This window comes from Bacillus sp. cl96, from assembly GCF_900100505.1.
In the GTDB taxonomy this organism is placed as follows: Bacteria; Bacillota; Bacilli; order Bacillales; family Bacillaceae_G; genus Bacillus_A; species Bacillus_A cereus.
This window is the reverse complement of record NZ_FNDM01000002.1, coordinates 164,884-222,554: the sequence shown is the minus strand read 5'-3', so window position 1 is coordinate 222,554 and position 57,671 is coordinate 164,884. Positions and strand designations below refer to the sequence as shown.

Below are 57,671 nucleotides of genomic sequence, written 5' to 3'. Positions count from 1 at the left end.
AAATGCATCAAAATTTCATTTTCAATACAGCGTGCTGCATACGTCGCAAGCTTCGTTCCCTTTCCAGCAGAATAGCTCTCGATCGCTTTAATGAGCCCGATCGTACCAATTGAAATTAAATCTTCTGCATCTTCTCCTGTGTTCTCAAATTTTTTAACGATATGAGCTACAAGCCGTAAATTATGTTCAATTAAAAGATTTCTCGCTTGAGCATCACCTTGCTCCATTAACTCTAAGTACTTTCTCTCATCATCTGATGATAACGGCTGCGGGAACGCATTATTCTTCACATAAGAAACAAAGACAAACACTTCTCGAACCATATATCCAATTGCGGCGAATAGACTCAAACCTTTCACCTCCGCCAAAATAGTGGTCTTTATTATGTGTATGTGGGCGTGAGGTTGTTTGTGTCTGTACAGTTTATTTATAAAACTCAACACTTCCAACATTTAAAATAATTTATTGTTATATTATAATTATATAAAATTGTTATTTATATATGAATATGCTATTAAAGGGGACATTATTCATGATTACATTAGAACGATTATTAAATGTAACAATTTATTTAGGGGTATTTTTACTTTTCATTTCGTTCATTACTTTTGTTATTAAAAGAGGGCCTGATTTATTATTTTTTCAATTTGGAATTTCTTTATTTTTTGGAGCTCAAATTATAACTGGAATAAAATTTTTTCATAACTATGGTTTCTCGTTTCACTCAAAACTAGAACTACTTATCTTTATTTTCTATGTAATTGGAATTATTACATGTATACTATTGTTCTTTCATTTTCAAAATCTGTATCGAATTTTTTTATTAATTTGTAGTTTTTTATTTTTAACTGGATCCAATTATTACTTTAAAGAAACATTAAATTTTAGTAAAAAAACTCCAAAGCAACATAAAACTTTTTTAAGTACACAAGAAGACTCTTTTCCAAAAGAAGTCCGTAAATTTTCAGAGGATTACAATAACATAATAAGGAATGACTTTTATGAAATACCGATGATTCCTACTGAATTACAGATTACAAGCAAAAAAGATTCTTCCCATAGTACATCTTTCTTAGTTGAACTTCATAATAGCGAGAATGAAATTACTGATGACTCTGTACAATTAACTCCATCAGACCGTTTTTATGTGCTGTTAAATACACAAAAAACAAAAATATCAAAAATAGTATATGAAGGGCAGAATTTTTTCACATTTACAGTCACACTAAAGGCTCTTAATTTACAGCAAGAACCAGAAATTCATAATATGTTTTTAGAAATAGATAAACGTAGAGCGATAAATCTTCTTAATTTTGAAATTAAATCCCATACTAAAGAATGGAAAGTAATATTTAAAAGTGATAGTTCTCATTCCAATCTTCCTATCACATTTACTTTTGAAAAGCGAACAGGCAAATTATAAAAATAAAAAGAGTTATTTTCTTTGAAAAATAACTCTTTTTATTTTACTTACTCCAAATCTTTCTCCCAGTTTGGGCATCAATATAACGAATTTCCCGACTACAATCAAAAGGTTCTTTATGTTTTTCATCTGTCGTTTGTTTGTACAGTAGTTTGTATTTCGTTTCCTCTGCATCATGATCTACAAACCATTCTAATTTAACTCGGATAGCCGCTCTGTATATTTCTAACGCTTTTTCTTTTGTTACTTTTGGTGTTGTTTCATATGTAAGTAATTTTTTTATAAAGTTGCTAGACTCCCCCGAGTAGTGCATAACAGCACCATTTTCTGCATTGATGTTGATCATAAATTGGTTATACTCTGCCGGAATATCATTTATATATACAGAAAAGATAAATCTTTCAATCCCATCTTCTTCTGCTTCACGTTCCTCCCAAAGACGCAGATATTGTTTGATATCTGGAATAACTCGTTCTAAAAATTGAAGTGCTTTTTGTAAACATTCCTCTCTAGACAGTATTTGCTTTACTTCTTTATCATCTGTCAGTTTTATAAAACCAGTTAATTCATTGGTTAATTTATCAATTGTAACGCTAACTAAATTATTATATTTCAACATCGGTAAATGCTTGTTAAAGAATTCATTCATTAAATATGGATTCTTTTCTTCTTTCTGTTTTTGTAATTCCTCTTTCGGAACAAATTTCATCCTTATTTCATCATCATTTTCCGTCTCAACTACTTTTGTAAAACTTTCTTTATCCCAGTCAAATAAATCGAATACATCATCTTGTTGGCTACCCTTTTTTTGTTTTCTAACAGCCACTGTTGGCGGTAATTTATAATGATCTGGTCCAAATAAATCTTTACCTGTACTTGCATCAATAAATACATGACTAGGTTCTGGTACATACACAAGGTGGTACCCTTTTACTTCTTCTCCATTTTCATATTTACATAAAGAATGTGTTAAATCTACAAATACAAGCCTCATATCTTGTTTGGCCTTTAAGTTGTCTAAAACGATATTCTCCTCAACAATCTCACTTGGCCATAACGGCTTTTCTTTTATGCTTTCTCGTCCGTTATAATGAAAATTCACAACATTCCCTGAAGGATGCACTTGCACCACACATCCTGTATCCGGTAATGGATATCCATTTACTTCTTGCATATAATTTATTTCTTTCCAGCCACGCCAATCATCCTGGATAGTTACATATGTATAAAACTCTAATCCTTCTTCCACATGTTTTTTTATAAATACATTTGCAATCTCTCTTACCCTATTCTCCTCTATAACTTCCTTATCACTCGAAAAATAATTTCCATCATCTATCCTAAATTCAATTAAATTACCAGTATGTCTATTCAATGTAATTTGTATCGTTCTCTCCTGATCCTCTTTATGCTCCCACCATAATAGATGATACGGGTCATCAACCCCTTCTTGATCATCTACAACAAGACTATATTCATCTGGAATGTTAATAATATGAGCCACTCGCTCTTTTCTTTCCTTATCTTTTTGATTCATCATACCGCTCCCTTTATTACATTTTAAGGTAATTATAACAAACAAAACCAAGGAACTATAAAAAAAGACTAGAGATATCTCTAGTCTTTTACTTCGTCTCACGATGTAACGTTACTCGCTTTAATCGTGGACAATATTTTTTTAGTTCGATGCGTTCTGGATTGTTTCGTTTATTTTTCTTAGAAATGTAATTACGATCGCCGCACTCCGTACAAGCTAATGTAATATTTACACGCATATTTAATTCTCCTTTCTTTCAAAGATCGCAACTAAAACGTAATGATTACGATTTATATATTATAAAACTTCATTCTATTTGTCAATTGCAAAAACAAGAAGATTCCATTTAGAATCCCCTTGTTTTTATAGTTAAATAAATTTTGTCCCGCATTAACGGGCAGTAAGACCCCCACTAATTAAAAGTTTCACTTTATTAAAACGATTCGTATGTAACAAATTCACTAATCGGCTTTCGATATCCTCGTGGGCGAGTTTTAGTCATATCACTTTTTCCTATCGTAATCATTAAAACAGGTACTATATGCTCCGGCATATTTAATTCACTTTGTACTGCTTTTTCATCGAAACCAATCATTGGACATGTATCATAGCCATAATATTTAGCTGCGTACATAAAAGTCATCGCGCTTAACGAAGCATTTCTAATCGCTTCATCCTCCATGAAACGCTCTCCTTTTCCTTCATATAAACCTTTCGTTTGCCTAATTGTATCTTCATATTCACATTCATCAATCATTTTTAAAACTTTCATACCGAAGTAAATATTTTCAACATTTTGGTATGCTTTTTTATCACCACAAACGAGCACTACCGCTGATGCACTCGATACTTTATATTGACCGAAAGCTAATTCTTTTAATCTTTCTTTTCGCTCTTGATCACGAATTACAACATAATGTGTGTGCTGCAAATTATAGCAAGATGGAGAAAGCTTAGTTAACTCAAATATTTTTTTAAAATCCTCATTAGGGATTTCTATACCTTGTATAAATTTCATTGCAGAACGTCTAGCGATTGCTAATTCTTCAAAGTTCACCATATATCCTCCTCAATAACTATAAATTCAAATATACATTAATTTATACAAATAGATAAATCAAATAAAAACACTTTAAATCCGAATAATAATTATGATTAACAGCAAAAAAGACAAAAAGCTGAAACAATTAGTTCATACGAAATTCACACGAATCTATTACTATAGAAACTGTACATAGTGAACTTATTAACAATCACGTTTATTTATATAAAATCTTACTCGAAAGGAGTTGAAAGTATGAAAACTAAATATCGCTTTATGATCTCATCATTTGCTGCTTGCGCTTATATGATTTGGTATTTAGTATAATAACGACCTCACTTGCAAATAGGAAAAGGTGTGTATATAAATGGAATATAATCAATCAACAGTTAACTACTGGAAAGCTTTTGTATTACCATATACATTTGCTTTAGAAGAGTTAAAAACTAAATTTGAAATTATGAACCGGGAAGCTCAATTTCTAGAGGATTACAACCCGTTTGAACATATAAAAACAAGACTAAAACAACCTGAAAGTATTATTAAAAAACTAGAGCGCAAAAGCTTATTACCAACAGTTGAAAACGCTCAAACACATTTACAAGATATTATTGGTATTCGTATTACATGTTGCTTCGTAGAAGATATCTATCATTTGAAAGAAGTCATTCAAAAACGCGAAGATATGGAAGTCATAGAAGTAAAAGATTATATCGCTAACCCAAAACGAAACGGATATAAAAGTTTACACATGATTATTAAATACCCTTTATCACTAAATTCTGGTACAAAAGATGTATTTGCAGAAATTCAGTTACGTACACTAGCAATGGACTTTTGGGCAAGTTTAGAACACAAACTTTATTATAAATATGAAGGGAAAATACCGGAGTATTTAAAAGATGAACTACATGATGCAGCAATGAAAGCTGAAGATCTTGATAATAAAATGGCCACAATCCGTCAAGATATTGATGATATTGAGGCATGCTCAAATCAAATTATGCTACCACTATAAAAAAAGGTTCTCGCCAATGAGAACCTTTTTTCTACCATTTTGGGAAGTACGACTCCTACACTTATTAAAGTTTCACGTTATTTTTTCTCTATTGTTCGAACCTCTTCAATCTTCCATTTATCCTCTTCTTTTCCAAGGGCATACTGTACTTTCTTTTGAAGAGTGATACTGTCGTCTACTTCCTTTTCTTTCGTTTCAACAATAACATACCCTACTTTACTAACTTTCATATCTATATGTTCCAATTCAATTTTCTTACTTCCCTTTTGAAATGCGGCTTCTTTTTGTGTTTTTAAGTCTTCAGCACTAGGCATCTTCTTTGAAAATAACTCCATATGTTCTGCAAGATTTTTTTCATTCGTCGTTCGCACAAATGTATGAATAACATCTTGAATAGATCTCTCTTCTTCTTTTGTTATTTGTACCTTTTCCTCAGTTTTTTTAGTAGTAGATTTTTGTTCTACATTATTCTCTTCTTGTTGACATCCAACTAGTAATACTACAAATACTAAAAGGAATCTTAATTTCCTAAATAACTTTTTCATATTCCCAACTCCTAAAAAGAAAAGTGAGGCATTTCGCCTCACTTTCGCTCTTAATTAGCGTCTTCCTTTATTCGGATCGCCACCGCCAACAATATCAAAGACACGTTTCGCTATATTTGTATTCTCTTGAACGCCAGAGAACAAGTATTTACCTGGACCAAATGCATATACGTTTACATCTTCCCCTGTATGTCCACCCGTTGTCCAGCCTGTAACCGAGCGCTTATTGAAAATATCTTCAATTGCATTATCAATCTTTGTTACATCTTTTGAAGGAGCTATATCATTTACAGCTTGAATTTCTTCTGGAGTTAATTGTAAATCAATATACTTTTTCAATGTTTCTTCTACATTTGCACCTTTTGCAATCTCATTTGCCATAAAGTCTGGTGTACGCTTTGCAGCTTTAATTGGATCTACTTTAAAGTTATACTCGCCATTGGCACCTAAAGATAATCCACCAGTAGCGTGATCTGCCGTTGCAACAACTAACGTATTTTTATCTTTTTTCGCAAACTCAATCGCTGCTTTGAAAGCTTTTTCGAAGTCTTCCATTTCACTCATTGCACCAACAATATCATTATCATGTCCAGCCCAGTCGATTTGACTTCCTTCCACCATTAAGAAGAAACCATTTTTATTTTTGTTCAAACGCTCAATTGCTGCATTAGTCATTTCTTCTAATGAAGGTGTTTTCTCATTACGGTCAATCATTTTATCTAATCCACCTGGTGCAAATAAACCAAGAATTTGATCATTTTTATCATTTAACAATTGATCTCGATCCGTTACATAGCTATAACCAGATTTCTTGAACTCTTCTGTAAGATTACGATCTTTTCTAACAAAGTTCTTTACGCCACCGCCAAGCATAACATCTACTTTATGCTTCCCTTTAATTTTCTCATCAAAATAATCATTTGCAATTGCGTCCATATTTTTACGGCTAATGTCATGCGCACCGAAAGCAGCTGGTGTTGCATGTGTAATTTCAGAAGTTGCAACGAGTCCCGTTGATTTCCCTTTTTCTTTCGCTTGCTCAAGAACTGTTTTCACTTCCGCTTTATCATTATCAACTGCAATTGCAGCATTATATGTTTTAATCCCTGCTGACATAGCTGTTGCTGCCGATGCAGAGTCTGTAATATTTTCATGTTCATCTTCTGGGTATGTTTTTTGTGTTCCTACAAGATGCTTATCAAATTCTGTAGATTCCATTTCAAAGGTTTTTGGATTATCTTTCATATAACGGTGAGCCGTCATATATGAAGGGCCCATACCATCCCCAATTAATACGATAACATTTTTAATCTTTGCATTGCTTCCGTTCTCATCTGCATTAACCTCACTAGAACGAGTAAAATTCCATGTTGCTACCGAAGTAACTGCTAATGATGCCACAACTGCAAATGGCCATGCTTTTTTCACAAACTTTTTCACTGTCTTGTCCCCCTAATTAGGTTATTCATTTCCCACTATCAAATTTAATGGAAGACTATTAAGAGAAAATTAGCTGTATGTAAATTTTCTGTTAACTTATGTAAATATCAGTTATAATTTGTATAACTTTGTCTTTTTGTATCAATCATCCCGCCCTTTACAATTTAAATATAAACAAGTTGAATTTCATTTAACGTAAATCTCTTTTTTTACATTTTGACTCTATTTTTATGAAAATAAATAGAAATGCGGTGAGCCTTTATGAAAATAGTAAAGCTAAATGAGTCTTTTATTTTTGAATTACTTAATCTTTGCAAATCTGTTGGATGGTTACACGATGAAATTTTTATGAAAAAACAATTCGAAATGTATCTTTCTATCGGCACACTTGTAGGTTACATTCATGAAAACAAACTCATTGCGACTGGAGGAGTATTTCCCTTTCCAAGTAACTTCGCTTCCATTGGTATGTTAATCGTTCACCCTAATTTTCAAGGACGCGGATTAGGGCGCATGTTGCTAAATCATTGCTTGGAACAAATTCATCCAAAACAACCCATTGCACTTATTGCGACAAAAGCTGGCGAACCTCTATACACATCATGTGGATTTCAAACAGCAACAACGATTCATCGTTTTGAAAAGCAGACTATTAAGACGTATCCTTCTCACTTACAACAAGTACAAGAAGAAGACCTTATATCTCTTACTTCTCTGGATCAAATTGCAACTGGTATGAATCGTTCTCTACTTTACTCTTTGCTATTACCAAGGGTCGTATACTCTTTTAAAATTGAAAGAAATAACTGTATAGAAGCTTTTTCATTATGCATACAAAAGGGCAATATATTATGTATCAATCCACTTATCGCCAAGCAAGAAGAAGATGCTATCCAATTATTAAAAAAGATATGTGAATGTTGGAATGGTATAGTACGAATTGATGTTCCACACTCACAATTTACATTTCGTCAATTTCTTCAAACAGAAAATTTCCAAGAAACGCTCCTTTCACCTCTTATGATAAAAAATGGTAGCCAACTTCCTGGAAATCGTAATATGCTATTTGCTATGATAGATACAGCGTTATGTTAGAAAGGAGACACCTAATTGAAGCGATTTAGCTATTTTATGGTAGGTTGTCTTACTCTTACACTATTAGTAGGATGTAGTGCAGCAGAAAAGCCAGTAGAACAAGTAAAACAAGTTAAAAATACAATTACAGCGAAACTAGCTACCGAGGAAAAAATGGTAGAAATAGATGGTCAAACCATTTACTTTAAAAAGATTGGTAATGAAAAACCACCTTTACTTATGATTCATGGCTTTGGAGGGTCATCAGATGGTTTTCAAAAGATTTACTCCGATTTAGCAAAAGATCATACAATTATTTCTGTAGATGCTTTAGGATTCGGGCGCTCATCTAAGCCAATGGATTTTTATTATTCTTTTCCAACTCATGCAAATTTGTATTATAAATTAATGAAAAAACTAGGGTATGATTCATTCGCAATACTGGGGCATTCCATGGGGGGAGAAATTTCTCTAAATTTAACATATTTATATCCTGAAGCAGTTACTCACCTTATTTTAACTGATGCTACAGGTGGCCCTCATACATTCGTTAATAAACAAGGCTCACCAAAACCACAATTGTCGACTGATTTAAATGCCGTTTCTTCTATTACAGATTATGATGAAAGCAAAGTGAAATTCAAACGTAATGATGAAGAGCATTATAATAAAATGAAATTATGGCCTAGACGTCTTAAAATTAATGCAAATGAAATAAAACAGCCAACTTTAATTATATGGGGCAGAAATGATAGTAGCGTTTCCTGGAAAGAAGGAGAAACGTATCATCAATTCTTAAAAAATAGCACTTTACATATTATTGAAAAAGGTTATCATGCACCATTTCGCCAAGAACCACAAGAATTTGTCGGGTATGTAAAAGATTTCTTTAAGAACAATCCGATTAAAGTTGAAAAATAACATAAACGGGTATCTCAAAATGAGATACCCGTTTTCATATATTAAGCAGCTTGCTTTTGGCGTTTTGGCGTTTTTGATCCTAATACTTTCGGGATAACGAAGCCATCCATTCCAAATTTCCCAGCGTTCATACCGGAAACAAGAACAAACATAGATAAGATAACCATCTCAGGGTTCACACCAATTGACCCACTAAACATATAGGAAAAGTTCATTACAAGACCAAAAAAGACCGCTGTTTTTGTTAAACAGCCTACAATTAAACCAATTCCGACTAAAATTTCTCCCCATGTTACAAGTGTATTAAACAAATCTACATTTGGAATTGCAAATTCTTGTAAGAATGATGCCCACCAAGATTGAACAGCCGGTTGTGCACCTTTAGATTTTTCAATTGCCCCTTGCAAATAACCTGTTGCATCGAATCCTTTTCCTTGTAGTTTACCGATTCCAGCCATTAACCATGTGTAACCAAGATATACTCGAATTACTGCTAATGCAAAAGAAACTGCTTTGTTTTCTCTTAAAAATTGAATAACCATATCTTCCTCCTAAAGTTGTAATTAAGTTAGTTACAGATAATATAATAACATTAGTTACTTATTTTTCAAACGTTAATTATGAATAATCTGTGACATGCGTATGAAACATTAAAAACTAACGTTTATATAGTAACTTTTATTACCTGTAAAAACTTGAACATATCATACCACAAGTGATAACCATTTTCATTGAAAAAATGTAAAAAAAATGTGAGTTAAATGTGAAACACGTTTATTCGAATATAGAATAAACGTGTTTCACACTAATTATAGAATCGAAATGTATGTGTCTCCTCATCAATTAAACTCGCTTCTTGAAAGGCTTCTTCTAACGTTTTCCCATGGTTAATAACCCCATAAAATAAACGTATAGTAAACATAAGTGCTGCATTTCCATCTACATAATCAATCGATCCAATATATGATTTCGCACCACTATGTAAAAAAGATTTTGCTAGATTTTGCTCCCCTAACGTGCACCCGCTATTTACAATATGTGTATTATGCAATTTTGCATATTTATAAATTTCTTCTGTACCAAAATACCCTCTCGGTTCATCTTGTTCATATACTTCTTCGCCTAACTCTTCCATGACAAACTTCCCTTCTTCACCATGAAAGCAAAAAATAATATAATTAATATCGTTAAATAAGTTCTTTCCAGAAAGAACTTCCACAAAATCTTTCGGTCTACCAATCCAATATGTCACAACCCTTGCACCAAAATATTCAAGAGATGCTCGGATTGATTGCGCCTCTAAATCCGAATTAAAACCAACTACTAATGCAATATTCAACATACAACCCCCATCCTATAATCAGCCCTTATCAATCAGAATTTTATGGGATAAATCCATTTCATATATGCCCGTTTCTTTCAAAAAATCTGATCTAGTTAAAACGACTTTCTGTAAATATTGCCTATATGCTGTAATTGTTCCATCGTGAGATACAATGCAAATTCTTTCAGCACCCAGTTCATAACACCAAAGAAGAAATTTATCTACTATTTGCTGAAAACTATTCTCTGAAATAGTGTTTATACCTTCCTTCCATAACTGATTATTTGAGCTTTTCTCTATCGAAAAATGCGGAAATAACTTTGTTATCATTCCCTGATCTACTATATAATCGCACGGTAATGTTCTCGCTTCTTCTCGATAAGGAAAAATACGCGGAGATACATATGGATGAACGATTTTTTGACAAGCAACTTTCGCACTCCATATTGTCGCCGTTTGCAAAGTTCTAAGTGTAGGACTAGCAATTAATATATCCGCCTCTTGTAATGGCACATTGCATTGAAGTAATTTAGCCTGATTCCTTCCTTCATCCGTCAATGGCGGATGAAGCACTTTTAAACTTGATGGCAAATCCCTTGTATGTTCTCCTTCCCCGTGCCGAACAAAGACGATTTTCATCCCCTTCCTCCTCTCATTATGAAATCCTCTTACATATTTCTTCCCTATCTCATACTTTATTCCTGCTATATGAAAAACTGATATGTAAAACACTTTTTACAAGGGAGAAGTGAATCAAAAAATATAAAATGGATAACCATCTTAATTGGAATGATTATATGGGGATACATAAATGGATTTTTTAGTAGTGATAAAGTGAAACTTTAATCCGTGGGGGTTTTGTTCATCCCCCCACGGATTATTAGTTGAACCAATCGGGCTTTTACGGACAGTTGATCCCCACCTAACTTCTTTGCCTCCGCTGAATTTTGAGGTGGGGGTCTTACTGCCCGTTAATGCGGGATAAAACTGCTAATCCTTGGATTACAGATGATGAACGTGAAACAAAAATTAAACAAAAAGCAATTACGGCAAGCTGGTCCGGTGTTTTTATGTTTTGTACCATTAGCCTCTTAAATAAATGGTTAGGTTTAAGCACAAATGATAACTCACCGTACTTACCAGACCCTATCGCAGCTATTTTAAAGGCAAATGTAGAGTTACAAGTTTTACTCATGCTATTTGTTATGTATGGAATATTTTACTTACATTATCGAAGAAAATTAAGTGCCTAACTTCTAACTCATGATTATCCTCCTAAATGGTTATAGTAATCATGACAAAATGAAAGGAGAGATATAAACATGAGTAACTCGAATGAATTTTTAGATACACTACATGAAAAACAAGCAAAAGATGAACAAAATAGAAAGCGCCAAGGGAACGGAAACCCAGCGAAAAAAAAGCCAAATAAAACACATAAATAACAGTAAAAAACTGCCTAAAACAATCTTTTAGGCAGTTTTTTATTCTTCTTTTACCGAGATAACATTTCCCCAATTCCATCTCTCATAATACCATTCTGGTACATCTATATTTTCAATCCACTTCATTTCATGCTTTCCATCCTTATGAGCAAGCCATACATCCGCTTTCTTACGGTCTGAACGTATCCAAATTAATTGATTACTCTTCTTCATGAAGATCGGGTGGTAATCCCCTTGCTTGTTCGTTTTCTTTGTGATTTGATGCTGTGCATTACTTGTACTATCGACCTCATATAAAGATGGTAGTGGCCTTTTTTCTGGTGGAGTTTCTATCCCTGCCTCTTTTGCTCGTGAAACGATAATTACTCTATCGTTCTTCCATACAAAATCCCAATCAACATATCCTTTCGGCGTAAATATGTTCTGCTGAAGTGCTGGCAATTCCTTTACTTTTAAATGTTTATTTTCTAATGCAACTCTTCCGCTCCCTTCAATATAAGCTAATATATTTTTTGATGGTGCCCATTGAAACCATTGTGCGTTTAATAACATTTGATCTACTTTTTCAAACCGACTGCCGTCTGCACGAACTAAGCAAAGCGTATTACTATCAGCTGACCATGAAGCTGTCGGTACTGCTAAAAATGAAATCCACTTTTGATCTGGTGACCACTTAAAGCCACTTGCTACTAGCGCTAGGAAATCATCGTGTTCATTTGGCAATGCATACAAATGCTTCATTTTGTGAGGATTCATATGTGCATCTTTTTGCACTTCATATAGCTGAGCCCCTGTCCATCCTGTTGGAAGTAAGTGCGCTTCAGAGGATACAAGAAAGTTCTTTCCATCGGGGTACCATGCATAATCCCCTACACCAGCCGATACATTTTCAAAATCTGCATTCTTTTTTTCTACATCAAATGTATTTAATGTACCTGTAAATATAAATGCAATTATATTTTCTGTTGGTGACCATTGATAATTCGATGCTTCTGAGTGAAACGGCGTAACTTTCTTTCCATCTTTCAGCCGATATAACTCAAGAATATTTTGTTTCTCCCCTTTTACATATGCCAGCCATTCTCCATCATGTGACCACTTTGGCCCTGTTATGTTCTCTCCTTTTGTAAGTTGTTTTTCTTTCCCATCAACTTTAATCCAAAGGTTATGATGACGAATAAAAGCAACTTTCACACTATTATTTTCTGCGCTAGTAATAGCGATAGAACATAAAAACATAAACAACACTACACTACCACTTACTATTAGCCTTTTCATACCATCACTCCATTTCCCTCATAGCATTCCTCACTTTCTTCCTACAATATGTGAAAAATATCGATTCGACATAATCAGAAAAAATCCCCCAAGAAATTTCCAATTCATAGAGGATTGGTATGAATTATGTCGAAAGTATAGTTTAGCCAACATTTATATGTATAAGTTCTAACTAAAATGTAAGATTACTTTTCTGAATATTGGCACTTTTTATTAGGGGGAGTATCAATGAAAAAAACTACATCTACACTATTAAGCATGGCGCTTGTCTTTTCTAGTTTTGGAGCTTTAAGCGCTCATGCTGAATCACTACAAAAGGAGAAGCAATTTAGTCCACAATTAAAAACAACGATTGAACAGTGGGGAGAACATAAAATTGCTCAAAATGTTGAAACGAAAACAACAAAAGAAATATCAGTAATTGTAGAATTGCAACATGCACCTCTCGCTGCTCAAAGTAATATTCAGCATGCTCCAGATTTACAAAATAGTAATGCGCAGTCTTATCATGCTGAGCTCAAAAAAGCACAAGAAGATACGACTAAGAAAATAAAAGAAAAAGCACCTGGTGCAAAAATTAAAGAAGTGTATAATACGTTATTTTCCGGATTCTCTATTTCAGTTCCTGGAGATCAAATTACCTCTCTTGCCTCTTTACCTGAAGTAAAAGCAGTCTATCCGAACTTAACATATAAATTGCATGAAACATCAAAAAGTACTACTAACGAAGAAGCACCAAATATCGGTGGACCGACAATTGGTGCACCTGAAGCGTGGAATTTAAAAGATCCATCTGGCAAACCGCTTGATGGAAAAGGCATGAAAGTAGCCATTATCGACTCTGGCGTAGACTATACACACCCTGACTTAAAGGCAAATTATATCGGTGGATATGACACGGTTGATGAAGATAGCGATCCAATGGATGGTAACGTACATGGTACTCATGTAGCTGGAATTATTGCTGGTAACGGAAAAATTAAAGGCGTTGCTCCAAACGCTTCTATTCTAGCCTATCGTGTAATGAATGACGGTGGAACTGGTACAACAGATGATATTATCCAAGGGATTGAGCGAGCGATTCAAGATGGTGCGGATGTGTTAAACCTCTCCCTTGGGCAGGATTTAAATGTACCTGATCAGCCTGTAACATTAACGTTAGAACGAGCAGCGAAACTTGGTGTTACTACTGTCGTTTCAAATGGAAATGACGGACCAAAACCTTGGTCTGTTGATGCTCCCGGTAACGCAAGTAGTGTCATTTCTGTTGGAGCATCTACGGTTTCTATCCCGTTTCCAACATTCCAAGTAGCTGGTTCCAGCAAAACATATCAAGGGTTACCGTTATCAAAATCCGATTTTCCAATAGGAAATGCTTCCCCTCTTGTATACGTTGGTTATGGCAATCCAAGTGATTATGCAAAACAAGATGTGAAAGGGAAATTCGCACTTATTTTACAAGGTACTTCTAGTACATTAGTAAAAGCAGAACAAGCGAAGCAAGCTGGGGCACTTGGTGTGTTATTAATCTCTAGCGAAAAAGAAATTAATATGATGCCGGAATATTTTTCACGTGAACATCTAGCTGTCCCAGTAATGCAATTATCAAATACAAATGGGGAAGAATTAAAAACTTTAATTACAAAACGAAAGAAAAATATAAAAATTGGACAACCAAAGCAAACAGAACTTATCGGTAACTTTAGTTCAAGAGGACCATCACAAGGAAGTTGGCTAATAAAGCCTGATGTTGTTGCACCTGGAGTACAAATTACTAGTACAGTACCGCGAGGCGGCTATGAATCGCATAACGGAACAAGTATGGCTGCTCCGCAAGTAGCTGGAGCGGTTGCCCTCTTGCGTCAAATGCATCCTGATTGGACGACAGAACAATTGAAAGCGGCTCTTGCTAACAATGCAAAAACATTACATGATGTCAATGAAAATACATACCCTGTTATGGCACAAGGATCAGGTTTAATTAACATTCCGAAAGCAGCTCAAACAAATGTATTAGTAAAACCTAACAATGTCAGCTTTGGTCTTATTAAGCCAAATAGCGGAAAAGTAAAACTGACGCAAAATGTTACATTACAAAACCTTTCTAGTAAAAAGAAAAGTTTTTCAACTCGTGTGGAGTTACTAGATGCAAACACAAAAGTAAAAGCTTCTGTCCCTTCATCTATTAGCATTCAACCGAATAGTAGTACCGAAAAACCATTTACTATCACTGTAGATAGCTCACTACCACAAGGTGTGTATACTGGAAATGTATATGTAAAAGAACAAGGGGCAAAAGAAGAAATTCGAATTCCATTCACATTTAGTATCGATCCTAAAGATTATAAACGTATCGATGGACTTGAAATTATTAATTCTACTTTTAGCCCAAATGGCGACCACGTACTAGATGATAATCTCATCAACTACTATTTAGTTGCGCCTGTGGATGATGTCACATTGCATGCAAATTTAGTTATGAAAGAACGTGTAACGTATCAAGGGATTATCCATCAAGCTAAAAATGCAACTCCTGGATACAAACCTTTCAAATGGAATGGTACAAAAGCCGATGGCACTCCTTTAGCTGACGGGCTATATCAAATCGAAGCAGTTGCTTCTAATTCTGGCGGAGAAACAAAACAAACAGCTGCTGTATTTCTTGATCGAACTGCACCTAAGTTAACATACGAAGTTGACCAAGAAAATCTCGTAATTAAAGGAAAAGTTGATGATATTCTACTAGATTGGATGTCAGAATCTGGTTGGATAGCACCTGGTATTCCAGTGAGAATGCAATATGAAATTAATGGAAATGGTGTATGGGACCAGGCATTCCTGAACCCTTGGGAGAAAAGCTATGACATTTATTTCGATCGTACTCAATTACAAGAAGGAAAAAATACTATTCACATTGTAGCAACTGATGCAGCTGGCAATACCTCTAATTTAACTGTTAATTTAGAAGTGAAATAAAGTGAAACTTTAATCAGTGGAGATTTCGTTCATCCCCACTGATTATTAGCCTTCACCAATCGGGAGTTACGGGCAGTTGACCTCCCCTCTCACTTCTTTACTCCAACCGAATTTTGAGGTAGGAATTTTACTGCTCATTAACACGGGATAAAAAATTTTTGTTGACAATTTTTTTAATATAGTTTTATAATACAAAACATAGTTTAGTTGAACGAATTATATATCGGCTTTGAAGGAATACTAGTAGCGACTTATATCACTGTCTCAGAGAACTGATGGTTGGTGCGAATCAGTACATATACAAGCGTGAATTACAATTCTGGAGCTTCTTTCCCGTAATGCTTTTTATGCATGAAGAGAAAGACGGATCTTTCCGTTATCGTAAAGTGAGTGGTAAACAATTAGTTGTTTACAAATAGGGTGGTACCGCGATTTTTATCGTCCCTATCGGATTTTCCGATAGGGACTTTTTTGCGTCCATCCTCTTACACAATTTCATATATACGCGTTGAAAGAATCGCAGTAGTATCTTATATCCCTGTTACAGAGAGCTAATGATCGGTGGAAATTAGCACATATATAAGTATGAATTACAATTCTGGAGCTTCTTTTTCGTAGTGCTTTTATGCATGAAGGAAAAGACGGAATTTTTCCGTTATCATTAATTGAGATGTAAGTATATTTTCACTTACAAATAGGGTGGTACCGCGATTCTTTCGCCCCTATCGGACTTTCCGATAGGGGCTTTTTCTATTTCTCACAGAAACAGATGTTAAATAATTCCGAATCTTATGATAAAATTTTATAAGCGCTTACAAAAATGAAAGGAGGTGATACAAGCTATACGAAATCGATATTCAATTTTATTGAAAAAAAGGAGGATGTCTAAATGACAAAGAAAACAGAAATTCCATCACATTTAAAACCATTCGTATCCACACAACATTATGATCAATACACACCGGTGAATCACGCTGTGTGGCGTTATATTATGAGACAAAATCATAGCTTCTTAAAAGACGTTGCTCATCCAGCCTATGTGAACGGACTACAATCATCTGGTATTAATATAGATTCAATTCCAAAAGTAGAAGAAATGAATGAGTGTTTGGCACCAAGTGGCTGGGGTGCTGTAACGATTGACGGACTTATTCCCGGCGTAGCATTCTTCGATTTCCAAGGACACGGATTACTACCGATCGCAACAGATATTCGGAAAGTAGAAAATATCGAGTACACACCAGCGCCAGATATCGTACACGAAGCCGCAGGACACGCACCGATTTTACTTGATCCTACATATGCAAAATATGTGAAACGTTTTGGGCAAATTGGTGCAAAAGCTTTCTCTACAAAAGAAGAACATGATGCATTTGAAGCTGTTCGTACATTAACGATAGTAAAAGAAAGCCCTACTTCTACTCCTGATGAAGTTAAGGCTGCTGAAAATGCTGTAATTGAAAAACAAAACTTAGTTTCTGGTTTATCAGAAGCTGAACAAATTTCACGTCTTTTCTGGTGGACAGTAGAATATGGATTGATTGGAAATATAGATGATCCAAAAATATATGGTGCTGGTCTCCTTTCTTCTGTTGGCGAAAGCAAACATTGCTTAACAGACGCTGTAGAAAAAGTTCCATTTTCTATCGAAGCATGTACAGGGACAACTTATGACGTAACAAAAATGCAACCACAACTATTCGTTTGCAAGTCCTTTGAAGAATTAACAGATGCGCTTGAAACATTTTCTAAAACAATGGCCTTTAAAACAGGTGGAAAAGAAGGTTTAGAAAAAGCAATTCGCTCTGAGAACTATGCAACAGCTGAGCTAAATAGCGGATTACAAATTACAGGTACATTTAGCGAGACAATTGAAAACGATGCAGGTGAATTAATTTACATGCGAACAAATTCGCCAACGGCATTAGCACTTCATAATAAACAGTTAGCGAATCATTCTACTTCTGTACACAGTGACGGATTTGGAACACCAATTGGATTACTCACTGAAAATATTGCATTAGAAAATTGTACAGACGAACAACTACAATCATTAGGAATTACAATTGGAACTATCGCTGAGTTTACTTTTGCAAGTGGTATTCATGTAAAAGGAACAGTAACAGATATTGTAAAAAACGATAAGAAAATTGCTCTTATTTCCTTTATCGATTGCACAGTTACTTATAACGCCCGCGTTTTATTTGATGCTTCATGGGGCGCATTTGATATGGCTGTTGGCTCACAAATCACTTCAGTATTCCCAGGTGCCGCAGATGCAGCAGCATTTTTCCCAATGGATGAAGAAGTTCAAGAAATTCCTGCTCCACTTGTACTGAATGAACTTGAACGTATGTATCAAACAGTTCGAGATATTCGAAGTGAGGGGATTTTACACGAAGCGCATATCGATCAATTAGTAGCAATTCAAGAAGTATTAAATAAATTTTATGCGAAAGAATGGTTGCTGCGCCTTGAAGTATTAGAGTTACTTTTAGAGCATAACAAAGGGCATGAAACATCTGCAGCATTACTACATCAACTTTCTACTTTCACAACTGACGAAGCTGTAACACGCCTTATTAACAATGGTCTTGCGTTACTTCCAGTAAAGGATGTGAAAAATGATGCTAAGATTAACTGAAGAAGAAGTTCACGAGGAATTATTGAAGGTAGATAAATGGATGGTAAAAGATGAGAAATGGATTGAACGAAAATATATGTTTTCCGACTACTTAAAAGGAGTCGAATTTGTCTCTGAAGCCGCCAAACTATCAGAAGAACATAATCACCATCCATTTATCCTTATCCAGTATAAAGCAGTTATTATTACTTTGTCATCTTGGAATGCAAAAGGTTTAACGAAACTAGATTTTGAGCTTGCAAAACAATTTGATGAACTATTTTTACAAAACGAAAACGCAATTATAAGAAAATAAAAAAGAGAAGCCTTTTTAGGCTTCTCCTTTTATTTTGAAATGGATACAATGTCCAAATGGATCCTCGACTTGTAATATTCCATCTTTGTACGTAGCAATCTTGCCAATATTTTTTAAGCTTTCACATACTTGCTCTTTTTGTTTTTCATCCGCTAGTACAATTGTGAAATATTTTAAACCAACAGAACCTGGCATTTGCGGTGGTACCCCTTCACCTTGCCACGTATTTAAACCGATATGGTGATGATAACCACCTGCTGATACGAACAACGCTCCATTACGAGCTGGGATCGTTACTTCAAAACCAAGACCATCAACATAGAAACGTTTCGCTTCCTCTAAATCAGCTACATGGAAATGAATATGCCCCATCACAGTACCAGCTGGAAATCCATTCCATGTACTTCCTTGCTGTAATAATTCTTCACCAGCTAACGGGTTACTAACAAATGGGAGTTCTCCATTCTCATCACGCCAAACTTCTTTTTGTCGATCATGATAAATTTCAATCCCGTTTCCATCTGGATCAGCTAAATAAAGAGCTTCACTAAAGTAATGATCGGCTCCGCCATGTAGTGGATATACCATCTCTACAAGATGACGAAGAACATTCGCTAAATCCTGCCTACTTGGTAATAAAATTGCGTAATGATATAACCCTGTTCTTCCTCTTTGTTTCGGAAAAGCTTCTTTCTTTTCTTCAATGATAAGAAGTGGTTCATCATTTTCATTCCCAAATGTAACGACTGCTTCTTCTTCTTTTAGCACCTTCATACTTAGTACTTCCGTATAAAACTCTAGTGATTTCTTTACATTAGATACGTATAAATGAACAACATCAAGTGTTGTATCGGGATGAAGTTGAAAACTCATCTTGTTAGCCCCCCCATTTAAATTAGTTCTTCTTTGACATTTTTTCTTTTAAGAAATTATCTACAAAACCATCAGCTTTTGCAACAAATAAATATGCACCCATTGCTAATAATGCAAGTTCTAATTCGAAACCAGGATTTTTTCCATCTCCCAATAAACCAGCTGACCATTTCACTTTTACGATTGCTCCAACCATAACAAGCGCAAATAATAATCCAATATATCTTACACCTAAACCTAGAATTAATAATAGGCCTCCAACTAATTCAAATGTTGCTACACCGTATGCAAGTCCTCCTGGTAAACCAATGCTTGTAAACCACCCTGCAATATTGTCAATTCCTGATTGGAATTTTGTTAAACCGTGCATGAAGAATGTTACCCCTAACACGATACGAATAATTAAGTTACCAATATGTTGATTCATTTCTTTCTCTCCTTTATAGTTTTCTTATACAAAACTTTTATTTACATTACAAAACATACACTAATTTTTTTTATTCGTCAATTCATTTTCACTGGGAAAAAATATATTTTTTTTGCTATGATACAAATAGTTGTTTACAAAAAGGAGCTTGATTTTATGAATATTGGTTCTGCAATACGTGAAATTCGTCAACGTAGGGGCATAACAATCGCACAAATTTGTGAGGGAACAGGTCTTTCTAAAGGATTTATGAGTCAGGTTGAAAATAATAAAACATCACCATCTATCTCAACTTTAGAAACGATCTCCAATTTTTTAAACGTTCCCCTTCCCTATTTATTGTTAGAGCAAAAAGATCGATTAAAAATTGTCAAAAAAGAAGAACGGAAATACAGTGTATACGGCAAAGATGAGCAAAGAATTGAACATGTTGCGGAGCAAGGGGGCCTTCGCCTATCTTTAGTAGAAATCCCTACTGGATTCCCGAAAGAAAACTCACCAAATGCCCATGAAGGGGAAGAATGTCACCTTGTATTACGCGGAAAACTAGAAGTTCAGCACGGTGAAGATATTGCAATTGTAGAAGAAGGTGATTCTTTCTCATGGAATGCATGCGTTCCTCATATTGTTCGTAATATAGGAGAAGAAACTGCATTATTACTCATCTCTAGTTATGCGGAAAATCGAAAACGTGTTTATTAAATAATAAAAAAAAGAAGCCTGTTAAACAGGCTTCTTTTTTATCCCCTTATAATTCCATAACTTGTCCCAACTAGTACAGTCTTTTCATGCTGATTGCGATAAACTGACTCGATTGAAACTTTTTTATAGCCTTCCATTTGCTCAACATTTGTTAAAGTTAGTTCACAAGTGATCGTATCTCCTGTGAAAACTGGTCTAATAAACTCACTTACTAATTCTCTTGCTATGTAATGTAACTCTTCTCCCACTTTCGTTCCAATGCTAGCAGTCAATAAACCATGAACCATTAATCTTCCATTTTCATCGTATTCCACATGGTGTCTACCTTTATCACCGGTAATATTTGCAAATTCAAAAACTTCTTCCTCAGTAAATCTTCTTTCATATTTAAATACATCCCCAGCTTTTACACTCATTTTTATCCCCCTAATAATAAACAGAATTTTCTTTTATTTTATCATAAAACGAGCCTCAATCCATTCTCTATTATCAAAAGTCTCAAAATTACCTCGCTATACTTTTTTACTTTCCATTCATTTATCGGTGACCATCTCTTTTCGCGACTTGGTATCCATAATACGCACATGTTCCATTTCTCGATAGCTCTCTAACTTCAAATCCACAACTTCTATAAAAATCAAAATTATTCGCTGATGTATGCGCAAACCAATCACCGTGGGGAAGTTTTTGCAGGCAAAGAGCTACAAGCTTCTTACCTAATCCCTTCCCTCTATATTCACACTTCACAACTAAATTTACTATGTTCGCAATCATAATTCCATCAGAAATGACTCTAACCATCGCAATCATCTCTTCCTCATCCCAAATTGTGAAAGCCCATGTTGAATTTTCGAATGCTATCGTAAATTTTTCAATTTGCCAAGAAGGGATATTATCATTACTCCAACCGGCATCTTCAAATAAAGCTTTAATTGCATATGCTGGTACACTACTCGTTCCCTCACGAATAATAAGTCCATTATGATAAATGTACATGTAACCCCTCCCTTTATTTTCATATACCATTCTTCAAAAAATGCAATTTACCTTTAAAAAAGTAATTTTTTCATCCAACACGCTTAATAGAATAAACTAGAGCATCGATTCCATGAAATGACGTTGTTTTCTCGTAGCTGAGCCCAGTTTTTCTAGCAACAAATATTGAGGCAGGATGATTCGGATTAATAAGAGAAATTAATTTATTCATTCGTAATGCTTGGAAACCATAGTCACGAAATGCTGCCGCCGCTTCTTTTGCATACCCTTTTCCCCAATACTGAGGAAGTAACCAATAACCAATTTCAATTTCCTCTTTTCCATCTATTTTCTGCTTTACCAGCCCTGCATGACCAATTCTTGTTCCCGTTTCCTTTTCAATCAATACAAATAAACCGAGACCGTTTTTATAGCTAGGAATCACCCATTCCTCCAGACTTTTTTTACACTGCATATATGTTTTTAATGTCCCATTTCCAATATAACGCATTACCTTCTCGTTCCCCCATAGTGAAGCGTAGAACTGTAAATCATCCATTGTATATTTGCGAATTTGTAAACGTTCTGTATGAAACATGCTGGCACTCCTTTCCACTAATTTATTCTTCATTTCACGATCATGTTTTGTATGTATACGGTATGTTACTATTTATTATAAAGTGAAACTTTAATCAGTGGGGAATTTTGTTCACCCCACTGATTATTAGCCTTTACCAATCGGACGTTTACGGGCAGTGGATCTCCCGTCTAACTTCTTTGCTTTAACTGAATTTTTAGGCAAGAGTCTTACTGCCTGGAAAATAGCGGGATAAATGAACCAACGATAAAATACACAATATTCATTCCAAATAACTAAAAAAAGCAGTAGACAAATATTGTCCACTGCATCCATATCATAACTAGCATAAAGAAAACTACAATTGAGGGGGGTGTAGGATTTTCAAATATACTAGATACTTATCCCGTTCTAACGGGCGGTAAACTTTCCAATTGTTTCAAGTGAAAAGTTTACCGCTCATAAGAACTTCCTTCGTTCATTAAGATAGTATTGCTAGATAATCATATACACGCTTAGATTTCTCTCCACCCATTCGTGCATGTTGAAGAAGAGAAATACCATGAGGGCCAGATGCACGCAATGCTTCTGGTTGAGCTACTAAAATAGCTTGTACAACTTCTAATTCACCAAGCATAGCTGCTGCAAAAATATCCATCCGAGCACCCTTTTCTAGTAAATAAAGAGCAATATCTTTACGACCTACATGTGCCGATGCGCCTAACGCACTTTCCCAATCTGATCCACCCCAATTATAAGAAGCGTGAAGTAAGCTTGGTGATTCAACCAATAGCTCTTGTACTTTCTCTAAATCCCCGTGAGCTGCCATAACAAATTCTCTTACTAATTCAGTGGTAATACGCTCTTCTGTTTGCATCGCTCTTCTCCCCTTTTAGAAATTCGTTTCGGTGTAAAAAAAGGCTTGTCACTTCCCTGAAAAATATCTACATCTATGCCAAATACATGTTGAAACATTTCATGGCATAGTACTTCTTCTGGTATACCATCATACTGAATCTTTCCTCGCTTTAATACAAGTAAACGATCACTATATTGAGCAGCTTGGTTAATGTCATGTAAAACCATTATAATTGTCATTCCAAACTCCTCATTTAATCGTTTCACAAGTTCCATTACTTCCAACTGGTGAACGATATCTAAAAAGGTTGTTGGTTCATCCAATAATAAGACATTTGTACGTTGCGCTAGCGTCATCGCAATCCAAGCACGTTGCCGTTCCCCTCCTGATAAAGAATGTAAAAGACGATATTCATACCCTTCAAGATTTGTAACAGACAATGCCCAATCAACAATTTCTTCATCTTCTTTATTTAAGCGGCTACTCCATGATTTATGTGGACCTCTTCCGAACTCAATTAGTTCTTTCACTGTTAAATCTAATTGATGATCATGCATTTGTGGTAACATTGCTAATTGCTTCGCTACATCAGCACTCTTCATCATATGAATATTTTTCCCATCTAAAATGATGTCCCCTTCGCTTTGTTTCAGTAGCCTTGCTATTAAACGAAGCAAAGTAGATTTTCCCGATCCATTCGGACCAATTAAACTAACGATTTCTCCAACCTTAATATGTACATTCATATTTTGCATTTGAAATCTTTCAGAGTGTGCGTAAAACACTTTGTTAACGGAAATCACTTTGTTTTCCTCCTCTATGAATTAAATATAAGAAGAACGGACCACCTAAGAAGGACAGTAAAATACCAACAGGCAATTCGATTGGGTCAAACCAACTTCGAGCTATTGCATCCGCAAAAACAAGTAATACCCCGCCGCCAAGGCATGATAAAGGTAGCAAATATCTATAATCATTTCCAACTAATAAACGTAGCATATGTGGTACGACAAGACCGACAAATCCAATAAGACCAGACACACTTACTGCAATTCCAGCTAATAATGTACTTACTACGATTAAATAAAACCGACTTTTTTCCACATTATGTCCTAATAACTTTGCCATTTCATCTCCAAGCATTAACACTCGAATATGCTTAATACCAAAGAAAGCTAATATAATGGCGAATATTGCATAATAAATAATCATGTTTAAATGTGCCCAACTTACACCACCAATACCGCCCGCTAACCACGGTAACACCGATTGTACTTTGTCACTATGTAATAACATTAATGCTGACGTTGCTGCACCAATTAATGCATTGATCGACACCCCTACTAAGACGATCCTTGAAGGTGGTGCCCCTTTTTGCCATGATAAAGCATAAATAACCATCGCTGTTATGAAAGCTCCTAAAAACGCCCCTAGTGGTAAAAAAGCTAGATGCTGTGGGAATAAAATCATGATGACAATTGCTACAAAGCCTGCTCCAGATGAAACTCCGATAATACCAGGATCTGCAAGAGGGTTTCTCATAACCCCTTGTAGCAGTGTACCAGATGCAGCTAAACATGTTCCTACTATAAACCCAATAAGCACTCTCGGTATGCGAAGATCCCATACAATTCGATGAACTGTCGAACCTTCCTCTTGTATACCTGTTAAAATATCTCGTATAGAAAAGGATAAACTTCCTGCGAAAAGACCGTACAAGAGACCTAGGATTGTTAATATAACTAAAGTAACTGCTATTATCCATCTTTTTTTCGCAAAAGGATGTTCCTTTTCTCTTACTACTTCACTACTTTCCATACGTATCATTTCCTTACATCTTGTATACTTTTATACATAAAGTCCATTGCTTCTGTAACTTTTGTACCAGGATTAGATCCAAATAAATTAGGTGGCAAAATAACTACGCGGTTTTGTTTTACTGCCTCTAAATTTTTCCACGCTTCATTTTTCATCATTTCGCCTTCGAATGCTTTTTTCACACTTTTTGGATCTCCGTGTGTAATTAAATAAATCACATCTGGATTCGCCTCAATAATACGTTCTACACTTAGCTGTGCATATTGCGGATATTCTTTCGTTTCTGGAAAATCAGAAGCAATATTTTTTCCGCCTGTTTTTTCTAAAATATCACCTGATAAAGATGTTGGTAATGCCGCTAAATAAGTACCTGGTGCGCCATACACTAGCAATGCTTTCACATCGCTCTTTTTCTCATATTTCTTCATTTGATCATTCATTTTTTGATTAATTTCTTTTGCTTTATCTTCTTTCTTCATTACCGTTCCATATAATTCAATATTCTTTTGAATATCTTGTACAGAATTCGCAGAAGAAATGATAACTTGCGTTCCTTGTCCTTCAACCGTTGGCACATTCTTTTGGAATCCATTGTTAGCAACAAGTACATCGGGCTTTAAACTAGCAATTTGCTCAAAATTCGGTTGATGTGCATTCCCAATTACTTGTGCTTTCTTTAACTCCTCTGGAAGAGTTAATTTCGTATCCGGGCGACCTACTATTTTTCCACCTAAAGCATGAATAATATCCATGTCCCCCATACTTAATGTTGCAAAACTTTCTGGCACTTTATCGAATGTTACCTTTCTTCCTGATAGGTCGGTAATTTCGATTTTCTCTTTTCCTTTTTCTGTTTTGGTTGCAGACGCTTTTTCGTCCCCTTTGGCACTGCAACCTATTAACAAGAAAAAAATAGATAAAATCGCTGTAAATAGCGTAATAGATTTTTTCATTCCTTCACCTCTAATTGATAATGATAATCATTAACTATTATTCTACTTTAATTGATAAGGATTATCATTGTCAACACGAAACGCATACATTTTTCTACAAAAAACAAAAAGCGTGACAAAAAGATTTTTTCTTTTCGCCGCGCTCTAGTTAACAATATTATTCACATTCATTTTCCTCTAGCTGGTCACGCATCACTTTCACACGCTGAAAGAAAAAGAACGATAAACTTAAAAATATAACGATGCTCCCCATCATAACAAAAAATTGGATTGTCTCTTTTGCTCCATTCGGAATCAACAAGCCAACCATTAACAATGTACTTACAGCGAGAAGAATTTGTCCGAACCGAGTATAGTCTTCTATTTTTCCTTTTAATTCTTTCATTATATTCTCACTCCTCCATTTCACTGTATCATATTCTATGAAACTGAAAGACCAGTAAATACAGGCATTCTGGGAGATGTTTTCCAATAAAAAAAGAGCCGCTTTACTGCGGCTCTTTTTTAATCATTATTCACCTTTATATGCTTCCATATAAATTTCTTTCAGTTCTGAAATAAGCGGCAACTTTGGATTAGCAGTTGTACATTGATCTTCAAAAGCTCTTTCTGCTAATACTCCAACAACCTCTTCAAATTGCTCTTTATCTACTCCTTGTCCTGCAATACTCATATTAATATTTAAGCTTTTTCCAAGCTCAATAATTGCTTTGACGAGTGATTCCACCCCTTCTGCTGCCGAGCTTGCTGGAAGCCCGAGCATTCTCGCTATATGTGCATATCTTTCATCTGCCACAAAGTGCTCATATTTTGGGAACAATGCGTGTTTTCTTGGCTTAATAGCATTATAGCGGACTACATGCGGCATTAGAATGGCATTTGCGCGTCCGTGCGGAATATGGAATTCTGGTCCAATTTTATGTGCTAAGCTGTGATTAATACCGAGGAAAGCATTTGCAAATGCCATACCTGCAATTGCAGAAGCGTTATGCATTTTTTCTCTTGCTTCTTCATCATTTCCATCTTTATATGCTCTCGGTAAATATTTGAATACGAGATCAATAGCTTTTAATGCTAATCCATCTGTATAGTCATTTGCCATAACAGACACATACGCCTCAATTGCATGTGTTAAAACATCCATACCAGTATCTGCTGTTACATGTGGTGGTACTGTCATTACAAATTGCGGATCAACAATTGCTACATCTGGTGTTAATTCATAATCTGCAAGCGGATACTTTATATTATTTTTCTTATCTGTAATAACCGCAAATGGTGTCACTTCTGATCCCGTTCCTGATGTCGTTGGAATCGCAACAAACTGCGCCTTATTTCCTAATTCCGGATATTTACATGTACGTTTTCTTATATCTAAAAACTTCTGTTTAATGCCATAGAATGTCGTTTCTGGATGCTCATAGAATAACCACATTCCTTTTGCTGCATCCATAGCTGAACCACCACCAAGTGCGATAATTACATCTGGCTTAAAGCTTCTCATCATTTCCGCACCTTTAAAAACAGTTTCATCTGATGGATCTGGTTCGACCTCAAAGAAAACTTCAACTTTCACATCATTTGCATGCTTGTTTAAATAGTGCGCGACTGTATCGACATAGCCATGTTCAACCATTCCAGGGTCCGTTACAATAAATGCACGTGAAATGTTAGGCATATTTGCTAAATAAGCTGTAGCATGTTTTTCAAAATAAATTTTTGGTGGCAATTTGAACCACTGCATATTCTTTTTTCTATTTGCCAGCCTTTTTATATTTAATAAATGAGTGGCTGTTACATTTTGGGAAACTGAATTCTTTCCGTATGAACCACAACCAAGTGTAAGTGATGGAATAAATCCATTATATATATCCCCTATTCCACCTTGTGATGAAGGTGCATTTACAATGAGACGGCAAGCTTTCATACGTAACCCAAATTGCTTTTGCACATCTTTATTTGTAGAATGGATAACTGCTGAATGTCCTAAACCACCGAGGTTCAACATTTCTTCGCAATATGTAAATCCTTCTTCTAATGAATTCGCCTTCACACAAGCTAATACTGGACTCAGTTTCTCACGAGATAACGGATATGCTGCTCCGATACCTTGAATTTCAGCTACAAGCATTTTTGTATGTTCAGGAACAGTAATCCCAACTAAATCGGCAATATACTGTGCTGATTTCCCTACAATATCACTATTTACTGCACATGTATTTTCATTTATAACAAGCTTTTCTAATTTTTTTCTTTCTTCTTCTGTTACAAAGTAACAATTGTTTTCAATCATTTCTGTTTTAACATCATCATAGATTTCTTTATCGACAATGATTGCTTGTTCCGATGCACAAATCATACCGTTATCAAATGTTTTCGATAAAATTAAATCATTAACAGCTCGTTTTACATGTGCTGATTTTTCTATATAACACGGTACATTACCAGGACCAACACCTAACGCTGGTTTTCCAGTAGAGTAAGCTGATTTCACCATACCAGCGCCTCCAGTTGCTAGAACGAGTGCTACACCATCATGGTTCATTAATTGTTTCGTCGCTTCAACAGACGGTCTTTCAATCCATTGAATACAGTGTTTTGGTGCACCAGCTTTCATCGCTGCATCATATACTGTTTTCGCCGCTGCCACAGAACATTTTTGTGCGGAAGGATGAAATGCGAAAATAATTGGATTTCTTGTTTTTATCGCAATTAACGCTTTAAACATTGTTGTCGACGTTGGATTCGTTACTGGCGTTACCCCAGCTACTACACCGACAGGTTCCGCGATTTCTATTATTTCTTCATGAGAATCTTCGTGAATAATTCCTACCGTTTTATCTTGCTTTATACTATGCCAAATATATTCAGTGGCAAAAACATTTTTAATGCATTTGTCTTCATATACACCACGGCCAGTTTCTTCAACTGCCAATTTTGCTAGCGGCATATGTTGATCAACACCTGCTAATGCCATTTCATGAACAATGTTGTCAATTTCCTCTTGTGTAAAACTTTCTAATGCTTGTAAAGCTTGTTGACCATTATTTACTAGCGTATCAATCATCTTTTTTACTTCCTGCATTTCATTTACAACTTTCTCTTTGACTACCATGTAAATTTCCTCCTATTCTACTATCACGGTCCTTATATGTCCCTATAGGTCAAAATAAGTCCCAATTAACATAAAAAAATAGAGATGCTTTCCTACATGAATTTCATTGTTTGTGAAATATTTCACAAGTTTGTTCGTGAGTAACATTTCCTGAATTCAATATACATGAAATCATTTCGTTTGTGTATGTCTATTTTGTGAAATATTTCACAAAATAATGTAATAAAAAAACGCACTGCTAATATAGAGCAGTGCGTTTTTTTATTATGCTAGCGCTTGTGCTAAATCTTCAATTAAATCTTCACCATCTTCAATACCGACAGAAATACGAATTAATGTATCTGTAATTCCTAATTCTTTGCGGCGATCAGCTGGGATTGATGCATGTGTCATTTGAGATGGAATAGAAATTAAACTTTCTACTGCTCCTAAACTTTCAGCAAGTGTAAAGTACTGCAATTTCTCAAGTACTTTATTTAATGTCTCTTCACTATCTACATCAAATGAGATAATAGCACCAAATCCATTTGCTTGTTCTGTTGCTAATTCGTGGTTTTGATGTGATTCAAGACCTGGGTAATATACTTTATTTACTTTTGGATGATTATTTAAGAACTCAGCAATAGCGCGTGAATTCGTTTCATGTTCTTCCATACGAATTCCTAACGTTTTTAAACCACGAAGTAGTAAGAAGCTGTCTTGTGGCCCAAGAATACCTCCTGTTGAGTTTTGTACAAAGTGAAGATCTTCTGCTAGTTGTGGGCTATTTACAACTACTAGACCTGCAACTACGTCACTATGACCTCCTAAATATTTCGTTGCACTATGAAGCACAATATCTGCTCCTAAAGAAATCGGCGACTGCCAATATGGCGTCATGAATGTGTTATCAATAATTGTTAATAAGTCTTTCTCTTTAGCAAGAGTAGATATTTTCTTAATATCAGTAATTTTTAGTAGTGGGTTCGTTGGTGTTTCTACATAAATTGCTTTCGTATTTGGACGAATCGCTTCTTCAACTTCCTCTAAGTTTGTTGTATCTACAAATGTATGCTCAATACCGAAACGGTTTAATACTTTCGTAATAACGCGGTATGTTCCGCCATACACATCATCTGTTAAAATAACGTGGTCACCTTTTGAGAACAACATAATTGTCGCTGTAATAGCAGCCATTCCTGAACCAAATGCAAATCCAGCATGCCCATTTTCTAATACAGCAATCATTTCTTCTAAAGCTGCACGTGTTGGGTTACCTGTACGTGAATATTCATATCCTTGATGCTTACCAACTGCTTCTTGTTTGTACGTACTTGTTTGATAAATCGGTACGTTTACAGATCCAGTTGAAGGTTCTCCTATGCGAATACCATGAATTAACTTTGTCTTTGCTCTCATTTTTTATTCCCATCCTTTGTATATGTCTTTACTTAAATAGCGCTCACTGCTATCTGGAAAAATGGTTACAATATTTGTACCTGGTGCTGCCTTCTCTGCCTCAAGTAAGCTCGCATGAAATGCTGCTCCTGAAGAGCTTCCAACGAGAAGTCCTTCTTTTTGCGCTAATTCTTTCACTCGTAAAAATGCATTTCGATCAGAAATCGTATGAATTTCATCAAAATAAGATGTCTTCAAAAATGGGGGGATAAATTCCAGTCCAATTCCTTCGGTCTCATGTGAACCAGCCTTACCACCATTTAAAATAGATCCTTCTGGCTCTACGATAACTGTTTTAATATCTATATTTTTTTCTTTCAAGTAAGATGCAGTCCCCATAAACGTACCGCCAGTTCCTGCTCCAGCAACAAATATGTTAATCTCTCCATTCAATGCGTCCCACAGTTCAGGTCCTAATGTTTTAAAATATGCACGAGGATTTGCCTCATTTGCGAACTGACTTGGAGAGTATGAATTCGGTATTTCATTTACTAATTCTTTTGCTTTTGCAATTGCACCGGTCATTCCTTGCTCAGTCGGTGTATGCACGACCGTTGCACCTAGTGCTTTCATTAATTCTTGTTTTTCAATACTAAATTTCTCTGGTACACAAACGATAACACGTAAATCATGTTCTAATGCTGCAAGTGCCAGTCCAATACCAGTATTCCCAGCAGTCGGTTCAATAATTGTTCCACCTTGGGTAACAAGCCCTTTTTCTAGCGCATCTTCGATTAATTCTCTTCCTAAACGATCCTTAACGCTTCCGCCTGGGTTATAAAATTCAAGCTTTGCAAATAAGCGGACCCCTTTCGGAAGTGAAAAACGAGTAATTTCTACAATTGGTGTATGACCAATTAACTCATGAACTCCACGATATACATTCATCGTGTTCTCCCCCTTGTTTGCCAATAAAGAAAAGGCAACTGTATGTATTTTCTTTATATGAGACAGTTGCCTTTTTGTTACATTACTTTAACTCTTCTAACACTTTTACGATAAAGTTTGTAGAATGAAGAGCTGCTTGATCTAAAAACTGATCAAATGAAACATTTGATTCTTTACCAGCAATATCAGAAAGTGCGCGAATGATAACAAACGGAACTTCATATTGGTGGCATACTTGTGCGACAGCTGCTGCTTCCATTTCTACCGCATAAAGATTTTCAAATTTATCACGGATGGCTGCAACGCGATTCGGATCACTCATAAATGAATCGCCTGTTGCAATCATGCCTTTTACAACTTGAATATTTTCTTCAGTTTGCATACATTTCTCAGCTAATGCAACTAACGCCTCATCAGCTTTAAATCCAGGCGGCATTCCTGGTACTTGACCATATTCATAGTTAAATGCTGTTACATCTACGTCATGGTGACGAACTTCAGTGGAAATAACTACATCACCAACGTTTAGAGAATGATGGAATCCACCAGCTGAACCAGTATTAATTACTTTTTCAGGCTTATATTTTTCTAATAAAATTGTCGTTGACATCGCTGCATTTACTTTACCAATACCAGACTTTAACAAGATTACTTCATGTCCTGCTAATAGTCCTTTCGTAAATTCACAACCAGCAACCGTTTCTGTTTCTGCTTGTTCTAATTTGTCACGTAAAATACGTACTTCTTCTTCCATTGCTCCAATTACAGCAATTCTCAATCTAATCCCTCTTTCTATTGCTTAGTTGCCTCCATTACCCAAACGAAATGATTTAATCTCGTAAACGTTACATGGAAGCCATTGTTTTCAAAAATAGTCTGCATAACTGGAATACGTGTATAGTATTCCGTTTGCAAATCGTTTGCTAACTGGTGAAAACCTCTTTGTTTTGCTGTTTCAACAGTCTTATCATATGCATCTTGATCTGCAAATATCGTATCAGCAAACACTATTTTACCACCTTTGTTTAGCAATTGACTATACTTCGCAACCGCTACATTTTTTTCATCATCTGTTAAATGATGAAATGCATAGGTGCTTACAATGGTATCAATTGAATTTGGGACTTCAAACGAAAGAAAATCACCTTCTGTAATCGAAAATTCTTTTGGCAATTTCTCTTTTGCAATCATACGCATTTCACGCGACGGTTCTATACCGTAAACTGTGCGGCCAGCAAGTAATAATTTATTTGTTAAATTACCTGTACCGACACCAAATTCTAATACATTACCAAATGACTTGTTAACTACATCCTCTAGAATATCCTCATAATGGGCGAAAACTTCTTTATATTGTATATCCTCGCCTTGTACGAATGAGTCGTACGTATGAGCCCACTCATCAAATAAACCATTAAATTCTGTGCCCATAAAAATTCCCCTTTTTCTTATCGGTTTTATCAGTATGATATTCCCTCTTTCTAAAAATGTCAATTGAAATGTACATGGTATTTCCTTCTTTTCTTTGTTACACTATAGTTGATTACATAGGAGAGGGGCCGTCTTCATGTCATTTACCTTTGAAATGTTAGAAGATAAAGTAGAATTTTTTGAAGCGGGAGACTTAGCTTCTTTAGAACGAAAAATTAGTGAACAAATCGATAATAATAAAGCACTTATGCTTGAAGTTCATCACATCTCTCATCAAATGGTTATGGATCCTGAAAGCAAAAGACCGTATTATAGCGCGGCTGTTCATTTTAAATTAAAGAAATTGCGTTAACAAAAAAGAGAAGCTCCTAAGGAGCTTCTCTTTTTTAGTTTAGAGTTTGAACAAGTACTGGTTTCCAGCCCTCATTGTCTACCCAATCAATATTTACGTAATATCTTTTCCCACTTTGCTTATCTTGAACATCACCATAAGCTTTGCTCTTTCCAGTTTTGTCTCTTCCAACAAAATGGAATACTAATTGCTCTTTCGGTATCTCAACACCTGCAGCAATTGCACTTTGCATCTCATTCCAATCTGATGACCCTTGTTTAAACGTCATCGCCGGTGATGAACCTTGTTCTGTTCCTACAGCTTTCCAAGAAGGTTTTGTGTAAGCCTCTTTTGCCTTAGATACAGTTTTTTCAGCTGATACTTTCTCGTTAGCTTTCGCTTCTTCTTCAGCTTTTTTCTGTTCTTCTTCAGCCTTTAGCTTCTCTTCTTCAGCTTTTTTCTTAGCTTCTGCTTGCTCTTGTTCTTTTTCTTTTTTCTTAGCAGATTCTTTATCTTCTGATTTTCCAGCTTTCTCATTCTTTGTTGTTTGTTGAGAGACTTTCTTATCAGTAGAAGATGCTTGCTCTTTCGTACTAGGAACGAACAATTGATATGCTACAATAGCTACTAATAGTAATACAATAGCGATTGCAATATTTAAAACACCGTTTTGACGACGTTTTTGTTGTTTCTGTTGGAATCTTGATCCTCCTGCCATTCTCCAAACCTCCATGCAGTTTTTCCTAATTGCTATTGTAACATTAAATCTAGAAAGGTTGAACATTTACAATGATATTTTCATGAAATGAAGACATTTCACTATAAATTGCAAGATTACTTTTCATTCTCTAATTGATAGATTGCTCCCACCATATCTTTAAAAGTAGGTGTAACTTTATTCACTTTGCTATCAGTCTCTAGATCAACAACAACTAAAGCATATCTTGGATTCTCATACGGAAAATAACCTGCAAACCAGCGATTCACCCTCGTCCCTTTCCCCGTTTGCGCTGTCCCGGATTTTCCAGCGACACTTAGTGGCAACGAACGGAATGCCGTTCCTGTTCCTTTCTCCCTTGTTACAACGCCTCTTAATAACTCTTGTAATGTTTTCACTGTTTCATACGAAAGCTGTTTTCCATTTAACGTATGGCTCTCAAATGTAAAAAAATCCGCTCCATTTTTATATACTATTTTTTCAACAGCTTTCACTTCCATCTTTTCTCCATTCCTCGCAATCGTCGCCATCATATTTGCAATTGCTAGAGGTGATATACGTACATCTTTCTGTCCAATCGCTGTTTGTTCTACCGCTTTTTTATTACTTTTATTTTCTTCATTCCCCCAAATAGTAGTGCCTTTCTCTTCTGGCATTTGCTCAAAATGAGGTGTATGAAATACAGAACCTTTCCATCCAACCTTTTCATTTGCTCCTAGAGCTGCTACGTATGTTTCTAACACCGTCCTATCCTTTTGTAATAGCTCGTTACCTAACTCGGAAAATGTCCTGTTACAGCTCCTAGCAAAGCTCTCTTTAAAGTTAAGCGTACCCATCCTAACTTGCGGGTCGTTTTCACCATATAAATCTTTATTACAGTTAAATGTCCGATTAAACAAATTTACTTTTTGATCAATGACTGCAGCTGCAACTACTGTTTTAAAAACAGAGCCTGGAAAATGTGGCGTTAACATTTGATTTTCAAGTGTAGTTTTATATAAATTCTCATCCCTTACTTGTAAAGACGGCTTACTAACCATCGCTAATATTTCATTTGTCTTTACATCAAGTAATACTAATCCCCCCTTCTTTATTTCGTTTGCTTCAATCACTTCTTCTGCTTTTTGCTGCAACTCTTTATGTAAAGTAGTTTGAATCCTAACTGGATAAAATGGATTTCCTGGTGAAGTGTATTTCGCTTGCTTTCCGAAAATTGGTTCTCCTTGCCGATCTACTTGATATAATACTTTTGCCTCTCCATCAGTCAATAGAAATTCATCAAATGATTGCTGTAATCCTGAAATACCTATCGGCGTTTGTTTTGAAATTTTTTTCAATTCTCCATATCGCTTTTGAAATTCTCTTTCGTTCTCCCCTACATCACCAATTAAATGACTTATCTCTCCAGTTTGTTTTAATCGCACTTCAGCTGCTACAATACCTAATACATGTAATTCATTTACCTTCTCCATCTGTTCTCGTGTCACTCGAAATGGAGCAGTTTCTCCTTGTAGGGTAAATGCATTTTTGTTATTTTTCATTTGTCTTCTAATCTCTTGTCTCGACACACCAATGATATGCGCGATTTTCTCTAACATGTCATTTTTTATTTGTAAAAATGGAAAAATAATTAAAACAGGATATTTTTCCTCACCTATTTCTTTACCATTACGATCTATAAACTGCCCACGTCCATCGTCTACTGTAATGGATTGTGTGCGTTGCGTAACACTTTTTTCAATTAAATTTATTTTGCGATCAGTAAATGATTCTGTATCTATAATTTGAATTTGGATTAAACGACAAAGCAATAAAAACATAACGCTCATAAAACAAATTAAAACAATTGTAATTCTCCGTTTTATTTTCATAAAAAACACCTCGTCTATTGTAGTTTAGACGAGGTACTATTTTATTTATACAAGCTCCAAAACAAAAATAGATATTATATAAAGCTATTATTGTTTTTTTGGCTTCTCTAAAAATTTCGTAAGAAGCGATTTAAATTCAGTTTCATTCACTCCAGTGTTTTTAGCAACTTCAATTACAGTAGTTGTTACATTAGCCGCTACTTTTAAATAGTCCTTACTGAAATTATCCATTTCATTTCTTTTTTCTTTTGCATTCTCAACTGTTACAGAATCAATACAAGTAATCATCTTATCTACAATATGTAAATAATTATTTTGTGCATCTATTATTTTTTGAACGTCATCTTTATTACTTACTTTCGATTGTTTTAAATATGTATATGCTTGATTCACTTCATCTTTTAAAATTTTATCATTATTTTTCGCCTGTTCTTGTAACATATTCTTCATATCATCTATTGTTTTTTGATCCATCGAATCTCGCAATAAATAATCTGGATTCCCAATCGCATAATCGTACTTAATCGTTACATCTTGAAATATTTTCATCACAATAGCTAATTGATACGCTACATCAAAATCATTGAATTCCTTTTTATCTTGTGGATTTGCTAAGGCTTTTGAACTCTCAGTTTCTTTTGAACTCTCAGTTGCTTTAATATCCTGTTTTTCTTCTTGCTTCACTTTTTCTCCCTTTGATGATGTAGTTTCCTCTTTCGTTCCGCAGGCAGCAAGTCCTAATATAGAGATACTACAAACCAATCCTGTAAAGATTTTATGTTTCATAATTAGCCCCTTTTCCCTTTTGAAACCTATATTCTCCAATTATGATATCAAAGTTTAAAATGTTTTTTTGACATTTTTTGTCGAATCACTCCCAGGTTTACACAATTTTTTCTATTCTACAGATAAAGTGAAACTTTAATTAGCCCTCACCAAGCGGGCGTTTACGAGCAGTCCGACGCCCACCTAACTTCTTTACTTCCGCTGAAGTTTGAGATAGTGGTCTTACTGCCTGGCAAATAGCGGGATAAAAAAAAAGATTCTCCCGATAGGAGAATCTTTTTTTTTATTTTACAGAGACAATCTCTACTTGCATTTCTCCGCCTGGTGTTTGGATTGTTACTTTCTCACCAATTTGCTTACCTAATAAGCTTTTTGCGATTGGAGAATCGTTAGAAATTCTTCCTTCGAATGGATCAGCTTCCGCGCTACCTACGATTGTATACGCTTCTTCATCTCCGTTTGGTAATTCTTTAAATGTTACTGTTTTACCTAATGTAACAACAGTAGATACTTCGCCATTATCTTTAATGATAACTGCGTTACGAATCATATTTTCTAATTGTGTAATACGTCCTTCTACGAACGCTTGCTCATCTTTCGCTGCATCGTACTCAGAGTTCTCAGAAAGGTCCCCGAAGCTACGTGCGATTTTAATACGTTCTACTACTTCTTTACGTCTTACTGTTTTTAATTGCTCAAGTTCGTTCTCTAGTTTTTGCTTACCCTCTTGCGTCATAGGGTATGTTTTTTCTGTTGACATATTTTCCACTCCTTTTATATACCAATCCCCCGAAAAAAAGAGGAGTTCCATATGAAAACTCCTCCGCTTCCATTGTTAGCGGAGGTTTCTAGTACCCTTGCACTAGCGGAGTTGTCACATACAACCCCGTATTTCCAATTCTTCTTTATATAAAGAAGATATGTATGGAAAGTTGATATAAATATGCCCTCACCTATATATAGATGAGGTTGCATGTTTCATTGTATTCGATAGGAAGGGAAAAAATCCCTTCCTACCGTATATCTTTTACTATGCTATTACAAATTTACTTTTTGTTCAAGAATTGTTGCAATTTTTGTCACCATAATATCAATTGCAACGTGGTTTTGTCCACCTTCAGGGATAATAATATCCGCAAATTTCTTAGAAGGCTCAATAAATTGATTGTGCATTGGACGTACAACATTTACGTACTGATCAATAACTGAATCCATCGTACGACCGCGCTCTTTAATATCACGCTGCATGCGACGCAGAATACGAAGGTCAGCATCCGTATCAACGAATAATTTAATGTCCATTAACTCGCAAAGACGTGGGTCTTCTAAAATAAGAATTCCTTCTAAAATAATTACATCTTTCGGCTCAACTGGAATAATTTCTTCTGAACGCGTATGCAATGTATAGTCATATACAGGCTTATCAATTTGCTCATATGCAAGCAACTGCTGCAAATGTTCAATTAACAGATCATTATCAAACGCAAGCGGATGATCATAATTTGTTTTTAAACGCTCTTCCATTGGTAAATGGCTTTGATCTTTGTAATAATAATCTTGCTCTAAGATTAAAATAGAATGACCTTTAAAATGGTCAAAAATCGCTTTCGTTACACTCGTTTTACCTGATCCCGAACCACCAGCAATTCCAATTACAACAGGCTTATTCGTCCCCATTCGACTATCACTCTTTCTTATTGAAGTATGCTTTTGCGCATCATATTATTCACATACACTCGTTGATCCACTTTGAATTTCACGATTTGCAACGGATGTCTCGCTGCATCTAATTCGTTTCCATCCTCATCCCAAATTTTCTCCACCGTTTGCGTAAAGTTTTCTATTTCTGGTCCAAAGAACTCCACTTCATGTCCTGGTTTGAAATGATTACGTTGCTCAATCGTTACGATGCCCGTTTCTTCATTATAATCTAACACTAAACCAGCAAAATCATACGTTGTTTTCTTACTATGATTTCCAAACATTTGCTCTTGATGTCCTGGAACCCCTTCAAAGAATGCAGGAGCTGTATCACGATTTGCACATTTATCAAGCTCATCTAACCATTCTTGTTTAAACTCAAAGTTATCTGGATCCGCACAATAAGCATCAATTACTTTACGATATACAGTTGCTACAGTCGCTACGTAATGGATTGATTTCATACGTCCTTCTACCTTTAAGCTATCGATTCCGATTTCAATCATTTTCGGAATTGATAAAATTAAATTTAAATCTTTTGGACTCATCGCAAAGTGAGCATCTCCTTCTTGGAATAGAGGAAGCTCTTTTGCATCTTTATGTTGTGATACTGTTTGAACTAAATCATAATCCCAGCGGCAAGATTGGCAACAACCACCACGATTAGAATCACGCGCTGTCATATGGTTACTTAATGTGCATCTTCCTGAATATGCGATACACATTGCACCATGTACGAATGCTTCAATTTCAATATCCACTTTTTCTTTAATTTCTTTCATTTCTTCATAGCTTGCTTCACGAGCTAATACAAGACGATGTAAACCTTCTTCTTTCCAATACTGTGCTGCTTTCCAGTTGGATAGTGATTGCTGTGTGCTTAAATGCACCTCAACAGAAGGCGCTACGCGTTTACAAGTCTCAATGATAAGCGGATCAGCAACGATAATTCCCGTTACGCCAGCTTTTTCAATCCCTTTTAAATATTCCTCTAGCCCGTCCATATTTTCATTATGTGCAAAGATATTTGTTGTTACGTATATTTTTGCTCCATACTTCTTTGCAAACTCAACGCCTTCTGCCATTTCTTCTAGCGTAAAGTTACCTGCATTCGAACGAAGACCAAATTCTTGTCCACCTAAATATACAGCATCTGCCCCGTAATGGATAGCTACTTTTAATTTTTCTAAGTTACCCGCAGGGATTAACAGTTCAGGTTTCTTCACAATAACACGTTTGCCATCGATCACTCGTGAAATTTCTTGTACAGTCATTTCCTACACCCTCCTCGTTTAATAAACCGTTTCTTTAAAGAAGAATCCTGTATCTAACGGACGATTTACTGGTTGCATTTCTTCTATTTCTTTATATAGATCATCTTTCACGTCATAATATGCATCACGATCTTCTACGCATAAATCAATCCCTTGACGATATTTCTTCGTTACTTCAATAATGTATTCAGAGCTTTTTAGTACACCGTCGATTTTTAAGCTATCAACTTCAGCTTCGATTAGTTCCTCTAATTCATCGATGAAACAAATATCGTTCGGACTCATAATGTGAGTACCATTTTCATCTTCATAAATTGGATATTTATTGTTACGCTCTGGGTCATATAAGAACATATTCTCTTCATATTTTTTCTTTTCAATGTCAAGATTACGTCCTTGATACTCAAAGTAGTTTCCTACTAATGAACGCTTCGATTGGAACATACAAGTCATACCGTGAATTTGTACTTCTAGTTCCACTTCAGCATTTTCTTTTAAATCAACAATTTCATCTAAGCTCAGCTCACGAGCTAATACAGCGCGCTTCGCTCCTCTTTGTCCCCAGTAGTTACAAGTGAACCAGTTTGTTGCTGTCGTTTCTGTATTCCAGTGCAACTGCATATTTGGTGCTACTTCGCGAACAGCCATTAATACCGCTGGATCTCCGAAAACAATTGCATCTACATTTACTTCGTTTAAAAATGAAACGTAATCTGTTAATTCTTCTACTTTATCGTTGTGGAACATAGCGTTCATGGCTACGTATACTTTCACACCATTTTCATGTGCAATCTTCACAGTTTGTTTTACATCTTCACGTGAAAACTCCCCTGCTAAACGTAAACCAAACTTTTGCTCACCGATCATTACCGCATCTGCTCCTGCTTTCGCAAGAGGTTCGATATCCGCCACCGCTCTTGGCGTTACTAACAATTCAGGTTTCTTCATACCTTGGTCACCCTCTCTTTTTACTAACAGCTACTCCATCACCAATTGGGAAAATCGTTGTATCATATCCTTCATGATTCATAAGCCACTCATTGTACGTCTTAATACGACGGATTAAACCACGTGTACGTCTGTTTTCAATTTTCTCTTTTGTCGTTACAAGACCGTGGTACATAACATTATCTGAAATAATTACTCCACCAGGATTTAATAACGGTTCATATAAGTCAAAAAAGCGACGATACTGTCCTTTTGCTGCATCAATAAAAATAACGTCAAATGTCCCGTGTTCTTTTACTTGTTCACCTGTCTCTAACGCATCACCGTAAATAACTGAAATACGATCTGTTACTGGGGAACGTTCTATATATTCAAGTGCTTTTTCATATCGCTCACGATTGCGCTCAACTGTCACAATACGTGAATTTGGAATAGCTTGCATCATACGAATACTAGAATAACCGATTGCTGTTCCAAGTTCTAAAATGCTTTTCGGTCCAATTAAACGTAAAAATTGCAGCATAAATTCCATTCCCAGTCGATCCATAATCGGCACATGATTTTCTGTTGCATATTCTTCCATTTCAAGAATTAATTTATCTTTCGGATCAATAAATGATAATAGGTACTCGTTAACTGCATCCTCCATAAATGGTCCTCCTTATTTACATGGAGAAGTGCCTCTATGACGTCTTTTCACACATAGAATGCAATAAAAATACAAGCCAGCTTTACCCTTAGCTTGTACGTCCCGTTTTGATATTAAAAACGATTCTTCTGCCAGTTTTTAACCCGATATATTTTACCACAAAAAAGAGGGATGTGCGACTTTTTTCGCTATCCCTCCCCATTTCACTGTTTTTTCGTAATGTATTTTTGCTTTAATGCATTATGCTCTTCTAATGTTTTCGCATAATACACTTCACCACTTGGTGCAGCTAAGAAATAATAATAATCTGTTTGCGCAGGTTCTAACGCAGCTTCCACTGAATGTTTACCAGAGTTTGCGATCGGCCCTACCGGCAATCCTTTTACAACATACGTATTATACGGTGAGTTGACCTTTAAATCTTCGTATAATACACGTTGTTTATGCTTTCCAAGTGCATATAATACCGTTGGATCCGTTTGAAGTGGCATACCTTTTGTTAAACGATTATAAAAGACACTAGAGATCTTTTGACGATCTGTAAAACCAGTTGCCTCTTCTTCAATAAGTGAAGATAATGTTAAAAGCTGATGAACATCCCAATTCTTCGCTTTCATTTTCGCCTCATTTTGAACAATGATTGCATTTGTTTTCTCAAGCATTGGAATTACAATTTCTTCTAACGTCGTATCTTTCTTATAAAACGAATACGTTGCAGGATATAAATAACCTTCTAATGGGTATTTAATATTACTATCAAAGATTTTATCTGTTAATAACTTCGGATACTTTTGCTGCATTTTTTGAATAAATGCTTTATCGTTTAATTGACGCGTAACATCATCTTTATTCCACTTTAGTTCTGTCGCAATCGTTTCTGCAATTTCAGTTACTTGCGCCCCTTCTTTAATCGTCACTTTATAAAGAGCTGGACGATGCACGTTGCCAGATGACATTTGTTCGATCACATCTTCAGCATTCATTGAAGGATTTAATAAATATGTACCTGCTTGTAAACTTTTCGATTTAGCCTTTGTATAAAAACTAAAAACTGTACCGTTTTTTACAGCGCCTTTTTCTTCTAAAATTTCTCCAATTTTACTTGTAGATGATCCTTTCGGAATTTCTACTTCAATCTCTTTTTTATTCCCGCTATCAACTGGTCCTAATGCGGATGAAATATACGCATAGACTGAACCACAAACTAAAAGCAGTGCAATAATCGAAAATAAAAAGATGCGTCTACGCTTCTTTTTCACTTGATTCTCTATCAAAACATTTCCTCCTTACTTAATTGTAGACCGTATGTACACCTTTCTATACAGCACGATGTAAAAACGCAACAAATTCACTTATCTTTTTTAATTGATACTTTATTTTTCTACAATCCGTCTCATTATACTACAAAGACTTACACAGTTTCGACAAAAAATCTTTCATTTTACATATAAATACAAAAAAAGATGGACTGTATGTCGTCCATCTTTTCAGTACTTATTATTCAGCTTCTTGCTCATCAGCAATAGTGTTAAACGTTTCTTGTACCATTTCCCACTCTTCTTCTGATTCGATTGGAAGTAAAACTCCGCCCTCTTCTTCATTTTGCTCATAAGCCATTGCATCATAAATTGGGTCTCCATCTTCATCTACTTCACCGATTGGAGAGAAGATTACGTATGATTTTTTACCAAATTTGTCAGCATCAAAAGTGAAAATAATTTCACATAAATGTTCGTTACCTTTTTCGTCTACAATTGTAATTTGACGTTCTTCCATTTTGGTCACCTCTTATTTTCTATCTAAAAATCCTTGTAAGATTACGACTGCAGCCATCTTATCGATTACTTGTTTTCGCTTCTTACGACTTACATCAGCTGAAATGAGTAGACGTTCCGCTGCCATTGTTGACAAACGCTCGTCCCACATTACAACGTCTAATTGTAACAGCTCTCGTAGGTTTTCTGCAAATTGTTGGCACGCTTCACCACGTGGGCCAATTGTACCATTCATATTTTTAGGTAAACCTACTACTATTTTGTCCACATTGTACTGCTTTACTAACTCAGAAATACGATCAAAACCAAAGTGACCTCGTTCTTCGTTAATCTTAATTGTTTCTAATCCTTGTGCTGTCCAGCCCATCTCGTCGCTAATTGCAACTCCGACTGTTTTTGTACCTACATCTAAACCTAATATCCGCATAAACTACTCCTCACGATGATGTTTCAAGTAAGACTTCACAAGCTCTTCAATTAACTCATCACGTTCAAGCTTGCGAATGATGCTACGTGCATCTTTATGGCGAGGTATGTATGCTGGGTCTCCACTTAATAAATAACCGACGATTTGGTTAATCGGATTATAGCCTTTTTCTTGAAGTGCATCATACACAGTTAAAAGTACATCATTTACATGGACACTCTGTTTTTCATCTTGAATGCTAAACTTCATTGTTTTATCAAAACCGTCCATTTCAAGCACCTCACTTATATAGTAAGTATAGGGAGAAGAACTTCTCCTCTCCCTACCATTGTACACTACTATCTCTTTATTTTGAAACAGATTTAACGTACTCTTGTACAAATGCTAAAGCTTCTTCGACTTGAGCTGGGTTTTTACCGCCTGCTTGTGCCATATCAGGACGGCCACCACCGCCACCGCCGCAACGAGAAGCTACTTCTTTCACAAGTTTACCAGCATGGTAACCTTGGGTAATTAAGTCTTTCGTTACACCTGCTAGGATGTTTACTTTATCGTCATTAACAGACGCTAATACAACAACTGCTGACTCTAATTTATTTTTCAGATCATCCATCATCGTACGTAAGTTGTTCATATCTGCAACATTTACTTTCGCTGCCAATACATTCACACCATCAACTGTCATTACAGAATCAGTTAAGTTTCCAGCTTCGATATTGCTTAATTTCGCAGCAAGAGATTCATTTTCTTTTTGCAGTTGTTTCACTTCAGCAAATAGACCATCAACTCTTGTTAAAATATCTTTCGGATTTGTTTTCATTTTTCCTGCTGCTTCTTTTAATAAACCTACTTGATCGTTCATTAATTCGTATGCAGACTTACCAGTTACTGCTTCAATACGACGAGTTCCTGCACCAATACCAGACTCAGCAACGATTTTGAAAATACCGATAGAAGCTGTATTATCAACGTGACAACCACCACAAAGCTCTAAGCTGTAATCGCCAACTTGTACAACGCGTACAACATCTCCGTATTTTTCACCGAATAATGCCATTGCGCCCATTTCTTTCGCTTCTTCGATTGCTTTTTGAGAAATCTCAACATCAATACTTTCCCAAATTTTTTCGTTTACCATACGCTCAATTTTTTCTAATTCGTCAGCTTGTACTTGACCGAAGTGAGAGAAGTCAAAACGTAGACGTTCAGAAGTTACAAGAGAACCTGCTTGGTTAACGTGTGTTCCAAGTACGTCTTTTAATGCTTGGTGTAGTAAGTGAGTTGCTGTATGATTTTTTACAACGCTACTACGGTTTTTCGTATCGATAATAGCTTTTACAGCCGCATCTTTCGTTAATGTACCTTCTTCAACAACAACTTTATGCAAATTTTGGCCGTTTGGTGCTTTTTGTACGTCTTTTACAAGAACTTTCACACCATCTGCAAGAAGGTAACCACGGTCTGCAATTTGTCCACCACTCTCAGCATAGAATGGTGTTACATCAAGAATTAACTGTCCTTCTTCACCAGCTTGTAAGCTGTCTGTGTATTCGCCGTTTTTCACAAGTGCAACAACGTTACTTTCTGTTGCAACTGTACCGTAACCAACGAATTCGCTCGCTACTTTAATTTCTCCAAGGACACCACCTTGAACTTGCATAGAATCAACGTCTTGACGAGCAGCACGTGCACGCTCACGTTGTTTTTCCATTTCATTTTCAAAACCTTCATGATCAACTGTCATGCCAGCTTCTTCTGCATATTCTTCTGTTAATTCAATTGGGAAACCGTATGTGTCATATAGACGGAACGCATCTACTCCAGAAATAACAGTTGTTTTTTCTTCTTTTGCTTTTGCAATTACTTCAGCTAAAATCGCTTCACCATCATGAAGTGTTTCATGGAAACGCTCTTCTTCGTTCTTCACAACTTTCGCAATGAAATCTTTCTTTTCAAGTACTTCTGGATAGAAGTCTTTCATTACTTCTCCAACAACCGGTACTAATTCAAACATAAATGGACGGTTGATGTTTAATTTCTTCGAATAACGAACAGCGCGGCGTAATAAACGACGTAATACATAACCACGGCCTTCGTTAGATGGAAGAGCACCGTCACCAACAGCGAATGTTACTGTACGGATATGGTCAGCAATTACTTTGAATGCCATATCTTTTTCTAAATCGCCATTACGATATTTTTCACCAGAAATTGTTTCTGTTGCACCAATCATCGGCATGAATAGGTCTGTATCAAAGTTCGTAGGTACATCTTGAACGATAGATGTCATACGCTCTAGACCCATCCCTGTATCAATGTTTTTCTTAGGAAGTGGTGTATATGAACCGTCTGGATTATGGTTAAATTGAGAGAATACAAGGTTCCATACTTCTAAGTAACGCTCGTTTTCTCCGCCTGGATATAATTCTGGGTCACTAAAGTCATTACCGTAAGCTTCTCCGCGGTCATAGAAAATCTCTGTATTCGGTCCACTTGGCCCTTCACCGATATCCCAGAAGTTTTCTTCTAAGCGGATAATACGCTCTTTTGGAACGCCCATTTTCTCATTCCAAATTGTGAATGCTTCTTCATCTTCTGGATGGATTGTAACTGATAGTAATTCTTTATCGAATCCGATCCATTTGTCGCTCGTTAAGAATTCCCAAGCCCATGTAATTGCTTCTTCTTTGAAGTAATCACCAATTGAGAAGTTTCCTAACATTTCAAAGAATGTATGGTGACGAGCTGTTTTCCCTACGTTTTCAATATCGTTTGTACGAATTGATTTTTGAGCATTTGTAATACGTGGATTTTGTGGGATTACACGTCCATCAAAATATTTTTTTAATGTAGCTACACCACTATTAATCCATAGAAGAGATGGATCTTCATGTGGAACTAGTGATGCACTAGGTTCTACTGCATGTCCTTTTTCTTGGAAAAAGTCTAAAAACATTTGACGAATTTGTGCGCCTGTTAGTTGTTTCATTGTATTTTCCTCCTTAAATATAAAAAACTCCCGTCCCTATAAAAGGGACGAGAGTTAACTCGCGATACCACCCTAATTATGAATTGATTACAATAACAATCAATTCATCACCTCATGGTGCCGTAACGTGGCAAGACGGCAGTGATTAGCTGCTCTCAGGATTAGCTTTCTGTTACCCTTCATTTAAAGCTTCTTTCAGCCATATGGAAGCTTCTCTCTATAAATGGACTGTAACGTACTTGTTCCGTCATTGATTTAATGTATTATATGACTAAATATAATAGAATTCTCTTAAGTTTGTCAATGTAGATAATCATTTATATTGTATTAATTGCTTATTAATCATAGGTATTCTACTATTCATTCTTAACAGCCTTTTCATATATTATGCGTTTATTAACAAATCGGAATCTCCTTATAAGAATGATTTATAAAAATTTCTAAATATTACTTTTTTTGCTATAATTAAATTATTGTTAATAAAATAAAGGAGCGATCACAATGACAACCTTACTTAGCAAAGCTAAAAACATATTAGCGACTGACGAAACGATATTATTTTACGCAGCATGTTCATTAGACATATTTATTTATCGTTCCGTCGCAAGGCCAGGATTGCTAATTTTAACGAGCAAAAGACTATTCTTTTATGGGCCAGATGTAAGTAAGAATCCAATATTTGAAGAGTACTCTTTCGCAAAAATTTCTAATCTAAAAGAACAAAAGCGTCTTTTCAACAATCAAATTATATTTATGTATGATAACGAAGGGAAAAAAATAAAACATATTCAAACAAATGATGTGAGCTCCCTCATTCAAAAAATACACGAGCAACTTTCTAAATAAATATATGATTAGCCCTCTATTTCTTACATAGAGGGCTTCTATACTTACACATCTTCTTTTTTCAAGAGCGGTCTCACATGAACAATGACAGTGCGAATAACTGCTAAAATCGGAACCGATATTAGCAATCCTACAATCCCAGCTACCTCTCCCCCAACTAGTAAGGCAAGCATAATAATAACGGGATGCATACGAAGTGACTTACCAACGATGTAAGGCGATAAAATGTTACTCTCCACAAATTGCAAAATCGCAATCGTGATCCCCGCCTTAATAAGTAAACTCGTTGATACTGTTGCTGCAATCATTAACGTCGGGATCGCTCCTAAAATAGGACCGAAGTATGGGATTATATCCGTTACCCCAATAATAATGCCAAGCAATAATGGATATTTCATACCGATAAACCAAAAAGAAAGAGCTGATACTCCCCCTAATACTAAACAAACAAATAACTGTCCTCGAATATAGCTTCCAAGTGACTTATCAATTTCTTTCGCAAGCATTTGCCCCGTACCTCGCCATTTACTTGGGACTAGCTTCCAAAAGATATGATAAAACTCACCATAATCTTTTAATATGTAAAATACAATGAACGGTATTAAGAAAATAATGAGCAATGAATCGAGTACACCACGAGCTGTACTCATCACTTTATTTAAAAGCGCTTGAATCTTCGTTTCCACACCCACAAAAAGTTGTTTCACCTTTTCATGAATGAACGAAGGGAAATTCGCTGTTTGTTCTGTAACGCCATCCATCCACGAATCGTACATCTTTGTAAACTGGGGAAATTGTTCATTAATCTCTTGTAACTGTTTAATAACGACTGGTGTTCCTTTATAAATCCCATAACCAATTCCGCCAAAGAAAAGGATATAAATGAGCAAAATGGCAAGTGTACGGGGCATCCCTTCCTTATGAATTTTTTCAATTAAAGGGTGCAATAAATAGGCAATAAAACACGCGATAAGAAACGGCGTGATTGCTACTTTAAATACAAAAATAATCGGTGCCCATAGCGGCTTAATTTTTAAAAAGACGAGCAGACAAAGAAAAACAAGTAACAATAATCCTAAACGATATATCCAAATGATTTTAAGATTCTTCACATGAAAAACCTCCTCCACCTTTATTTTGAAAATAAATGGGGTAGGTTATGTGCGAAACTTTTAAAATCTTTTCATACGGACCATACTGTTTTTTAAAGACGTACATATAAATAACATAACAAGGACAACCACCCCTGAGAATACAGCATGAATTAATATAATCAGGAGGGCTAATTATGGTTTTGTTTATGCTTGGATTATCAGCACTTTTTATGATTCTTGAATGGATTTGTATCGGGTTCGGTATTTGGAAGGGGTTCTTTATTCATTCCTCACGTAAAGAAAAAGCGAAGCAATTATGGCAGTATGGAATACTTGGCGTTGGCTGCTACGGTCTATCTTATCTTTTCTCAGAGATCGGACTTTTTTATTTGCATATGGGTGCATAAAAAAACTCCCTTGTCTACAAGGGAGTTTTTCAATTTATCGAAATGATTATAAGTAAGACTTAATCATCTTACGTGCTTTTTTCATATTGCGTTTTGAAAATACATCTTGTTTACGAGCATATTGATATGCTGCAGCTCCAACACCTAATGCGATTAATGAATTGCGTAGATTCAAAGTAAATCCCCCTTTTCGTTATCCGATCGTTCTTTCATTCTCATCAAATAAATCATCAAGAGAGCTTAATGAACCGTCTTCCTCAACTTGATGTGTATGGATTTTCCCCTTTGAAACCGATAATTCGATATAACAATTCCAGCAATAAAATTGGTTGACACCTATTTTTCCAATGTCTTTCCCTTTGCAATTTGGACAAATGAACATATGGCTTTCATCTCCTTACAGTCTCCCAGATTCTATTCGCCATTATGTCCAAACTGCATTCATTTATACATTACTGGAGCCTTTCAACGCTATGCGTTTGAAAGTTTCACTATATAATTTCACCTTGTTACATGAAATCATACGGTGAAATGTTTTCCACGTCCATTTCCTCGCCATTAACTGTGACCATCTGTACTTCTCCTTGTGATTCTTGCAAGCGACTAGCTAAAGTTGTTTGACGCATTGCATCATCAAGGCGATTTACACCAGATTGGAAAGCTGCTTCCTCCCCGCAAATAATAAGGAACTTCTTACTTCTTGTAATACCCGTGTAAATTAAATTACGACGTAACATACGGTTGTAACTTTTCACGATTGGCATAATAACAATCGGAAATTCACTACCTTGTGATTTATGAATGGAACAACAATATGCATGCGTAATTTGATTTAAATCGGGCTTCGTATACGTTACCTCAATTCCATCAAATGAAACGATAATCATATCTTGTTGCTCAACGTTTTCTTTTGCATAAAACACCGAAACAATTTCCCCAATATCACCATTAAACACTTGGCTCTCCGGCTGATTCACGAGTTGCAGTACTTTATCACCTCTTCGGTACACAACATCACCGTAAGCAATTTCTTTACTCTTTTCCCTCTTCGGATTAAATACTTGTTGCAGCGCTTCGTTTAATACATTAATACCAGCAGGCCCGCGGTACATCGGTGCTAATACTTGAACATCCCTTGCACTAAAGCCTTTTGTTTTAGCATTTTCGCAAACTTTTTTCACAACCTCAACAATTTGAGCCCCTGTACAGCTGATAAACGAACGATCTTTTTTGTTTTGCGCTAAATCTGGTGGTAGAGTTCCATTTTTTATCGCATGGGCAAGTTGAATCACTGATGAGCCTTCCGCTTGACGATAAATTTCAGTAAGCTTCACTGTCGGAACTGCGCCTGCATTTAATAAATCTTTTAATACTTGTCCAGGTCCTACAGATGGCAACTGATCTTCATCACCTACAACGATAACTTGAATATTCGTCGGCAACGACTTAAATAGCTGATTTGCAAGCCAAATATCAACCATTGAAAATTCATCGATAATAAGGAGCTTACCTTGGACAGGATCCGTTTCATTACGCTGGAAAGATCCTTCTGGCGTCCAACCAAGTAAACGGTGAATTGTGCAAGCTGGAAGTCCTGTCGATTCACTCATCCGCTTCGCTGCTCTTCCTGTTGGAGCTGTTAATAGTATTGGAAATGGATTATCATCACTGTATTCATTCGGATTTAACGATAATCCGTGAAGTGACGCATACATTTCAACAATCCCTTTAATAACTGTTGTTTTCCCTGTTCCTGGTCCACCTGTTAATAACATCATCGGTTTATGAAGTGCCGTTTGAATTGCTTCTTGCTGAAACGGTGCATATTGTACGTTCAGTTGTTCTTCAATTTCACCTAACGTTTTTAACACTTCCGCTTCTGGAAATGAAGGTGTTTCTTCTTGATTCATAAGCCTGCGAATAGACTTTACAACACCTTTTTCAGAGTAGAATAACGTCGCTAAATACACTCGTTCTTCTTCTATGATGACTTTCCCTTCACTTTGCATCGTTTCAATACAACCTATAATATCTTCCTCAGTCACTCTTCCTTCTTGATTGTTTAAAAGTGACATCGTTTCTCTTACAAGTTGATCTTTCCTCATATAAACATGACCAAGTTGTAATGAGACATTCTCTAATGTGTAAAAACATCCCGCTCGTACACGGTCGTCATGATTACCCGATATCCCTAACGCACGCCCTATATCATCCGCTCTTCCAAAACCAATCCCGTCCACTTCTTCAATAAGTTGATACGGATTATTACGAATCACTTCTAATGTCATCTCTTTATATTGCTGGTAAATCTTAATAGAAAGTTTCGTTCCAAAACCGTAGCCATTTAAAAAGCTCATTACTTTCTCTAATCCTTGATGTTCAACAATTGTCTCATATATTTCCTGAGCCTTTTGTTTATTAACAACACCATTTAATGCCTCAGGGTCATCCATAATTTTAGAAATAGCATGTTCTCCGAGATGGTCCACAATTTTTTCAGCTGTACGCTTTCCTATCCCTTTAAATAAATCACTCGCTAAATATTGCACCATACCTGCTTTTGTTTGCGGCAATTCTTTTTTAAATGTTTCAACCATATATTGTTTTCCATACTTTGGATGGTCCTTAAAATGACCAGTCAATGTAAACACTTCATCTTCATGCATGCGGGGAAAATGACCGTTTATCATTACTTTCTTTTCGTCATACGTTTCATTCGTTTCAATGACTTTCATACTGACAACGGAATAGAGGTTTTCTTCGTTGTGGAAAATGGTATGAAGAACTTGCGCTTTTATAAACTTTTTCTCTTCCTCAAACAAATCCATTGCATGTTGATTTCCCATCTTTCCTCTCCTTTCCGATATTTTCACTTTAATGAGCAGTACATCCCCCACCTTTTTAGATGAGGGATAACTACCCATTAAACTATATTTTTATCTTATTCAGCTTCTTGCTCTAATAAACGAACGCCATTACCCGCTAAAAAGTGATCTGGCTGAATTTCAGTTGCTTTCTTAAATAAAGCGAGAGCCTTCTCATTATTTTCCTCAAATACGTACGCAACACCTAAATTGTAATACGCATCTGCATGCTCTTCATCCATTTCTAATACCTTTTCAAAATAAGGTTTCGCCTCTTGAACATGTTCTAATCGCGCGAAGCAAAGTCCGCACTGGAATACAGCTTCTACATCGTTTTCATCTAATTCTGTTGCTCTTTGTAAGAATGGTAGTGCAAGACGATCATTTCCAAGCTGTACATGTGTGATACCTAACATAAATGTTACATCAGCTGATTGTAATCCAGCTTGCATTGCTTGTTCAAATACAGCTTTCGCCTCAGTAAATTGCTCTTGGCCATAATATACATTTCCTAAACCATAATAGGCAGCTGCAGATTTATCATCTAACTCTAGTGCGCGTTTATAAAATAAAATCGCTCGCTCGCTATCACCTAATACGTCTAATAAATTTGCAAAATTAATGTATCCAAGCGCATCTTTCGGATTTTCTTCGATTGCTTCTGTAAAATTTTTAGCTGCTTCTTCCCAGTTTCCTTCTTGCATATATTGAATACCTGTTTCAAGTTTGTTTGACATTTCCTTCACCTCTACAACAAATTATAACAAAGAATGTATTTTCCAAGCGAACGAAAATTCGCTTTATGTAAAAGAAACCTCTAACCGCTAATCGGCAGAGGCTTCTCGTTTATCCTAAATAATCCAATTTCTTACCACTACGGTATACTTCATCAATTGTAGCACCGCCTAAGCACTCATCTCCATCATAGAAAACGACTGCTTGTCCTGGTGTAATTGCACGAATTGGCTCATCACAAAGAATACGAACTGTATTTTCATCAACGATTTGAACCGTTACTTTATTGTCTTCTTGACGATAACGGAATTTCGCCGTGCACTTAAATTCTGTTTCTTTTTCTTTGTTACTTACCCATCCTACATTCGTAGCAATAACTTCATCACCATATAGAAGTTCGTTATGGAATCCTTGATCAACATATAAAATGTTTTCTTTTAGATTTTTCCCAACAGCAAACCATGGATCACCATTACCACCAATTCCAAGGCCATGACGTTGTCCAATTGTATAATACATTAAACCGTCATGCTTCCCTTTTACTTCACCAGATAATGTTTGCATTACACCTGGTTGTGCCGGTAAGTAGTTACTTAAGAAATCTTTAAAGTTACGCTCACCAATGAAGCAAATACCTGTACTATCTTTTTTCGCCGCTGTCGCTAAGCCAGCTTCTTTCGCCATTTCACGAATTTGCGGTTTCTTTAATTCACCTAACGGGAACATTGTTTTTGATAATTGCTCTTGGCTTAATTGATTTAAGAAATATGTTTGATCTTTATTGTCATCAACGCCGCGAAGCATTTTATATTCGCCGTCCATATAAGCAACGCGTGCATAATGGCCTGTTGCCACATAATCCGCACCAAGCGCAATTGCATGCTCTAAAAATGCTTTAAATTTAATTTCTTTATTACACATTACATCTGGGTTTGGTGTACGACCAGCTCGATACTCATCTAAGAAGTACGTAAATACTTTATCCCAGTATTGTTTTTCAAAGTTTACTGCATAATACGGAATACCAATTTGGTTACACACTTCAATTACATCATTGTAATCTTCTGTTGCTGTGCAGACACCATTCTCATCTGTATCATCCCAGTTTTTCATAAAAATTCCGATTACATCATAACCTTGCTCTTTTAATAAAAGTGCTGCTACAGATGAATCGACGCCACCGGACATTCCGATGACAACGCGTGTTTCGTGAGGTAGTTTGTTCATCATGTCACCTCCCATGCTAATTTTGTGTTAATCGCTTCACGATTTTCACTGTTTCGTACGCCGCTTTTTCAATTTGCTCTTTCGTATTTCCAAGTCCAAAACTAAAGCGTACGGATGAACGTATTTGATCGGAGTCTTTTCCAAACATCGCTACTAATACATGTGATGGATCAATCGAACCAGCTGTACAAGCAGAACCGCTTGATACTGCAATGCCAGCAAGGTCTAAGTTCACAAGAAATGGTTCAATGTTCATTCCTGTAAAACTTACATTAAGTACATGCGGTAAGCGATGTTCTAAGTTTCCGTTTACCTCGAAAGTAATGCCTTCATTTTTGAAGACAGATACCATTATATCTTTAAACTCTTCATATTGGGCATTTTTTTGCTCACGAGTTTTTTCAGCTATAAGAATTGCATGCTGAAGCCCAGCAATACTAGGCACATTTTCCGTACCAGCACGGCGTTTTCTTTCTTGCTCTCCGCCTATTAATAACGGTTCAAATTTCACATTTGCACCAGCGTATAAGAACCCTACACCTTTTGGCCCATTAATTTTATGAGCTGAAATTGATAATAAATCAATTCCAAACTCTTTCACATTAATTTCTACTAAACCGTAAGCTTGTACCGCATCTGTATGGAAATAAGCTTGATGATCTTTTAGCAACTTTCCTATTTCCACAATTGGTTGCATTGTCCCTACTTCATTATTCCCAAACATAACAGATACAAGAATCGTCTCTTCTGTTAATGCCTTTTGTATGTCAGAAACTTGAATAAGCCCTGTTTCATCGACAGGTAAATATGTCACTTCAAACCCTTCACGCTCTAACAATTCGCACGTATGCAAAATCGCATGATGTTCAATTTGCGTCGTTATTATGTGGTTACCTTTATGACGGTTCGCACGTGCTACACCGATAAGCGCTAAATTATCAGCTTCTGTACCACCGCTCGTAAATATAATTTCATTCGGATTCGCATGAATGCTGCGTGCACACACTCGTCTCGCCTCATCTACTGCATGGCGAGTTTGACGTCCATAAAAGTGAATACTAGACGGGTTCCCGAATATTTCTGTCATATATGGAATCATCTTTTCGACCACTTCTGGGTGAGTCGGAGATGTCGCAGCATGATCTAAGTAAATGCGTTCCATTAAATCTCCTTCTTTCCAAATCGTTTCACAAGGAATTAAATGTAAAACATATAGCCCCCGTGATTTTCTTCCTCATAACGTACTAAATCTTCTAACGTTGTACTATCTAACACTTCTTGCACCGCATCACGAACACGCATCCATAACTGGCGCTGTGCTGGCTCTTCTTCTTCTATCATTTCTACAACACTAATCGGTCCCTCTAATACACGGATTACATCCCCAGCTGTAATGTTAGCCGGTTGATCAGATAATACATATCCGCCGTATGCCCCGCGCGTACTCTTTACAAGACGAGCGTTACGAAGTGGTGAAATTAATTGCTCTAAGTAATGCTCGGATAAGTCATGCGCCTGCGCAATTGATTTTAATGAAATCGGACCTTCACCAAACTTTTTTGCAAGATCAATCATAATTGTTAAGCCATAGCGGCCTTTTGTTGAAATCTTCATCTATTTTGCACCTCTTTTCAAATTTTCACTTCTATTGGTTATATCTTATTTATAAAAAGAACACAATTTAAAATCCTATGAAATTATAGCATAATATAGTATTATAAGAAATTTCAACTTGTGTATCAAAATGATAACATAAAATCACATTGAAAAACTCGGAAATTATTACAATTGAAAGAAAAATGAAAATATTAATCTTCATTTTTCCCATAAAACAGCATCCTATTTCAAATTCCGTAGAAAAAAATGATACGATAGAACGAGATTATATATTAAGGGAGACGGTCCAAATGAAACAACCACTCGCACATCGAATGCGCCCTACAAATATTCAAGAAATTATTGGGCAACAACATTTAGTTGGTGAAGGAAAGATTTTATGGCGAATGGTCCAAGCCAATCATTTTCAATCTATGATTTTATACGGTCCTCCAGGTACAGGAAAAACATCCATTGCCAGTGCAATTGCAGGAAGTACCGGTACCCCGTTTCGTCTATTGAACGCTGTTACTCACAATAAAAAAGATATGGAAGTTGTCGTACAAGAAGCGAAGATGCATCGACATCTCGTTTTAATTTTAGATGAAGTTCACCGTCTAGATAAAGCAAAGCAAGACTTTCTATTACCTCACTTAGAAAGCGGACTTCTTACTTTAATTGGTGCTACGACAAGTAATCCATTCCATGCAATAAACTCCGCTATTCGAAGCAGGTGTCAAATTTTCGAATTACACGCACTAACAGAAGAAGATATTTTAATTGGGTTAAAAAGAGCTTTAGAAGATAAAGAAAAAGGGCTTGGAGAATATGCAGTAACGGTAACAGATGAAGCACTACATCACTTTGCAAACGCCTCTGGTGGTGATATGCGTTCCGCTTATAACGCACTTGAGCTTGCTGTATTATCTAGCTTTACTACAGACGATCAAGCGGCTGAAATCACACTCGAGATTGCAGAAGAATGCTTACAAAAGAAGAGCTTCGTCCACGACAAAGGCGGCGATGCTCATTATGATGTATTATCAGCATTTCAAAAATCAGTGCGCGGAAGTGATGTAAATGCAGCACTCCATTATTTAGCACGCCTTATTGAAGCAGGTGATTTACAAAGCATTGGCAGACGCCTTCTTATTATGGCTTATGAAGATATTGGACTTGCTAGCCCACAAGCTGGACCACGTACACTAGCTGCAATTGAATCAGCTGAACGAGTTGGATTCCCAGAAGCACGCATCCCACTTGCAAATGCCGTTATCGAGCTATGCTTATCACCAAAATCAAATTCAGCTTATAAAGCACTTGATGCTGCATTACACGATTTACGCAACGGTCAAACAGGTGACATTCCAAGCCATTTAAAAGATAGTCATTACAAAGGCGCAGAATCACTTGGAAGAGGCATTGGATATTTATATCCGCACGACCATCCAAACGGCTGGGTAAGGCAACAATACTTACCTGATAAAATAAAAAGCAAGCAATATTATAAACCGAAAACGACAGGAAAATTTGAGCAAGCACTTTCTACTGTTTATGAAAGATTACAAACTTCGAATAAAACGAAAAATAAAGGGTAACATAAACGAAAACGTCACCATTATGGAGGCTTCGCTTATGAAAACACGTCAAGATGCATGGACAAAAGAAGATGATCTCCTTTTAGCAGAAACTGTTTTACGACATATTCGCAGCGGAAGTACACAAATAAAAGCATTTGATGAAGTTGGCGATGCGTTGAACCGGACTTCAGCAGCTTGCGGCTTTAGATGGAATGCTGAAGTAAGACCGAATTACGAGGATGCGGTGCAGCTTGCAAAAAAACAACGTAAAGAATTAAAACGTTCTGAAGCTAATATAGAAAAAGATCGGTTCACGAAAACGAAACAACTCGTAATTGACGCCGATTTTTCAGAAGATATTACGCCAAGTAAACAAGATCTTACGATGCAAAATGTCATCTCATTTTTGCAAAACTTGGAGCATAATAACCCTTCACTCGCAAAGTTGCAAACGGAAAATGATGTATTACAAGCTCAGCTCACTTCTCTGCAAAAAACGAATCATGAACTTGAAACGAAATTAGCGGTACTCACAAAAAAACAACAAGCAATCGAAGAAGATTACGCGATGCTTGTTCGAATTATGGATCGTGCTCGAAAACTTGTTTCAGTCGAAGAGCAAGAAGAGCAAATTGCCCCAATTTTCAAAACTGATCAAAATGGGAATTTAGATATTATTTATTCTGCAGAGAATTAAAAACAGGGATGTCACTTTTTTAACTGAGTGACATCCCTGTTTGTTTTCGGTGAGCCATATATAGATATCGGTAAATGAAATTATATTAACGGTTTTTCGAATATATCTATCACAACTTGCAATATATCAACGATTTTTC

General features: G+C 36.0%; 61 protein-coding genes and 3 other annotated features (1 of these 64 running past the window's edge). Of the genes, 15 read left to right on the top strand and 46 right to left on the bottom strand.

The window, feature by feature from the left end:
* Positions 1–350, bottom strand: the beginning of a protein-coding gene (sigK, locus tag BLT20_RS05485) for an RNA polymerase sporulation sigma factor SigK (RefSeq protein ID WP_000051382.1). 364 nt of this gene lie to the left of the window's left edge; only the first 350 of its 714 coding nucleotides appear in the window; its start codon is at positions 348–350; its stop codon lies off the left edge, out of view.
* Between the two features lie 152 nt (positions 351–502).
* Between sigK and BLT20_RS05480 the strand changes: the two genes are divergently transcribed.
* Entirely contained in the window at positions 503–1,423 is a 921-nt protein-coding gene (locus BLT20_RS05480) for a hypothetical protein (RefSeq protein WP_002026356.1), read from the top strand.
* A gap of 43 nt (positions 1,424–1,466) precedes the next feature.
* Here BLT20_RS05480 and BLT20_RS05475 read toward each other — a convergent pair whose 3' ends face one another.
* The 3 genes from BLT20_RS05475 to BLT20_RS05465 form a co-directional block, all read right to left on the bottom strand.
* The gene (locus BLT20_RS05475) at positions 1,467–2,963 is read right to left on the bottom strand and encodes a YcdB/YcdC domain-containing protein (protein ID WP_002026355.1); all 1,497 of its coding nucleotides are present in this window, start codon (positions 2,961–2,963) and stop codon (positions 1,467–1,469) included.
* An 85-nt stretch (positions 2,964–3,048) separates the two neighbouring features.
* Positions 3,049–3,198, bottom strand: a complete 150-nt coding sequence (rpmG, locus tag BLT20_RS05470; protein WP_001265617.1) for a 50S ribosomal protein L33 — start codon at positions 3,196–3,198, stop codon at positions 3,049–3,051.
* 195 nt (positions 3,199–3,393) lie between these two features.
* Positions 3,394–4,020: a nitroreductase family protein gene (locus tag BLT20_RS05465; RefSeq protein WP_000245983.1), complete on the bottom strand. Its 627-nt coding sequence runs from the start codon at positions 4,018–4,020 to the stop codon at positions 3,394–3,396.
* 349 nt (positions 4,021–4,369) lie between these two features.
* Between BLT20_RS05465 and BLT20_RS05460 the strand changes: the two genes are divergently transcribed.
* Positions 4,370–5,020 carry a GTP pyrophosphokinase gene (locus tag BLT20_RS05460; RefSeq protein ID WP_000456230.1) on the top strand — a complete coding sequence of 217 codons (651 nt, stop codon included), beginning with the start codon at positions 4,370–4,372 and terminating at the stop codon, positions 5,018–5,020.
* Between the two features lie 77 nt (positions 5,021–5,097).
* Here the strand turns inward: BLT20_RS05460 and BLT20_RS05455 are convergent, their stop codons facing one another.
* Positions 5,098–5,565 (bottom strand): hypothetical protein, encoded by a 468-nt coding sequence (locus BLT20_RS05455; RefSeq protein ID WP_000732797.1) that lies wholly within the window; start codon positions 5,563–5,565, stop codon positions 5,098–5,100.
* Between the two features lie 54 nt (positions 5,566–5,619).
* Positions 5,620–7,005, bottom strand: a complete 1,386-nt coding sequence (locus tag BLT20_RS05450; protein ID WP_000714912.1) for an alkaline phosphatase — start codon at positions 7,003–7,005, stop codon at positions 5,620–5,622.
* 261 nt (positions 7,006–7,266) lie between these two features.
* Between BLT20_RS05450 and BLT20_RS05445 the strand changes: the two genes are divergently transcribed.
* The gene (locus BLT20_RS05445) at positions 7,267–8,100 is read left to right on the top strand and encodes a GNAT family N-acetyltransferase (RefSeq protein ID WP_000706688.1); all 834 of its coding nucleotides are present in this window, start codon (positions 7,267–7,269) and stop codon (positions 8,098–8,100) included.
* 15 nt (positions 8,101–8,115) lie between these two features.
* On the top strand, positions 8,116–9,000 hold the full coding sequence (locus BLT20_RS05440) for an alpha/beta fold hydrolase (protein ID WP_000819810.1): 885 nt from the start codon (positions 8,116–8,118) through the stop codon (positions 8,998–9,000).
* Positions 9,001–9,041: 41 nt separating this feature from the next.
* On the opposite strand, the gene BLT20_RS05435 is transcribed toward BLT20_RS05440, so the two are convergent.
* The 3 genes from BLT20_RS05435 to BLT20_RS05425 all read right to left on the bottom strand — a co-directional run bounded on the left by BLT20_RS05435 (position 9,042) and on the right by BLT20_RS05425 (position 10,963).
* The gene (locus BLT20_RS05435; RefSeq protein WP_000236592.1) at positions 9,042–9,542 is read right to left on the bottom strand and encodes a DoxX family protein; all 501 of its coding nucleotides are present in this window, start codon (positions 9,540–9,542) and stop codon (positions 9,042–9,044) included.
* A 263-nt stretch (positions 9,543–9,805) separates the two neighbouring features.
* Positions 9,806–10,342: a hypothetical protein gene (locus tag BLT20_RS05430; protein WP_000931925.1), complete on the bottom strand. Its 537-nt coding sequence runs from the start codon at positions 10,340–10,342 to the stop codon at positions 9,806–9,808.
* A gap of 18 nt (positions 10,343–10,360) precedes the next feature.
* Positions 10,361–10,963, bottom strand: coding sequence for a histidine phosphatase family protein (locus tag BLT20_RS05425; protein WP_000706238.1), 603 nt, complete (start codon positions 10,961–10,963; stop codon positions 10,361–10,363).
* Between the two features lie 335 nt (positions 10,964–11,298).
* Here BLT20_RS05425 and BLT20_RS05415 point away from each other — a divergent pair, with 335 nt between their 5' ends.
* Both BLT20_RS05415 and BLT20_RS05410 read left to right on the top strand, forming a co-directional pair.
* Positions 11,299–11,577 (top strand): hypothetical protein, encoded by a 279-nt coding sequence (locus tag BLT20_RS05415; RefSeq protein ID WP_002026353.1) that lies wholly within the window; start codon positions 11,299–11,301, stop codon positions 11,575–11,577.
* A 69-nt stretch (positions 11,578–11,646) separates the two neighbouring features.
* Positions 11,647–11,769: a DUF4023 domain-containing protein gene (locus tag BLT20_RS05410; protein WP_000071866.1), complete on the top strand. Its 123-nt coding sequence runs from the start codon at positions 11,647–11,649 to the stop codon at positions 11,767–11,769.
* A gap of 39 nt (positions 11,770–11,808) precedes the next feature.
* On the opposite strand, the gene BLT20_RS05405 is transcribed toward BLT20_RS05410, so the two are convergent.
* Entirely contained in the window at positions 11,809–13,047 is a 1,239-nt protein-coding gene (locus BLT20_RS05405; protein WP_000825719.1) for a TolB family protein, read from the bottom strand.
* Positions 13,048–13,275: 228 nt separating this feature from the next.
* Between BLT20_RS05405 and BLT20_RS05400 the strand changes: the two genes are divergently transcribed.
* The 3 genes from BLT20_RS05400 to BLT20_RS05390 all read left to right on the top strand — a co-directional run bounded on the left by BLT20_RS05400 (position 13,276) and on the right by BLT20_RS05390 (position 18,962).
* Complete coding sequence (locus tag BLT20_RS05400; RefSeq protein WP_000754160.1) at positions 13,276–16,023, top strand: S8 family peptidase; 2,748 nt, start codon at positions 13,276–13,278, stop codon at positions 16,021–16,023.
* A 220-nt stretch (positions 16,024–16,243) separates the two neighbouring features.
* Positions 16,244–16,472, top strand: a binding site (T-box leader).
* Positions 16,473–16,522: 50 nt separating this feature from the next.
* Positions 16,523–16,750 (top strand) — a binding site (T-box leader).
* Positions 16,751–16,912: 162 nt separating this feature from the next.
* Positions 16,913–18,667: an aromatic amino acid hydroxylase gene (locus tag BLT20_RS05395; protein WP_000163213.1), complete on the top strand. Its 1,755-nt coding sequence runs from the start codon at positions 16,913–16,915 to the stop codon at positions 18,665–18,667.
* Positions 18,648–18,962, top strand: a complete 315-nt coding sequence (locus BLT20_RS05390; protein WP_000979538.1) for a 4a-hydroxytetrahydrobiopterin dehydratase — start codon at positions 18,648–18,650, stop codon at positions 18,960–18,962. The genes BLT20_RS05395 and BLT20_RS05390 overlap by 20 nt, the downstream gene beginning before the upstream one ends.
* A 15-nt stretch (positions 18,963–18,977) precedes the next feature.
* On the opposite strand, the gene BLT20_RS05385 is transcribed toward BLT20_RS05390, so the two are convergent.
* Positions 18,978–19,835 (bottom strand): VOC family protein, encoded by an 858-nt coding sequence (locus BLT20_RS05385; protein ID WP_000009840.1) that lies wholly within the window; start codon positions 19,833–19,835, stop codon positions 18,978–18,980.
* A gap of 22 nt (positions 19,836–19,857) precedes the next feature.
* Positions 19,858–20,262 (bottom strand): DoxX family protein, encoded by a 405-nt coding sequence (locus tag BLT20_RS05380; protein ID WP_001071553.1) that lies wholly within the window; start codon positions 20,260–20,262, stop codon positions 19,858–19,860.
* 156 nt (positions 20,263–20,418) lie between these two features.
* On the opposite strand from BLT20_RS05380, the gene BLT20_RS05375 reads away from it, so the two are divergent.
* Positions 20,419–20,964, top strand: a complete 546-nt coding sequence (locus BLT20_RS05375; protein WP_001020693.1) for a helix-turn-helix domain-containing protein — start codon at positions 20,419–20,421, stop codon at positions 20,962–20,964.
* 38 nt (positions 20,965–21,002) lie between these two features.
* Here the strand turns inward: BLT20_RS05375 and BLT20_RS05370 are convergent, their stop codons facing one another.
* From BLT20_RS05370 to BLT20_RS05305, 13 genes are all read right to left on the bottom strand, one after another.
* Positions 21,003–21,380 carry a hotdog family protein gene (locus tag BLT20_RS05370; RefSeq protein ID WP_000111564.1) on the bottom strand — a complete coding sequence of 126 codons (378 nt, stop codon included), beginning with the start codon at positions 21,378–21,380 and terminating at the stop codon, positions 21,003–21,005.
* Between the two features lie 121 nt (positions 21,381–21,501).
* Positions 21,502–21,960 carry a GNAT family N-acetyltransferase gene (locus tag BLT20_RS05365; protein WP_000276126.1) on the bottom strand — a complete coding sequence of 153 codons (459 nt, stop codon included), beginning with the start codon at positions 21,958–21,960 and terminating at the stop codon, positions 21,502–21,504.
* Between the two features lie 70 nt (positions 21,961–22,030).
* Positions 22,031–22,570, bottom strand: a complete 540-nt coding sequence (locus BLT20_RS05360; RefSeq protein ID WP_004408018.1) for a GNAT family N-acetyltransferase — start codon at positions 22,568–22,570, stop codon at positions 22,031–22,033.
* Between the two features lie 427 nt (positions 22,571–22,997).
* Positions 22,998–23,393: an ankyrin repeat domain-containing protein gene (locus BLT20_RS05355; protein WP_001192766.1), complete on the bottom strand. Its 396-nt coding sequence runs from the start codon at positions 23,391–23,393 to the stop codon at positions 22,998–23,000.
* Positions 23,360–24,178: an ABC transporter ATP-binding protein gene (locus BLT20_RS05350; protein ID WP_000626552.1), complete on the bottom strand. Its 819-nt coding sequence runs from the start codon at positions 24,176–24,178 to the stop codon at positions 23,360–23,362. The genes BLT20_RS05355 and BLT20_RS05350 overlap by 34 nt, the downstream gene beginning before the upstream one ends.
* Positions 24,165–25,193, bottom strand: coding sequence for a FecCD family ABC transporter permease (locus BLT20_RS05345; protein ID WP_002026345.1), 1,029 nt, complete (start codon positions 25,191–25,193; stop codon positions 24,165–24,167). Before BLT20_RS05345 ends, BLT20_RS05350 begins: the two co-directional genes overlap by 14 nt.
* Before the next feature lie 5 nt (positions 25,194–25,198).
* A complete protein-coding gene (locus BLT20_RS05340; protein WP_000748458.1) occupies positions 25,199–26,146 on the bottom strand; it encodes an ABC transporter substrate-binding protein in 948 nt (315 codons plus the stop codon).
* A gap of 157 nt (positions 26,147–26,303) precedes the next feature.
* On the bottom strand, positions 26,304–26,531 hold the full coding sequence (locus BLT20_RS05330) for a YrhC family protein (protein ID WP_000661263.1): 228 nt from the start codon (positions 26,529–26,531) through the stop codon (positions 26,304–26,306).
* Between the two features lie 126 nt (positions 26,532–26,657).
* A complete protein-coding gene (gene adhE, locus BLT20_RS05325; protein ID WP_000260512.1) occupies positions 26,658–29,261 on the bottom strand; it encodes a bifunctional acetaldehyde-CoA/alcohol dehydrogenase in 2,604 nt (867 codons plus the stop codon).
* A gap of 264 nt (positions 29,262–29,525) precedes the next feature.
* Positions 29,526–30,659 carry a bifunctional cystathionine gamma-lyase/homocysteine desulfhydrase gene (locus BLT20_RS05320; RefSeq protein WP_001201908.1) on the bottom strand — a complete coding sequence of 378 codons (1,134 nt, stop codon included), beginning with the start codon at positions 30,657–30,659 and terminating at the stop codon, positions 29,526–29,528.
* Between the two features lie 3 nt (positions 30,660–30,662).
* A complete protein-coding gene (locus BLT20_RS05315) occupies positions 30,663–31,586 on the bottom strand; it encodes an O-acetylserine dependent cystathionine beta-synthase (RefSeq protein ID WP_001103877.1) in 924 nt (307 codons plus the stop codon).
* 82 nt (positions 31,587–31,668) lie between these two features.
* Complete coding sequence (mtnN, locus tag BLT20_RS05310) at positions 31,669–32,364, bottom strand: 5'-methylthioadenosine/S-adenosylhomocysteine nucleosidase (RefSeq protein WP_001217027.1); 696 nt, start codon at positions 32,362–32,364, stop codon at positions 31,669–31,671.
* 14 nt (positions 32,365–32,378) lie between these two features.
* Positions 32,379–33,017 carry a class I SAM-dependent DNA methyltransferase gene (locus BLT20_RS05305; RefSeq protein WP_000536323.1) on the bottom strand — a complete coding sequence of 213 codons (639 nt, stop codon included), beginning with the start codon at positions 33,015–33,017 and terminating at the stop codon, positions 32,379–32,381.
* A gap of 136 nt (positions 33,018–33,153) precedes the next feature.
* On the opposite strand from BLT20_RS05305, the gene BLT20_RS05300 reads away from it, so the two are divergent.
* Positions 33,154–33,369, top strand: coding sequence for a YrzA family protein (locus BLT20_RS05300; protein ID WP_000010983.1), 216 nt, complete (start codon positions 33,154–33,156; stop codon positions 33,367–33,369).
* Between the two features lie 34 nt (positions 33,370–33,403).
* Here BLT20_RS05300 and BLT20_RS05295 read toward each other — a convergent pair whose 3' ends face one another.
* From BLT20_RS05295 to alaS, 13 genes are all read right to left on the bottom strand, one after another.
* Positions 33,404–34,066 carry a YrrS family protein gene (locus BLT20_RS05295; protein WP_000897098.1) on the bottom strand — a complete coding sequence of 221 codons (663 nt, stop codon included), beginning with the start codon at positions 34,064–34,066 and terminating at the stop codon, positions 33,404–33,406.
* Positions 34,067–34,182: 116 nt separating this feature from the next.
* Entirely contained in the window at positions 34,183–35,937 is a 1,755-nt protein-coding gene (locus BLT20_RS05290) for a peptidoglycan D,D-transpeptidase FtsI family protein (RefSeq protein WP_000695148.1), read from the bottom strand.
* 87 nt (positions 35,938–36,024) lie between these two features.
* Positions 36,025–36,723 carry a hypothetical protein gene (locus BLT20_RS05285; protein WP_000680873.1) on the bottom strand — a complete coding sequence of 233 codons (699 nt, stop codon included), beginning with the start codon at positions 36,721–36,723 and terminating at the stop codon, positions 36,025–36,027.
* A 283-nt stretch (positions 36,724–37,006) separates the two neighbouring features.
* Complete coding sequence (gene greA, locus BLT20_RS05280) at positions 37,007–37,483, bottom strand: transcription elongation factor GreA (protein WP_014894880.1); 477 nt, start codon at positions 37,481–37,483, stop codon at positions 37,007–37,009.
* 278 nt (positions 37,484–37,761) lie between these two features.
* Positions 37,762–38,400 (bottom strand): uridine kinase, encoded by a 639-nt coding sequence (udk, locus tag BLT20_RS05275; protein WP_000537078.1) that lies wholly within the window; start codon positions 38,398–38,400, stop codon positions 37,762–37,764.
* Between the two features lie 17 nt (positions 38,401–38,417).
* Positions 38,418–39,698: a peptidase U32 family protein gene (locus BLT20_RS05270; RefSeq protein WP_000217974.1), complete on the bottom strand. Its 1,281-nt coding sequence runs from the start codon at positions 39,696–39,698 to the stop codon at positions 38,418–38,420.
* Positions 39,699–39,716: 18 nt separating this feature from the next.
* A complete protein-coding gene (locus BLT20_RS05265; RefSeq protein WP_000742802.1) occupies positions 39,717–40,646 on the bottom strand; it encodes a peptidase U32 family protein in 930 nt (309 codons plus the stop codon).
* A 7-nt stretch (positions 40,647–40,653) separates the two neighbouring features.
* Positions 40,654–41,295, bottom strand: coding sequence for an O-methyltransferase (locus BLT20_RS05260; RefSeq protein WP_000389102.1), 642 nt, complete (start codon positions 41,293–41,295; stop codon positions 40,654–40,656).
* Between the two features lie 203 nt (positions 41,296–41,498).
* Positions 41,499–42,569, bottom strand: a complete 1,071-nt coding sequence (gene mltG / locus BLT20_RS05255; protein ID WP_000572139.1) for an endolytic transglycosylase MltG — start codon at positions 42,567–42,569, stop codon at positions 41,499–41,501.
* Positions 42,570–42,792: 223 nt separating this feature from the next.
* Positions 42,793–43,071 carry a DUF1292 domain-containing protein gene (locus BLT20_RS05250; protein ID WP_000392730.1) on the bottom strand — a complete coding sequence of 93 codons (279 nt, stop codon included), beginning with the start codon at positions 43,069–43,071 and terminating at the stop codon, positions 42,793–42,795.
* Positions 43,072–43,083: 12 nt separating this feature from the next.
* Entirely contained in the window at positions 43,084–43,497 is a 414-nt protein-coding gene (gene ruvX, locus BLT20_RS05245) for a Holliday junction resolvase RuvX (RefSeq protein WP_001221192.1), read from the bottom strand.
* A 3-nt stretch (positions 43,498–43,500) separates the two neighbouring features.
* Complete coding sequence (locus BLT20_RS05240; RefSeq protein ID WP_000348590.1) at positions 43,501–43,767, bottom strand: IreB family regulatory phosphoprotein; 267 nt, start codon at positions 43,765–43,767, stop codon at positions 43,501–43,503.
* 76 nt (positions 43,768–43,843) lie between these two features.
* The gene (alaS, locus tag BLT20_RS05235) at positions 43,844–46,486 is read right to left on the bottom strand and encodes an alanine--tRNA ligase (RefSeq protein WP_000811826.1); all 2,643 of its coding nucleotides are present in this window, start codon (positions 46,484–46,486) and stop codon (positions 43,844–43,846) included.
* A 40-nt stretch (positions 46,487–46,526) separates the two neighbouring features.
* Positions 46,527–46,746 (bottom strand) — a binding site (T-box leader).
* 241 nt (positions 46,747–46,987) lie between these two features.
* Between alaS and BLT20_RS05230 the strand changes: the two genes are divergently transcribed.
* A complete protein-coding gene (locus BLT20_RS05230; protein WP_000209582.1) occupies positions 46,988–47,332 on the top strand; it encodes a PH domain-containing protein in 345 nt (114 codons plus the stop codon).
* A gap of 44 nt (positions 47,333–47,376) precedes the next feature.
* Here the strand turns inward: BLT20_RS05230 and BLT20_RS05225 are convergent, their stop codons facing one another.
* The gene (locus BLT20_RS05225) at positions 47,377–48,444 is read right to left on the bottom strand and encodes an AI-2E family transporter (protein WP_000793128.1); all 1,068 of its coding nucleotides are present in this window, start codon (positions 48,442–48,444) and stop codon (positions 47,377–47,379) included.
* Positions 48,445–48,620: 176 nt separating this feature from the next.
* Between BLT20_RS05225 and BLT20_RS05220 the strand changes: the two genes are divergently transcribed.
* Entirely contained in the window at positions 48,621–48,833 is a 213-nt protein-coding gene (locus tag BLT20_RS05220; protein WP_000242535.1) for a hypothetical protein, read from the top strand.
* Between the two features lie 46 nt (positions 48,834–48,879).
* Here the strand turns inward: BLT20_RS05220 and BLT20_RS05215 are convergent, their stop codons facing one another.
* The 7 genes from BLT20_RS05215 to cymR form a co-directional block, all read right to left on the bottom strand.
* Positions 48,880–49,008 (bottom strand): YrzQ family protein, encoded by a 129-nt coding sequence (locus BLT20_RS05215; protein ID WP_001053553.1) that lies wholly within the window; start codon positions 49,006–49,008, stop codon positions 48,880–48,882.
* A gap of 18 nt (positions 49,009–49,026) precedes the next feature.
* Positions 49,027–49,215, bottom strand: coding sequence for a hypothetical protein (locus BLT20_RS05210; protein WP_000469281.1), 189 nt, complete (start codon positions 49,213–49,215; stop codon positions 49,027–49,029).
* A gap of 127 nt (positions 49,216–49,342) precedes the next feature.
* Positions 49,343–51,679 (bottom strand): SF1B family DNA helicase RecD2, encoded by a 2,337-nt coding sequence (locus tag BLT20_RS05205; protein ID WP_000528082.1) that lies wholly within the window; start codon positions 51,677–51,679, stop codon positions 49,343–49,345.
* 95 nt (positions 51,680–51,774) lie between these two features.
* Positions 51,775–52,434, bottom strand: a complete 660-nt coding sequence (locus BLT20_RS05200) for a tetratricopeptide repeat protein (protein ID WP_000066409.1) — start codon at positions 52,432–52,434, stop codon at positions 51,775–51,777.
* A gap of 109 nt (positions 52,435–52,543) precedes the next feature.
* On the bottom strand, positions 52,544–53,659 hold the full coding sequence (gene mnmA / locus BLT20_RS05195) for a tRNA 2-thiouridine(34) synthase MnmA (protein ID WP_001038010.1): 1,116 nt from the start codon (positions 53,657–53,659) through the stop codon (positions 52,544–52,546).
* A 16-nt stretch (positions 53,660–53,675) separates the two neighbouring features.
* Complete coding sequence (locus BLT20_RS05190) at positions 53,676–54,821, bottom strand: cysteine desulfurase family protein (protein WP_000439881.1); 1,146 nt, start codon at positions 54,819–54,821, stop codon at positions 53,676–53,678.
* A gap of 35 nt (positions 54,822–54,856) precedes the next feature.
* The gene (gene cymR / locus BLT20_RS05185; protein ID WP_000704116.1) at positions 54,857–55,273 is read right to left on the bottom strand and encodes a cysteine metabolism transcriptional regulator CymR; all 417 of its coding nucleotides are present in this window, start codon (positions 55,271–55,273) and stop codon (positions 54,857–54,859) included.
* Between the two features lie 293 nt (positions 55,274–55,566).
* On the opposite strand from cymR, the gene BLT20_RS05180 reads away from it, so the two are divergent.
* A complete protein-coding gene (locus tag BLT20_RS05180; RefSeq protein WP_000812943.1) occupies positions 55,567–56,853 on the top strand; it encodes a replication-associated recombination protein A in 1,287 nt (428 codons plus the stop codon).
* 37 nt (positions 56,854–56,890) lie between these two features.
* Positions 56,891–57,532: an RsfA family transcriptional regulator gene (locus BLT20_RS05175; protein WP_000857709.1), complete on the top strand. Its 642-nt coding sequence runs from the start codon at positions 56,891–56,893 to the stop codon at positions 57,530–57,532.
* Positions 57,533–57,671 lie beyond the last annotated feature (139 nt).

Coding starts and splice junctions, on each gene's coding strand:
- BLT20_RS05305 (WP_000536323.1), bottom strand. CDS start 33,017: ATGGGCACAGAATTTAATGGTTTATTTGATGAGTGGGCTCATACGTAC.
- BLT20_RS05410 (WP_000071866.1), top strand. CDS start 11,647: ATGAGTAACTCGAATGAATTTTTAGATACACTACATGAAAAACAAGCA.
- BLT20_RS05435 (WP_000236592.1), bottom strand. CDS start 9,542: ATGGTTATTCAATTTTTAAGAGAAAACAAAGCAGTTTCTTTTGCATTA.
- BLT20_RS05210 (WP_000469281.1), bottom strand. CDS start 49,215: ATGTTCATTTGTCCAAATTGCAAAGGGAAAGACATTGGAAAAATAGGT.
- ruvX (WP_001221192.1), bottom strand. CDS start 43,497: ATGCGGATATTAGGTTTAGATGTAGGTACAAAAACAGTCGGAGTTGCA.
- BLT20_RS05415 (WP_002026353.1), top strand. CDS start 11,299: ATGCGGGATAAAACTGCTAATCCTTGGATTACAGATGATGAACGTGAA.
- adhE (WP_000260512.1), bottom strand. CDS start 29,261: ATGGTAGTCAAAGAGAAAGTTGTAAATGAAATGCAGGAAGTAAAAAAG.
- BLT20_RS05190 (WP_000439881.1), bottom strand. CDS start 54,821: ATGGAACGCATTTACTTAGATCATGCTGCGACATCTCCGACTCACCCA.
- BLT20_RS05380 (WP_001071553.1), bottom strand. CDS start 20,262: ATGAATCAACATATTGGTAACTTAATTATTCGTATCGTGTTAGGGGTA.
- BLT20_RS05355 (WP_001192766.1), bottom strand. CDS start 23,393: ATGCAAACAGAAGAGCGTATTACCACTGAATTAGTAAGAGAATTTGTT.
- rpmG (WP_001265617.1), bottom strand. CDS start 3,198: ATGCGTGTAAATATTACATTAGCTTGTACGGAGTGCGGCGATCGTAAT.
- BLT20_RS05220 (WP_000242535.1), top strand. CDS start 48,621: ATGGTTTTGTTTATGCTTGGATTATCAGCACTTTTTATGATTCTTGAA.
- BLT20_RS05405 (WP_000825719.1), bottom strand. CDS start 13,047: ATGAAAAGGCTAATAGTAAGTGGTAGTGTAGTGTTGTTTATGTTTTTA.
- BLT20_RS05300 (WP_000010983.1), top strand. CDS start 33,154: ATGTCATTTACCTTTGAAATGTTAGAAGATAAAGTAGAATTTTTTGAA.
- BLT20_RS05270 (WP_000217974.1), bottom strand. CDS start 39,698: ATGACTGTACAAGAAATTTCACGAGTGATCGATGGCAAACGTGTTATT.
- BLT20_RS05465 (WP_000245983.1), bottom strand. CDS start 4,020: ATGGTGAACTTTGAAGAATTAGCAATCGCTAGACGTTCTGCAATGAAA.
- BLT20_RS05385 (WP_000009840.1), bottom strand. CDS start 19,835: ATGAGTTTTCAACTTCATCCCGATACAACACTTGATGTTGTTCATTTA.
- BLT20_RS05240 (WP_000348590.1), bottom strand. CDS start 43,767: ATGGACGGTTTTGATAAAACAATGAAGTTTAGCATTCAAGATGAAAAA.
- BLT20_RS05370 (WP_000111564.1), bottom strand. CDS start 21,380: ATGAGTGTAAAAGCTGGGGATGTATTTAAATATGAAAGAAGATTTACT.
- BLT20_RS05295 (WP_000897098.1), bottom strand. CDS start 34,066: ATGGCAGGAGGATCAAGATTCCAACAGAAACAACAAAAACGTCGTCAA.
- BLT20_RS05175 (WP_000857709.1), top strand. CDS start 56,891: ATGAAAACACGTCAAGATGCATGGACAAAAGAAGATGATCTCCTTTTA.
- BLT20_RS05365 (WP_000276126.1), bottom strand. CDS start 21,960: ATGTACATTTATCATAATGGACTTATTATTCGTGAGGGAACGAGTAGT.
- cymR (WP_000704116.1), bottom strand. CDS start 55,273: ATGAAGATTTCAACAAAAGGCCGCTATGGCTTAACAATTATGATTGAT.
- BLT20_RS05430 (WP_000931925.1), bottom strand. CDS start 10,342: ATGTTGAATATTGCATTAGTAGTTGGTTTTAATTCGGATTTAGAGGCG.
- greA (WP_014894880.1), bottom strand. CDS start 37,483: ATGTCAACAGAAAAAACATACCCTATGACGCAAGAGGGTAAGCAAAAA.
- BLT20_RS05455 (WP_000732797.1), bottom strand. CDS start 5,565: ATGAAAAAGTTATTTAGGAAATTAAGATTCCTTTTAGTATTTGTAGTA.
- BLT20_RS05475 (WP_002026355.1), bottom strand. CDS start 2,963: ATGATGAATCAAAAAGATAAGGAAAGAAAAGAGCGAGTGGCTCATATT.
- alaS (WP_000811826.1), bottom strand. CDS start 46,486: ATGAAACAACTAACAGGCGCACAAATTCGTCAAATGTTTTTAGACTTT.
- BLT20_RS05265 (WP_000742802.1), bottom strand. CDS start 40,646: ATGAAGAAACCTGAATTGTTAGTAACGCCAAGAGCGGTGGCGGATATC.
- BLT20_RS05330 (WP_000661263.1), bottom strand. CDS start 26,531: ATGAAAGAATTAAAAGGAAAAATAGAAGACTATACTCGGTTCGGACAA.
- BLT20_RS05230 (WP_000209582.1), top strand. CDS start 46,988: ATGACAACCTTACTTAGCAAAGCTAAAAACATATTAGCGACTGACGAA.
- BLT20_RS05260 (WP_000389102.1), bottom strand. CDS start 41,295: ATGGAGGATGCAGTTAACGAGTACCTATTATCATTTATTGATCCGAAA.
- BLT20_RS05345 (WP_002026345.1), bottom strand. CDS start 25,193: ATGGAAAGTAGTGAAGTAGTAAGAGAAAAGGAACATCCTTTTGCGAAA.
- BLT20_RS05205 (WP_000528082.1), bottom strand. CDS start 51,679: ATGGGAAATCAACATGCAATGGATTTGTTTGAGGAAGAGAAAAAGTTT.
- BLT20_RS05425 (WP_000706238.1), bottom strand. CDS start 10,963: ATGAAAATCGTCTTTGTTCGGCACGGGGAAGGAGAACATACAAGGGAT.
- BLT20_RS05360 (WP_004408018.1), bottom strand. CDS start 22,570: ATGAAGAATAAATTAGTGGAAAGGAGTGCCAGCATGTTTCATACAGAA.
- BLT20_RS05290 (WP_000695148.1), bottom strand. CDS start 35,937: ATGAAAATAAAACGGAGAATTACAATTGTTTTAATTTGTTTTATGAGC.
- BLT20_RS05200 (WP_000066409.1), bottom strand. CDS start 52,434: ATGTCAAACAAACTTGAAACAGGTATTCAATATATGCAAGAAGGAAAC.
- udk (WP_000537078.1), bottom strand. CDS start 38,400: ATGGGGACGAATAAGCCTGTTGTAATTGGAATTGCTGGTGGTTCGGGA.
- BLT20_RS05460 (WP_000456230.1), top strand. CDS start 4,370: ATGGAATATAATCAATCAACAGTTAACTACTGGAAAGCTTTTGTATTA.
- BLT20_RS05180 (WP_000812943.1), top strand. CDS start 55,567: ATGAAACAACCACTCGCACATCGAATGCGCCCTACAAATATTCAAGAA.
- BLT20_RS05395 (WP_000163213.1), top strand. CDS start 16,913: ATGACAAAGAAAACAGAAATTCCATCACATTTAAAACCATTCGTATCC.
- BLT20_RS05400 (WP_000754160.1), top strand. CDS start 13,276: ATGAAAAAAACTACATCTACACTATTAAGCATGGCGCTTGTCTTTTCT.
- BLT20_RS05285 (WP_000680873.1), bottom strand. CDS start 36,723: ATGAAACATAAAATCTTTACAGGATTGGTTTGTAGTATCTCTATATTA.
- BLT20_RS05315 (WP_001103877.1), bottom strand. CDS start 31,586: ATGAATGTATATCGTGGAGTTCATGAGTTAATTGGTCATACACCAATT.
- BLT20_RS05340 (WP_000748458.1), bottom strand. CDS start 26,146: ATGAAAAAATCTATTACGCTATTTACAGCGATTTTATCTATTTTTTTC.
- BLT20_RS05390 (WP_000979538.1), top strand. CDS start 18,648: ATGATGCTAAGATTAACTGAAGAAGAAGTTCACGAGGAATTATTGAAG.
- mnmA (WP_001038010.1), bottom strand. CDS start 53,659: ATGAACAAACTACCTCACGAAACACGCGTTGTCATCGGAATGTCCGGT.
- BLT20_RS05480 (WP_002026356.1), top strand. CDS start 503: ATGAATATGCTATTAAAGGGGACATTATTCATGATTACATTAGAACGA.
- BLT20_RS05250 (WP_000392730.1), bottom strand. CDS start 43,071: ATGGAAGAACGTCAAATTACAATTGTAGACGAAAAAGGTAACGAACAT.
- BLT20_RS05445 (WP_000706688.1), top strand. CDS start 7,267: ATGAAAATAGTAAAGCTAAATGAGTCTTTTATTTTTGAATTACTTAAT.
- BLT20_RS05320 (WP_001201908.1), bottom strand. CDS start 30,659: ATGAGAGCAAAGACAAAGTTAATTCATGGTATTCGCATAGGAGAACCT.
- BLT20_RS05375 (WP_001020693.1), top strand. CDS start 20,419: ATGAATATTGGTTCTGCAATACGTGAAATTCGTCAACGTAGGGGCATA.